This is a genomic window from Halomonas cibimaris, assembly GCF_055379665.1.
On the sequence record NZ_AP043828.1, the window covers coordinates 2611793 to 2667670 of the forward strand.

Annotated in this window: 55 protein-coding genes, 2 rRNA genes and 1 other RNA gene (2 of these 58 only partly in view); 19 read left to right on the forward strand and 39 right to left on the reverse strand. The window is 63.0% G+C overall.

From position 1 onward, the window contains the following. Together secA and ACZ415_RS12150 are read right to left on the reverse strand one after the other, a co-directional pair. Window positions 1-1443 carry the 5' portion of a preprotein translocase subunit SecA gene (gene secA / locus ACZ415_RS12145; protein WP_344704265.1) on the reverse strand. The gene continues 1299 nt to the left of window position 1, outside the view, so only the first 1443 of its 2742 coding nucleotides appear in the window; its start codon is at window positions 1441-1443; its stop codon lies beyond the left edge, outside the window. A 95-nt stretch (window positions 1444-1538) separates the two neighbouring features. Next, window positions 1539-1907, reverse strand: a complete 369-nt coding sequence (locus ACZ415_RS12150) for a hypothetical protein (RefSeq protein ID WP_344704263.1) — start codon at window positions 1905-1907, stop codon at window positions 1539-1541. 65 nt (window positions 1908-1972) lie between these two features. On the opposite strand from ACZ415_RS12150, the gene ACZ415_RS12155 reads away from it, so the two are divergent. Further along, window positions 1973-2431: a DUF721 domain-containing protein gene (locus tag ACZ415_RS12155; protein WP_344704261.1), complete on the forward strand. Its 459-nt coding sequence runs from the start codon at window positions 1973-1975 to the stop codon at window positions 2429-2431. 124 nt (window positions 2432-2555) lie between these two features. On the opposite strand, the gene lpxC is transcribed toward ACZ415_RS12155, so the two are convergent. The 17 genes from lpxC to rsmI all read right to left on the reverse strand — a co-directional run bounded on the left by lpxC (window position 2556) and on the right by rsmI (window position 21646). After that, window positions 2556-3467 (reverse strand): UDP-3-O-acyl-N-acetylglucosamine deacetylase, encoded by a 912-nt coding sequence (gene lpxC, locus ACZ415_RS12160; RefSeq protein ID WP_344704259.1) that lies wholly within the window; start codon window positions 3465-3467, stop codon window positions 2556-2558. A 159-nt stretch (window positions 3468-3626) separates the two neighbouring features. Then, window positions 3627-4811 carry a cell division protein FtsZ gene (gene ftsZ, locus ACZ415_RS12165; RefSeq protein WP_344704257.1) on the reverse strand — a complete coding sequence of 395 codons (1185 nt, stop codon included), beginning with the start codon at window positions 4809-4811 and terminating at the stop codon, window positions 3627-3629. 34 nt (window positions 4812-4845) lie between these two features. Further along, window positions 4846-6129: a cell division protein FtsA gene (gene ftsA / locus ACZ415_RS12170; RefSeq protein WP_344704255.1), complete on the reverse strand. Its 1284-nt coding sequence runs from the start codon at window positions 6127-6129 to the stop codon at window positions 4846-4848. Between the two features lie 271 nt (window positions 6130-6400). Next, complete coding sequence (locus ACZ415_RS12175; RefSeq protein ID WP_344704253.1) at window positions 6401-7114, reverse strand: cell division protein FtsQ/DivIB; 714 nt, start codon at window positions 7112-7114, stop codon at window positions 6401-6403. Then, window positions 7101-8072 carry a D-alanine--D-alanine ligase gene (locus ACZ415_RS12180; RefSeq protein ID WP_344704251.1) on the reverse strand — a complete coding sequence of 324 codons (972 nt, stop codon included), beginning with the start codon at window positions 8070-8072 and terminating at the stop codon, window positions 7101-7103. Before ACZ415_RS12180 ends, ACZ415_RS12175 begins: the two co-directional genes overlap by 14 nt. Then, a complete protein-coding gene (gene murC / locus ACZ415_RS12185) occupies window positions 8069-9478 on the reverse strand; it encodes a UDP-N-acetylmuramate--L-alanine ligase (protein ID WP_464387730.1) in 1410 nt (469 codons plus the stop codon). Before murC ends, ACZ415_RS12180 begins: the two co-directional genes overlap by 4 nt. A gap of 52 nt (window positions 9479-9530) precedes the next feature. Continuing rightward, window positions 9531-10631: an undecaprenyldiphospho-muramoylpentapeptide beta-N-acetylglucosaminyltransferase gene (gene murG, locus ACZ415_RS12190; RefSeq protein ID WP_344704247.1), complete on the reverse strand. Its 1101-nt coding sequence runs from the start codon at window positions 10629-10631 to the stop codon at window positions 9531-9533. A gap of 23 nt (window positions 10632-10654) precedes the next feature. Beyond that, on the reverse strand, window positions 10655-11836 hold the full coding sequence (ftsW, locus tag ACZ415_RS12195) for a putative lipid II flippase FtsW (protein WP_344704245.1): 1182 nt from the start codon (window positions 11834-11836) through the stop codon (window positions 10655-10657). Beyond that, complete coding sequence (gene murD / locus ACZ415_RS12200) at window positions 11833-13227, reverse strand: UDP-N-acetylmuramoyl-L-alanine--D-glutamate ligase (protein ID WP_344704243.1); 1395 nt, start codon at window positions 13225-13227, stop codon at window positions 11833-11835. Before murD ends, ftsW begins: the two co-directional genes overlap by 4 nt. Before the next feature lie 13 nt (window positions 13228-13240). Further along, on the reverse strand, window positions 13241-14323 hold the full coding sequence (gene mraY / locus ACZ415_RS12205; RefSeq protein ID WP_344704241.1) for a phospho-N-acetylmuramoyl-pentapeptide-transferase: 1083 nt from the start codon (window positions 14321-14323) through the stop codon (window positions 13241-13243). Between the two features lie 14 nt (window positions 14324-14337). Continuing rightward, a complete protein-coding gene (locus tag ACZ415_RS12210) occupies window positions 14338-15711 on the reverse strand; it encodes a UDP-N-acetylmuramoyl-tripeptide--D-alanyl-D-alanine ligase (protein ID WP_425552748.1) in 1374 nt (457 codons plus the stop codon). Beyond that, on the reverse strand, window positions 15708-17201 hold the full coding sequence (locus ACZ415_RS12215; protein WP_344704239.1) for a UDP-N-acetylmuramoyl-L-alanyl-D-glutamate--2,6-diaminopimelate ligase: 1494 nt from the start codon (window positions 17199-17201) through the stop codon (window positions 15708-15710). The genes ACZ415_RS12210 and ACZ415_RS12215 overlap by 4 nt, the downstream gene beginning before the upstream one ends. A 24-nt stretch (window positions 17202-17225) precedes the next feature. Then, window positions 17226-18935, reverse strand: a complete 1710-nt coding sequence (locus ACZ415_RS12220) for a peptidoglycan D,D-transpeptidase FtsI family protein (protein WP_344704237.1) — start codon at window positions 18933-18935, stop codon at window positions 17226-17228. After that, on the reverse strand, window positions 18932-19306 hold the full coding sequence (gene ftsL, locus ACZ415_RS12225) for a cell division protein FtsL (RefSeq protein WP_344704235.1): 375 nt from the start codon (window positions 19304-19306) through the stop codon (window positions 18932-18934). Before ftsL ends, ACZ415_RS12220 begins: the two co-directional genes overlap by 4 nt. Further along, on the reverse strand, window positions 19307-20281 hold the full coding sequence (gene rsmH, locus ACZ415_RS12230; RefSeq protein WP_344704233.1) for a 16S rRNA (cytosine(1402)-N(4))-methyltransferase RsmH: 975 nt from the start codon (window positions 20279-20281) through the stop codon (window positions 19307-19309). It lies immediately after the preceding gene. 84 nt (window positions 20282-20365) lie between these two features. Next, an RNA gene (gene rnpB, locus ACZ415_RS12235) (RNase P RNA component class A) lies at window positions 20366-20718 on the reverse strand. 76 nt (window positions 20719-20794) lie between these two features. Beyond that, complete coding sequence (rsmI, locus tag ACZ415_RS12240; RefSeq protein ID WP_344704231.1) at window positions 20795-21646, reverse strand: 16S rRNA (cytidine(1402)-2'-O)-methyltransferase; 852 nt, start codon at window positions 21644-21646, stop codon at window positions 20795-20797. 160 nt (window positions 21647-21806) lie between these two features. Between rsmI and ACZ415_RS12245 the strand changes: the two genes are divergently transcribed. The 5 genes from ACZ415_RS12245 to ACZ415_RS12265 all read left to right on the forward strand — a co-directional run bounded on the left by ACZ415_RS12245 (window position 21807) and on the right by ACZ415_RS12265 (window position 25821). Then, entirely contained in the window at window positions 21807-23312 is a 1506-nt protein-coding gene (locus ACZ415_RS12245; RefSeq protein ID WP_344704229.1) for a penicillin-binding protein activator, read from the forward strand. After that, window positions 23302-23676, forward strand: coding sequence for a YraN family protein (locus ACZ415_RS12250; protein WP_344704227.1), 375 nt, complete (start codon window positions 23302-23304; stop codon window positions 23674-23676). The genes ACZ415_RS12245 and ACZ415_RS12250 overlap by 11 nt, the downstream gene beginning before the upstream one ends. Before the next feature lie 43 nt (window positions 23677-23719). After that, window positions 23720-24310, forward strand: coding sequence for a phosphoheptose isomerase (locus ACZ415_RS12255; protein WP_344704225.1), 591 nt, complete (start codon window positions 23720-23722; stop codon window positions 24308-24310). A gap of 167 nt (window positions 24311-24477) precedes the next feature. Beyond that, entirely contained in the window at window positions 24478-25017 is a 540-nt protein-coding gene (locus ACZ415_RS12260) for a BON domain-containing protein (RefSeq protein WP_344704306.1), read from the forward strand. A gap of 174 nt (window positions 25018-25191) precedes the next feature. Then, window positions 25192-25821: an OmpW/AlkL family protein gene (locus tag ACZ415_RS12265; RefSeq protein WP_344704223.1), complete on the forward strand. Its 630-nt coding sequence runs from the start codon at window positions 25192-25194 to the stop codon at window positions 25819-25821. A gap of 40 nt (window positions 25822-25861) precedes the next feature. Here the strand turns inward: ACZ415_RS12265 and ACZ415_RS12270 are convergent, their stop codons facing one another. Then, complete coding sequence (locus ACZ415_RS12270) at window positions 25862-26194, reverse strand: YqcC family protein (protein WP_344704221.1); 333 nt, start codon at window positions 26192-26194, stop codon at window positions 25862-25864. Window positions 26195-26378: 184 nt separating this feature from the next. Between ACZ415_RS12270 and ACZ415_RS12275 the strand changes: the two genes are divergently transcribed. From ACZ415_RS12275 to ACZ415_RS12290, 4 genes are all read left to right on the forward strand, one after another. Further along, on the forward strand, window positions 26379-27407 hold the full coding sequence (locus ACZ415_RS12275) for a DUF3549 family protein (RefSeq protein WP_344704219.1): 1029 nt from the start codon (window positions 26379-26381) through the stop codon (window positions 27405-27407). A 48-nt stretch (window positions 27408-27455) separates the two neighbouring features. After that, window positions 27456-27896 (forward strand): ATP-dependent zinc protease family protein, encoded by a 441-nt coding sequence (locus tag ACZ415_RS12280; RefSeq protein WP_344704217.1) that lies wholly within the window; start codon window positions 27456-27458, stop codon window positions 27894-27896. Window positions 27897-27936: 40 nt separating this feature from the next. Beyond that, window positions 27937-28845: a 30S ribosomal protein S6--L-glutamate ligase gene (gene rimK, locus ACZ415_RS12285; RefSeq protein WP_344704215.1), complete on the forward strand. Its 909-nt coding sequence runs from the start codon at window positions 27937-27939 to the stop codon at window positions 28843-28845. 88 nt (window positions 28846-28933) lie between these two features. After that, on the forward strand, window positions 28934-29380 hold the full coding sequence (locus ACZ415_RS12290; protein WP_344704213.1) for a hypothetical protein: 447 nt from the start codon (window positions 28934-28936) through the stop codon (window positions 29378-29380). Window positions 29381-29394: 14 nt separating this feature from the next. Here ACZ415_RS12290 and ACZ415_RS12295 read toward each other — a convergent pair whose 3' ends face one another. From ACZ415_RS12295 to fadB, 10 genes are all read right to left on the reverse strand, one after another. Further along, entirely contained in the window at window positions 29395-30183 is a 789-nt protein-coding gene (locus ACZ415_RS12295; RefSeq protein ID WP_344704211.1) for a SanA/YdcF family protein, read from the reverse strand. A gap of 21 nt (window positions 30184-30204) precedes the next feature. Further along, window positions 30205-30774, reverse strand: a complete 570-nt coding sequence (gene sufT / locus ACZ415_RS12300; RefSeq protein ID WP_344704209.1) for a putative Fe-S cluster assembly protein SufT — start codon at window positions 30772-30774, stop codon at window positions 30205-30207. 8 nt (window positions 30775-30782) lie between these two features. Further along, window positions 30783-32042, reverse strand: a complete 1260-nt coding sequence (locus tag ACZ415_RS12305; RefSeq protein WP_344704207.1) for a cysteine desulfurase — start codon at window positions 32040-32042, stop codon at window positions 30783-30785. A gap of 108 nt (window positions 32043-32150) precedes the next feature. Further along, window positions 32151-33494: a Fe-S cluster assembly protein SufD gene (gene sufD, locus ACZ415_RS12310; RefSeq protein WP_344704205.1), complete on the reverse strand. Its 1344-nt coding sequence runs from the start codon at window positions 33492-33494 to the stop codon at window positions 32151-32153. Beyond that, window positions 33491-34240, reverse strand: a complete 750-nt coding sequence (sufC, locus tag ACZ415_RS12315; RefSeq protein WP_344704203.1) for a Fe-S cluster assembly ATPase SufC — start codon at window positions 34238-34240, stop codon at window positions 33491-33493. The genes sufD and sufC overlap by 4 nt, the downstream gene beginning before the upstream one ends. Before the next feature lie 73 nt (window positions 34241-34313). Next, window positions 34314-35756 (reverse strand): Fe-S cluster assembly protein SufB, encoded by a 1443-nt coding sequence (gene sufB / locus ACZ415_RS12320; RefSeq protein ID WP_344704201.1) that lies wholly within the window; start codon window positions 35754-35756, stop codon window positions 34314-34316. A gap of 60 nt (window positions 35757-35816) precedes the next feature. Next, complete coding sequence (locus tag ACZ415_RS12325) at window positions 35817-36281, reverse strand: SUF system Fe-S cluster assembly regulator (RefSeq protein WP_344704199.1); 465 nt, start codon at window positions 36279-36281, stop codon at window positions 35817-35819. 266 nt (window positions 36282-36547) lie between these two features. After that, window positions 36548-37027: a YbhB/YbcL family Raf kinase inhibitor-like protein gene (locus tag ACZ415_RS12330; protein ID WP_344704197.1), complete on the reverse strand. Its 480-nt coding sequence runs from the start codon at window positions 37025-37027 to the stop codon at window positions 36548-36550. Between the two features lie 110 nt (window positions 37028-37137). Continuing rightward, the gene (gene fadA, locus ACZ415_RS12335; RefSeq protein WP_344704195.1) at window positions 37138-38316 is read right to left on the reverse strand and encodes an acetyl-CoA C-acyltransferase FadA; all 1179 of its coding nucleotides are present in this window, start codon (window positions 38314-38316) and stop codon (window positions 37138-37140) included. Between the two features lie 24 nt (window positions 38317-38340). Beyond that, complete coding sequence (fadB, locus tag ACZ415_RS12340; protein ID WP_344704193.1) at window positions 38341-40500, reverse strand: fatty acid oxidation complex subunit alpha FadB; 2160 nt, start codon at window positions 40498-40500, stop codon at window positions 38341-38343. 314 nt (window positions 40501-40814) lie between these two features. Between fadB and slyA the strand changes: the two genes are divergently transcribed. Continuing rightward, window positions 40815-41264: a transcriptional regulator SlyA gene (slyA, locus tag ACZ415_RS12345; RefSeq protein ID WP_344704191.1), complete on the forward strand. Its 450-nt coding sequence runs from the start codon at window positions 40815-40817 to the stop codon at window positions 41262-41264. Here slyA and ACZ415_RS12350 read toward each other — a convergent pair. After that, window positions 41261-41803, reverse strand: a complete 543-nt coding sequence (locus ACZ415_RS12350) for a preprotein translocase subunit YajC (RefSeq protein WP_344704188.1) — start codon at window positions 41801-41803, stop codon at window positions 41261-41263. The genes slyA and ACZ415_RS12350 overlap by 4 nt on opposite strands. Before the next feature lie 108 nt (window positions 41804-41911). Here ACZ415_RS12350 and ACZ415_RS12355 point away from each other — a divergent pair, with 108 nt between their 5' ends. Further along, on the forward strand, window positions 41912-42364 hold the full coding sequence (locus ACZ415_RS12355) for a universal stress protein (RefSeq protein ID WP_344704186.1): 453 nt from the start codon (window positions 41912-41914) through the stop codon (window positions 42362-42364). 170 nt (window positions 42365-42534) lie between these two features. Here ACZ415_RS12355 and ACZ415_RS12360 read toward each other — a convergent pair whose 3' ends face one another. Continuing rightward, window positions 42535-44454 carry an ATP-binding cassette domain-containing protein gene (locus ACZ415_RS12360; RefSeq protein ID WP_344704184.1) on the reverse strand — a complete coding sequence of 640 codons (1920 nt, stop codon included), beginning with the start codon at window positions 44452-44454 and terminating at the stop codon, window positions 42535-42537. A gap of 133 nt (window positions 44455-44587) precedes the next feature. On the opposite strand from ACZ415_RS12360, the gene ACZ415_RS12365 reads away from it, so the two are divergent. Both ACZ415_RS12365 and ACZ415_RS12370 read left to right on the forward strand, forming a co-directional pair. Then, window positions 44588-45451 carry a TatD family hydrolase gene (locus tag ACZ415_RS12365; RefSeq protein WP_344704182.1) on the forward strand — a complete coding sequence of 288 codons (864 nt, stop codon included), beginning with the start codon at window positions 44588-44590 and terminating at the stop codon, window positions 45449-45451. A 41-nt stretch (window positions 45452-45492) separates the two neighbouring features. Beyond that, window positions 45493-45969, forward strand: a complete 477-nt coding sequence (locus ACZ415_RS12370) for a hypothetical protein (protein WP_344704180.1) — start codon at window positions 45493-45495, stop codon at window positions 45967-45969. Here ACZ415_RS12370 and ACZ415_RS12375 read toward each other — a convergent pair. Beyond that, window positions 45966-46541, reverse strand: a complete 576-nt coding sequence (locus ACZ415_RS12375) for an elongation factor P hydroxylase (protein WP_344704178.1) — start codon at window positions 46539-46541, stop codon at window positions 45966-45968. The genes ACZ415_RS12370 and ACZ415_RS12375 overlap by 4 nt on opposite strands. Window positions 46542-46620: 79 nt before the next feature. Between ACZ415_RS12375 and ACZ415_RS12380 the strand changes: the two genes are divergently transcribed. The 3 genes from ACZ415_RS12380 (at window position 46621) to ACZ415_RS12390 (ending at window position 49872) form a co-directional block, all read left to right on the forward strand. Then, entirely contained in the window at window positions 46621-48063 is a 1443-nt protein-coding gene (locus ACZ415_RS12380) for an MATE family efflux transporter (RefSeq protein ID WP_344704176.1), read from the forward strand. Beyond that, window positions 48060-49052, forward strand: a complete 993-nt coding sequence (locus ACZ415_RS12385; RefSeq protein ID WP_344704174.1) for a DUF3080 family protein — start codon at window positions 48060-48062, stop codon at window positions 49050-49052. The genes ACZ415_RS12380 and ACZ415_RS12385 overlap by 4 nt, the downstream gene beginning before the upstream one ends. 118 nt (window positions 49053-49170) lie before the next feature. Then, a complete protein-coding gene (locus ACZ415_RS12390; protein ID WP_344704172.1) occupies window positions 49171-49872 on the forward strand; it encodes a hypothetical protein in 702 nt (233 codons plus the stop codon). Between the two features lie 50 nt (window positions 49873-49922). On the opposite strand, the gene tusA is transcribed toward ACZ415_RS12390, so the two are convergent. From tusA to rlmM, 4 genes are read right to left on the reverse strand one after another with little or no spacing between them, the layout of a single operon-like run. After that, window positions 49923-50177: a sulfurtransferase TusA gene (gene tusA, locus ACZ415_RS12395; RefSeq protein ID WP_344704170.1), complete on the reverse strand. Its 255-nt coding sequence runs from the start codon at window positions 50175-50177 to the stop codon at window positions 49923-49925. A 41-nt stretch (window positions 50178-50218) separates the two neighbouring features. After that, a complete protein-coding gene (locus tag ACZ415_RS12400) occupies window positions 50219-50365 on the reverse strand; it encodes a hypothetical protein (protein ID WP_425552747.1) in 147 nt (48 codons plus the stop codon). 21 nt (window positions 50366-50386) lie between these two features. Next, a complete protein-coding gene (gene tnpC / locus ACZ415_RS12405) occupies window positions 50387-51829 on the reverse strand; it encodes an IS66 family transposase (protein ID WP_464387713.1) in 1443 nt (480 codons plus the stop codon). Next, window positions 51826-52842, reverse strand: coding sequence for a 23S rRNA (cytidine(2498)-2'-O)-methyltransferase RlmM (gene rlmM / locus ACZ415_RS12410; RefSeq protein ID WP_344703148.1), 1017 nt, complete (start codon window positions 52840-52842; stop codon window positions 51826-51828). The genes tnpC and rlmM overlap by 4 nt, the downstream gene beginning before the upstream one ends. Window positions 52843-53095: 253 nt before the next feature. On the opposite strand from rlmM, the gene gdhA reads away from it, so the two are divergent. Beyond that, a complete protein-coding gene (gdhA, locus tag ACZ415_RS12415) occupies window positions 53096-54481 on the forward strand; it encodes an NADP-specific glutamate dehydrogenase (protein WP_344703146.1) in 1386 nt (461 codons plus the stop codon). Window positions 54482-54607: 126 nt separating this feature from the next. Continuing rightward, window positions 54608-55027 carry a nucleoside diphosphate kinase regulator gene (rnk, locus tag ACZ415_RS12420; protein ID WP_344703145.1) on the forward strand — a complete coding sequence of 140 codons (420 nt, stop codon included), beginning with the start codon at window positions 54608-54610 and terminating at the stop codon, window positions 55025-55027. A 128-nt stretch (window positions 55028-55155) separates the two neighbouring features. Here the strand turns inward: rnk and rrf are convergent. Both rrf and ACZ415_RS12430 read right to left on the reverse strand, forming a co-directional pair. Continuing rightward, window positions 55156-55271: ribosomal RNA gene (rrf, locus tag ACZ415_RS12425) — 5S ribosomal RNA — on the reverse strand. An 81-nt stretch (window positions 55272-55352) separates the two neighbouring features. Then, window positions 55353-55878 (reverse strand): 23S ribosomal RNA (locus ACZ415_RS12430) (it continues 2362 nt past the right edge of the window).

Genomic DNA, 55878 nt, shown 5'->3' on the forward strand with positions numbered 1-55878 from the left:
GGCGTTGAGCACGTTAAAGCGCATCCCCGCCTCGCGCATCAGCCGTGCGAGGTACTCAGAGGTATCGATGGAGGCCGTTCCCACCAGCACCGGGCGGCCGGCTTCGGTTTGCGCCTGTACGTCCTTGATGATCGCCCGGTATTTTTCCTCGGCGCTTTGGTAGACCAGGTCGTTGTAATCGGTACGCGCCTGGGGACGGTTGGTGGGGATCACGATGACGTCCAGGCCGTAAATCTGGCGAAACTCGAAGGCCTCGGTATCCGCCGTGCCGGTCATGCCGGCGAGTTTCTCGTAGAGGCGGAAATAGTTTTGAAAAGTCGTAGAGGCAAGCGTTTGGCTTTCGCGCTGAACGGTGACGCCTTCTTTTGCTTCCACGGCCTGGTGCAGCCCTTCCGACCAGCGCCGCCCGGGCATCGAGCGGCCGGTGTGCTCGTCGACGATGACGACCTGGTCTTCGGCGATGATGTAGTCCACATCGCGCTGATAAAGATGGCGGGCGCGCAGCGCTGAATGCATGTGCTGTAAAAGGCCCAGATTTTGCGCGGCATAGAGCGATTCGTCTTCGCCCAGCAGCTGCTCTGCGCGCATCAGCTGCTCTACCCGGTTGTGGCCCTGCTCGGTGAGCTCTACCTGCTTTTGCTTTTCGTCGAGCAGGAAATCCCCGGTTACCGTGGCGTCTTCGTCCTCCAGCTCTTCTCCCTGCTCAAGGTGGGTGGCCAGACGATCGACGATGCCGTAAAGCTCGGTGTTTTCGTCAACGGCGCCGGAGATGATCAGCGGGGTACGGGCCTCGTCAATGAGAATCGAGTCCACTTCGTCGACAATGGCGTAATGCAGTGGGCGCTGCACCTTCTCTTCCAGCGAGAACGCCATGTTGTCGCGCAGGTAGTCAAAGCCGAACTCGTTGTTGGTGCCGTAGGTGATATCGCAGGCATAGGCGTGGCGCTTTTCCTCGTTGGCCTGGCCGGAAAAAATGACCCCGACGGTCAGGCCCAGAAATTCATACAGCGGGCGCATCCAGTCGGCGTCGCGGCGGGCCAGGTAGTCGTTGACCGTGACTACGTGCACTCCCTTGGCCGGCAGGGCGTTGAGATAGACGGCCAGCGTGGCCACCAGCGTTTTGCCCTCGCCGGTTTTCATCTCGGCGATACGCCCGTCGTTGAGCGTCATGCCGCCGACCATCTGCACGTCGAAGTGGCGCATGCCCATAACGCGCTTGCTCGCCTCGCGTACCGCGGCAAACGCCTGGGGCAGCAGGCTATCCAGCGGCTCGCCGGCCTCCAGGCGCGCGCGCAGCTCGCCGGTTTTACCCTGCAGCTCGGCATCGCCAAGCGCTTCAAACTCGCTTTCCAGCGCGTTGATATGCTGCACGCTTTTACGCATGCGTTTGACTTCACGCTCGTTTTTGGAGCCGACAACTTTGCGCAGTACGTTACTGATCATGAACTTTCCATTATAGCGGCCGGAAACGCCGTCGAGCGCACCCGGTAAAACAGGAAAAATGCGCGGCTACCTGCCGCCAGGCGACGGCCACCGGGCTAGCCACGGCACAACAAAACGTTGAGCCGGCACACAGGCGGCCCGCGGCGCGACACCACGTCAAGCGCGGCCACCATTCCCGTTAAACGCAAAGGGCGCCAAGACAGGCCGTTACGCGCGGTAAACAAACGCCGCTGCCGGCGCCCCGGCGCTAAACGATAGCGCAGCTGACGACGCGAACAAACGCGCTGCAGGGTGGGCACCAGCGTATACGCATAGCGAACGGGGAGGCGCGCCGCCTGGCAGGCGGCGCTGAGGCCGACCGGAAGCAGGCAGCTGACCAGCAGCCCCGCCAGCCACCAGCGCGCGGCAGCCCCGCGGCGGCAGGGCCGCGGGGCAATCGCGGGAAGCATCGGCTGGGCAGGCATGCTGGGGTCGCGCTCCTTGGCGTGCTAGGCTTTGATGAATTGGCGCATCCACGCGAGGCAAGTGCATGAGTATAAAGGTTAAGCGTTCCCGCGCACAGCCCATCGGACAACTGCTGACGCCCCGCGGCAGTATCGGCCAGCTGATGCAGGCCTCGCGCCTGATCGAGCAGGCGCAGTCACGGCTGCGTGCGGCCCTGCCCGAGCCAATGCGCGAGCACGTTTTTGTCGGCGGTTTGCGCCAGGGCCGGCTGACGCTGATTTGCAATCGCGCGGCTCTGCTGACCTGGCTGCGTTTCGAGCAGCCGCGCCTGCTGACGTTGCTCCACGGCATCCCCGGCTTTGAGGGCGTCACCGGCCTGCATTTCAAGGTGCGCCCGGTGCGCCCGGTAAAGACGCCCCGCCGCTATCAGCGCAGCCTGCCCGCTTCCGCCGGCCGAGTGCTTAACGAGTGCGCCGAAGATACCCCTGACCCCAAGCTGAAAAACGCGCTGGAACGCCTGGCTGCCCATGCGCCTCGCGAGTGAAGCACCCGAGGCAACAGGCCGCCGACAAAAGCCGGCACCCGAACGGCAAAAAGCACTGCTGTGCACAGGAATCGTCCTGAACAACAGCAGTGCCTTGCCGAGCGCAGCACCCTACCAGCCGTCGCTACGCCATGGCCGGCGCCACGTAAGAAATGGGCGCCACGGCGCGTTCCTCTTCAAAAGTGACGATTTCGTACGCCTCCGGCCGGGCCAGAAGCTCACAGCAAAGCCGGTTGTTCAGCGCATGCCCTGACTTCACTCCGCGAAACTCGCCGATCAGGCTGTGGCCCAGCTGGTACAGATCGCCAATGGCGTCCAATACCTTGTGCTTGACAAACTCATCGTCGTAGCGCAGCCCGCCTTCGTTGACGATGCGATAGTCATCTACAACCACGGCGTTTTCCAGACTCCCCCCAAGCGCCAGATTATTGGCGCGCAGGCGTTCGATATCCCGCATAAAACCGAAGGTGCGCGCCCGGGACACGTCCTTGACAAAGGACGTGGTGGAGAAATCAATCATTGCCGTCTGTTTTTGCCGGTCAAATACCGGGTGATCAAAGTCGATGGAAAACGACACTTTAAAGCCTTCGTGGGGCAAAAATACGGCTTCCTTGTCGTCGTCGCCCACGCACACTCGCTGCTTGATACGGATAAATTTTTTCGCTGCGTTCTGTTCACAGATACCGGCGGATTGAATCAAAAACACAAAGGGGCTGGCGCTGCCGTCCATGATCGGCACTTCGGCGGTGCTCAAGTCAACATAGGCATTATCGATACCCAGCCCGGCAAACGCAGCCATCAAGTGTTCAACCGTTGCCACCTTGACACCTTCATAGCAAAGTGCGGTGCACAGCACGGTGTCTTCGACCAGGCCGGCCTTCGCCGGCACTTCCACCGCCGGCTGCAGATCGGTTCGCACAAAGACGATGCCGGTATCGGCCGGGGCCGGGCGCAGGGCCATATGGACTTTCTCACCAGAGTGCAGCCCCACTCCGGTAGCACGGATAACGTTTTGCAAGGTGCGCTGTTTGATCATGGGGTGCCGTCAATACTCGGGTAATTATAGTGGGTAGGGATATGCGCAACGTTCAGGCCTAGCGGGGCTTGCCGTCGCGGCGACTCGCTTATAAGTCGCCGAAAGATGTTGCGGCAGGTAAACCTACCTGCCGCCGGTCATCGTCGCGCAAGGAAAAAATCAGTCGGCCTGGCGGCGCAGAAACGCCGGGATATCCAGGTAGTCATCGGTTTCGGCGGCGCGGCGCTTCTCCGCCCGGGAGCGGCTTTCCGCCTCAGGCGCCTCGGCACGCGCGGCGGCCTGCTGCTGGCGCATCACCGTGGGCTGCTGAAGCTTGCGATAGTCCGCGCCGGCGTCGGCCTGCGCCACACGACGCGCCGGCTCGCGAGCGGCGGCCTTGGCCTGATTGCCGTCAAGGCCGGCTGCCACAACCGTGACGCGAAGCTCGTCAGACATTTCCATGTCAATGGAAGTTCCCACCACGATGGTGGCTTCCTGGGAGGCAAACTCCTGAACCGTGGCGCCGACGTCGTTGAACTCGCCGATGGAAAGGTCCGGGCCGGCGGTAATGTTGACCAGAATCCCCCGCGCGCCGTGCAGATCGATATCTTCCAGCAGCGGGCTGCGGATAGCTTTCTCGGCCGCCTCGCGCGCGCGATTTTCGCCGGTGGCCCCGCCGGTGCCCATCATCGCCATGCCCATTTCCGACATCACGGTGCGCACGTCGGCAAAGTCGACGTTGATAATGCCGGGGCTGGTGATCAGCTCGGCAATGCCCTGTACGGCCCCCAGCAGCACATCGTTGGCCGCGCTGAAGGCGGTCAGCAGCGTCGCACTCTTGCCCAGCACCGAAAGCAGTTTTTCGTTGGGTATGGTAATCAGCGAGTCAACGTGCTCGGAGAGCTCTTTCATGCCTTCTTCGGCGGCGCGCGAGCGCTTGGGGCCTTCAAAGGGGAACGGCCGCGTCACCACCGCGACGGTGAGAATGCCCAGCTCCTTGGCCACCTGGGCCACTACCGGCGCGCCGCCGGTGCCGGTGCCGCCGCCCATGCCGGCGGTGATGAACACCATATCGGCCCCGTCGAGCAGCTCAGCGATGCGCTCGCGGTCTTCCATGGCGGCCTGGCGGCCGACCTCGGGGTTGGCGCCGGCGCCAAGGCCTTTGGTGATTTCGCTGCCCAGCTGCAAAATAGTCTTGGCGGAGACGCGTTTCAGCGCCTGAGCGTCGGTATTGGCGCAGATAAACTCGACGCCTTCGATGTTGCTTTCCACCATGTGATTGACGGCGTTGCCCCCGCCGCCGCCAACGCCTACTACCTTGATGACCGCACTGCTAGAGGGTGCGCTATCTACCAGTTCGAACATAAGCCCCGTCTCCTGAGCCGCGTTTGCGACCCTGTCAGAAATTTTTCTTGAACCAGCCCTTGATTCGCGTCAGCGTTTTTCCGGTGGAGCCGCCCTTGCCTTGTTCACCGCGTCCTGACGGCGCAGTCACAACGCCGCTATGCGCCTGCAGGCCGTGGCCGTAGTGCGCTTCCTGCAAAGCGTAGTGCAATAACCCCACCCCTGTGGCGTAAATCGGGTTGCGCACAACGTCCGCCAGGCCTTTCACGTTTTGCGGACAGGCAATGCGCACCGGCATGTGGAAGATTTCTTCGGCAAGCTCACTTGCGCCTTCCATTCGCGACGTGCCGCCGGTAAGCACGACGCCGGCGGCCACCATGTCTTCATAGCCGCTGCGTCGCAGCTCTTCCTTGACCAGCGTAAAAAGCTCCTCATAGCGCGGCTCCACCACCTCGGCAAGCGCCTGGCGAGACAGATCCCGCGAGGGCCGGTCGCCTACGCTTGGCACCTTGATCATCTCGTCGCTGGCGGCAAGCTCGGTCAGCGCGCAGGCGTATTTGACCTTGATTTCTTCGGCGTGCTGAGTCGGCGTACGCAGCGCCATGGCGATATCGTTGGTGACCTGATCGCCGGCGATGGGAATGACCGCAGTGTGGCGAATGGCGCCTTCGGTGAAAATCGCCATGTCGGTAGTGCCGCCGCCGACATCCACCATGCACACCCCGAGCTCACGCTCGTCGGCGGTAAGCACGGCCATGCTGGAGGCCAGCTGTTCAAGTATGGTGGCGTCCACGTCAAGACTGCAGCGGCGCACGCACTTTTCGATGTTTTGCACGGCGTTGGCCGCTGCGGTGACCAGGTGCACCTGGGCTTCCAGGCGGACACCCGACATGCCCAGCGGCTCGCGGATACCGCCCTGAGCGTCGATGGAAAACTCCTGGGGAAGCACGTGGAGAACGCGCTGGCCTTCAGAGACGGCGCGCGCCCGGGCCGAGTCGATCACGCGTTCGATATCCAAAGCGCTGACTTCACGCTCCTTGATGGCCACGACCCCGTCGGAGTTCATCGAGCTGATGTGGCTGCCGGCGATACCCACATAGACCGAGTGTATATCGCAGCCGGCCATCAGCTCGGCTTCTTCAACGGCGCGCTGGATGGATTGCACCGTTGATTCAATATTGATGACGACGCCGCGCTTCATGCCGTGCGAGGGGTGGGAGCCGATCCCGGCAATCTCGATGCCACCGTCATCGGTAGGCTGGCCGACGATCGCAACGACTTTGGACGTTCCGATGTCCAACCCGACCACCATGCTGGATACGCTGGATGAGCCTGCCATGAGCCGGGAATTCTCCTTGTCACCTTAATCTACATATTGAGCCGCTATGGCCAGCGGCCAAGCGGCGTTAGCCCGCTGGATGATAGCTGACCGGATTTGTCACCGATTACCGTCATGATAACGGCGGTGCCTAGTAGTATGATATCGAAATAACAACGGTCTAACGACTACTGCACGCCACAATACTGAGAACAGGTCACAAATTAAACCCCGGCCCACGTATTTGCACCGTTAACGATCGGTTTGTTGCACCTATTCTTGCATGCGCTGCTCAAGGCGTCGTATCCGCCCGCGGAGAGTCACCGTGCCAGGCCACGGCCACGCCGTTGGGGTAGCGCAGGTCAACGTAGCGAATCGCCTTGGCATACGGGCCAAGCTCGTGTCGCCAGGCCGCCGTAAGGCGGGCCAGGCGCGCATCGTGCTGGCGGCGGCCAAGCATCACCCAAGCACCGTCGTCAAGCTGCAGACGCCAAGCGCCTCGCGGTTCCAGACGCAGCTGATCAAGCGCCAGATCAAGAGAAGACAGCCGCTTTTCCAGCGTTTGGTAATAGCGCAGCACTTCCTTGCTGCTGCCGGGCGGGCCGGCGAGATCGGGCAGCCTGGCAGGCGGGGCAAGCGGGGCAAAGACAAAGGGCGTGCCCGCAGCGTTGAGCAGCCGGTCGTCGTTCCAGCGCGCCACCGGCGTTTGTTCGACAAGCTCAAACACCAGCGCATCCGGCCACTGACGCGAAATACGCACCTCCTTGACCCAGCCGATGCCCAGCGCCGAGCGGCGCAGCTCAGCGAGGTCCACCGAGAGCCAGCGAGTATCGCGCACCAGCGGCGCCAGCTGCTGGCGCAGGTAGCCTACGCTGGCGTACTCCCAGTCGCCGCGCACCGCTACCCGCTCGACCGGCGTATCCAGCCACAGCCATAGCGCCCGGCCGCCGGCGCCAAGCATCAGCGCCAGCAGCACAAGGCCAAGCCAGGCGCTACGTTTGTGCATCCCGCCTCGCAGACCCTGCGGTTGCCAGAATCTCGCCAACCAGCCGGTCAAAGCGGATGCCCACGTGGGCCGCCGCCTGGGGCACCAGGCTGTGGTCGGTCATGCCCGGCACGGTGTTGACTTCAATCAGCCAGAAGCGCCCCTGAGCATCGCGCATCACGTCCACCCGCCCCCAGCCTTCGCCGCCTATTGCGGCAAACGCCTTTTGGCAGAGCGCGGCAAGCTCGGCTTGTGCTGTCTCGTCAAGCCCGCAGGGCAGATGATAGCGAGTCGTATCGGACAGATACTTGGCGTTGTAGTCGTAAAAGCCGCCCGGCACCTCGACCCGAATGGCCGGCAGCGCGCGATCGCCAAGGATCGATACGGTATATTCCTCGCCCTGAACGAAGCGCTCTGCCATGACCCGGGCGTCAAAGCGCGCGGCCTCGTGATAGGCCGCTTCAAGCTCGGCCACACTATTGACGATGCTGATGCCCAGCGTAGAGCCTTCGTGCACGGGTTTGACGATCAGCGGCAGGCCCAGCCGCGCGGCTACCGCCGGCCACTCGGCGGCGCTGTCCAGCATGATGCTTTCCGGCGTCGGCAGGCCGAGCGCTTGCCACACCTGCTTGGTGCGTGCCTTGTCCATACCCAGCGCCGAGGCCAGCACGCCGCTGCCGGTATAGGGAATGCCCAAAAGCTCAAGCGCCCCCTGCAGCGAGCCGTCTTCGCCGCCGCGCCCGTGCAGCGCAATAAACACCGTGGACGGGGCCAGCCGTTCAAGGCCGGCCAGGCCGTGATCGCAAGGATCATAGCCCACCGCGTCCACGCCGCTGCGCTTGAGCGCGGCCAGCACCGCTGCCCCGCTTTGCAGCGACACCTCACGCTCGGCGGAGGTGCCGCCATACACCACGACAACCGGCGACGCGCCGGCTGCGGCGTGCGGTACCGAAAAATGAGACGTCAGCGGTTGGCTCACAGCGTCACCTCGTCAAGCAGTAGCCTGGCCTGGGCCAGGGTCAGTGAAATACCGCCGATATCCCCGGCGCCCTGGGTGATTAAAATATCGCCGGGACGCAGCACGTTGGTCAAAAGGCCCGCCAGCTCGCTTTTATGTTCGACAAACAGCGGATCGACCTCGCCGCGCTGGCGCAGCGAACCGGCAAGCGTGCGGCCGTCGGCGCCGGGAATCGGCGCTTCGCCGGCGCTGTAGACATCCAGCAGCAGCAGCGTATCCACCCCGGACAGCACGCGCACAAAATCCTCGTAGAGATCCCGCGTGCGGGTATAGCGATGCGGCTGGTAGAGCATCACCAGGCGCCGCTCGGGCCAGCCGGAGCGCACTGCCTCGATGACCATTTCCACCTCGCGCGGATGATGACCGTAGTCGTCAACCAGCATCACCGGTGCGCCACCGCCGGGCAGCGGATAGTCGCCGTGCACCTGAAAACGACGCCCCACGCCGGCAAAACCGGCAAGCCCGCGCTGAATCGCGGCGTCGCTGACGCCGGCATCGGTGGCCACCACAACGGCGGCCATGGCGTTTTGCGCGTTGTGGCGTCCGGGCATGGCCAAGCGCACCTTGAGAGGCTCACCTTCAGGGCGCAGCGCCGTGAAGCGGGTCTCGCCGGCCTGCTGAACAAAGTCCACGATGCGATAGTCCGCATCCCGGGCAAAGCCGTAGGTCACGAAGTGGCGCTGGATACGCGGGCACAGCGCACGCACCTGGGGATCGTCCAGGCACAGCACCGCCAGGCCGTAAAACGGCAAATTGTGCAAAAATTCGAGGAAAGTGCCCTTGAGCCGCTCAAAATCGTTGCCGTAGGTGGCCATGTGGTCGGCATCGATATTGGTCACGATCGACACCAGCGGCTGCAGGTGCAAAAAGGAGGCGTCGGATTCGTCCGCTTCGGCCACCAGATAGTCGCCCTCGCCCAGGCGCGCATTGGCGCCGGCGCTGGTGAGCTTGCCGCCGATAACAAAGGTCGGGTCCAGCCCGCCTTCGCCCAGCAGCGTTGCCGTCAGGCTGGTGGTCGTGGTTTTGCCGTGCGTGCCCGCCACCGCAATGCCGTGGCGAAAGCGCATCAGTTCGGCGAGCATTTCCGCTCGGCGCACCACCGGCACGCGGTTCTCCCGGGCCCAGGCGATTTCCGGATTGGTATCGTCAACCGCGCTGGACACCACAACGACGTCGGCGCCCTTGACGTTGTCGCGGGCATGCCCCAGCGCCACGCTGACCCCGCAGGCGCGCAGACGCTCCACCACCGGTGATACCTTGACGTCGCTGCCGCTGACGCAGTAGCCCTGATTTGCCAGCACTTCAGCAATGCCGCACATCCCGGCACCGCCGATGCCGATAAAGTGCAGCCGTCGAATACGCCGCATACCCGGGCCCCGCGGGCGCTTGCGGGGATTCACAGCAACGTTGTCTGTCCCATCAGTCACGCACATTCTCCTTCCGGGCAAGGGCAAAACAGCCTTGCAATAACAGCTCAGTCGCCTCCAGGTGCGCCGCCCGCCGCGCGCGGGCGGCCATGTCGGCCAGCACCTCGGGGGACAAAAGCGCGTTCAGCGCCTGGGCCAGGTTTTCTCGGGTCAGGCTTTGCTGGATCATGCAGCGCGCGGCACCGGCATCGACCAGCACCTGGGCGTTGCGCCGCTGGTGATCGTCCACGGCATGGGGAAACGGCACGAACAGCGCGGGCTTGGCCGCCGCGGCGAGCTCGGCGACGGTGAGCGCCCCGGCCCGGCAGACCAGCACATCGGCCCAGTCGTAGGCCGCCGCCATGTCATCGATAAACGCGCTGACCCGGGCATCAACCCCGAAGGTGCGATAGCGCTCGCGCGTCGCCTCGTCACGGTCGCGGCCGGCCTGATGCCAGACCTCCGGGCGCGCCGCGTCGTCCAGCTCCGCCAGCGCCTCGGGCAGGCGCTCGTTGAGCGCCACGGCACCCAGCGAGCCGCCCACTACCAGCAGCCGCAGCCGTCTTTGCTGCATGGCATCCACGCGGCGCGGCGCCTCCCCCAGCGCGGCGATGTCGTCGCGCACCGGGTTACCCACCACCGTGGCCCGCCTGCCAAACGCCTGGGGAAACGCTGCATAGGTGTGCGTGGCAAGCCGCGACAGCACGCGGTTGGTCAGCCCGGCCACGGCGTTTTGTTCATGAACCATCAGCGGCACGCGACACAGCGTTGCCGCCAGCCCGCCGGGGCCGCTGGCAAAGCCGCCCAGCCCGACAACCACCTGAGGCCGAAAGCGGCGCACCACACGGCGCGCCTGGCACACCGCGCGGGCCAGATTGAACGGCGCTTTCAGCCAGCCGGCAAGCCCGTTACCCCGCAATCCGCCGATGCGCAGCTGATGCAGCGGAAAGCCGGCAGCGGGCACCAGGCGGTTTTCGATGCCGCGCGGGCTGCCCAGCCACTCGACCGCCACTCCCCGGGCCTTGAGCGCCCGGGCCAACGACAGCGCAGGGATAACGTGGCCGCCGGTACCGCCGGCCATGATCAGAACACGTTGAGGCATGGATTGTGACACGCACAGCTCCCTGGATAAAAAACTCAGCGCCGCGCCCGGCGGCGCTGCTCGGCCGGCGCCGGCGCACGTCGCGGATAGCGGCGCGTTTCGCGGTCGGCACGCAGCAGCAGCCCGACCATGACCCCGGTCACCAGCAGACTTGAACCGCCGTAGCTGATCAGCGGCAGCGTAAGCCCCTTGGTCGGCAAAAGCCCTGAGCTGACCGCCATGTTGATAAACGCTTGGGCGGCGATAATAAAACCGATACCGTAGCTCATGTAGGCGGCGAACAGCTGGCCGGCAAGCTCCGCCCGCCGGCCGATCACCATGGCGCGAACGATCAGCAGCGTAAACAGCACCACCACCATGACCGCTCCCAGCATGCCCAGCTCTTCGGCAATCACAGCAAAGATAAAGTCGGTATGCGCCTCGGGCAGAAAGTGCAGCTTTTGTATGCTGTTGCCAAGGCCGGTGCCGGTCACATGGCCGCGGCCAAAGGCGATCAGCGCCTGGGTCAGCTGGTAGCCGGTGGCGAACTGATCGGCCCAGGGGTCGAGAAAACTGGTCCAGCGGGCCAGCCGGTACGGCTCCATCGCCACCATCAGCGCCGCACCCAGGCCCAGCACTATGCCGGTGCCCGTCAACAGCACGATGGACGCGCCGGCCATCATCAGCATGCCCACGACGCACACCGTATAGACCACCATGCCGCCGAAGTCCGGCGCGGCAAACAGCAGCACCGCCGGCAGCGCCAGCACCATCAGCGGGCGCACCAGGGTCAACATCCGCGTGCGCAAAGACTCGGCAAACCGCGCCATGAACGCCGCCATGTAAAATACCAGCCCGATCTTGCCCACTTCAGACACCTGCAGGCTGGGCAGCGGCCCGGGCAGTGCAATCCAGCGCTTGCTGCCGTTGATGTCCTGGCCTACCAGCAGCACCAGCGCCAGCAGCACAAGGCTCAAGGCGAGAATGATACCGGCGTTTTGCCGCCACAGCGCAAGCGGCAGGCTCACCATCAGCGTTGCTGCCAGTATCGCCATCAGCAAAAACACGCCGTGGCGAATCGCGTAGTGGTAGCTGTCGTCCAGAAGCGCCACCGACGCTGAGCTGACCATCACCCAGCCAATACCGGCCAGCACCAGCGCCACCAGCAAAAGCCAGATATCACAGGGCATCTGTGCGGTGTCAAACGCCGCGCGCAGGCGCTGTACGCGATGCTTCATGGCGCACACCCGCCGTAATCGGCGCCCCGCTCAAGCGCGTTGACCTGCCGGCAAAAGGCCTCGCCGCGCGCCTGATAGTCATCAAACTGATCCAGGCTGGCGCAAGCCGGCGACAGCAGCACGCAGTCGCCGGGGCGCGCCACCGCCGCCGCCTGGCGAACGGCATCGGCCAGGTCATCACAGCGGTGAACGGCCACCTGCTTTCCCAGCGCCCGGGCCATCGCGTCGGCGTCGCGGCCAAACAGCAGCACGCTGCGCGCATATTGGGCCAGCGGTGCTGCCAGCGGGGTAAAATCCGCGCCCTTGCCCACGCCGCCGGCCAGCAGCACCAGCCGGCCGTCGATGCTCTGCCCCAGGCCGTTGATCGCCGCCAGCGTCGCGCCCACGTTGGTGCCCTTGGAGTCGTTGACCCAGCGCACGCCGTTGATACAAGCCACGGTTTCGCTGCGGTGGGCAAGGCCGGTGAAGCGGCGCAGCACCCGGCACATGGCCGCTGCCTCCAGCCCCAAAGCGTGCCCCACGGCCAGCGCCGCCAGGGCATTTTGCCGATTATGCCGGCCGGCCATGCCAAGCTCGGCGGCCGCCATCCAGGGCGTATCGCCGTGCATCAGACAGACCTCACCCCGGTGCTGCGCCAACCCCCATTCACCGCAAGCCGGCGCCCGGGTGGTAAAGCGCACAGCCTGCGATGCCGGCTGCGTGGCAGGCCAGGTAGCCGCGTCGTCGCCGTTGACCACAGCGCAGCGAGCGCCGCGAAAAATACGCTGTTTAGCAGCGCGATAGGCCGCCATGTCGCCGTGGCGGTCGAGATGATCTTCGCTCAGGTTGAGAAAAGCGGCGCACGCGGCGTTGAGCTGCGGGGTCGTTTCCAGCTGAAAGCTGGAAAGCTCCAGCACGTAAAGCTCAGCCTCGGGGGCTGCGGCCAGCAAATCCAGCGCCGGCGTGCCCAGGTTGCCGCCGACGGCGACGCGCACCCCCGACTCCGCGGCCATCTCGCCCAGCAGCGTTACCACCGTCGACTTGGCGTTGGAGCCGGTAACCGCGGCGATGGGTGCCCGGGCGGCGCGACAGAACAGCGCCATTTCACCGATCACCCGCGGCTCGCCGGTGGCCGGATGATAAGCTTCAGCCAGGCCGGCAAACGCCGGGGCGTGCGGGTCGACGCCGGGGCTCAGCACTATCTCCTGCGCCGGGCGCATGTCCAGCGCATCAAGCGGGCCGCAGTGAATTTCCACGCCGGGATGCGCCCGGCGAAACGCCTCCAATCCGGGCGGTGCCCGGCGGGTATCGGCCACCATGAACGGCACGCCCAGCCGCTCAAGGTGGCGACAGACGGCAAGGCCCGAAAGCCCCAGCCCTACCACCAGCGTTGTGCCGCGCGGAATACGCATCGTGCCACTCCTGTCAGCGTACCTTGAGCGTCGCCAGCCCCAGCAGCACCAGCACCACGGTAATGATCCAGAAGCGCACGATGACCCGCGGCTCCGGCCAGCCCTTGAGCTCAAAATGGTGGTGCAGCGGCGCCATGCGGAAAATGCGCCGGCCGGTCAGCTTGTAAGAGCCGACCTGCAGCATCACCGAGAGCGTCTCGGCAACGAAAATACCGCCCATGATGAACAGCACAAACTCCTGGCGCACGATGACCGCCACCACACCCAGCGCCGCGCCCAGCGCCAGCGCGCCGACGTCACCCATGAACACCTGGGCCGGGTAGGTGTTAAACCACAGAAAACCCAGCCCGGCCCCGGCAATGGTGGCGCAAAACACCGCAATTTCGCCGGTGCCGGCAATGAACGGCATGTGCAAATACTCGGCAAACACCGCGTTGCCGCTAACATAGGCAAAGATCGCAAGCCCCATGGCCACCAGTACGGTGGGCATAATGGCCAGCCCGTCCAGCCCGTCGGTCAGGTTGACGGCGTTGGAGCTGCCCACGATGACAAAGTAGCTCAGCACAATAAAAAAGGCGCCCAGCGGCAGCATCACGCCTTTGACCGTGGGAAACAGCAGGCTGGTTTCCACCGTGCTTGCCGCCGTAGCATAGAGGATGCAGGCAGCGCCCAGCCCGATCACGGACTGCCAGAAATACTTCCATCTGGCCGGCAGGCCCCGGGGATTTTTCTCCACCACCTTGCGATAGTCGTCCACCCAGCCGATGACCCCAAATCCCAGGGTGACGCCAAGCACCACCCACACGTAGTGGTTGGTCAGATCCCCCCAGGCAAGCGTGCTGATGGCAATCGCGATCAGCATCATCGCCCCGCCCATGGTCGGCGTTCCCGCCTTGGAAAGATGCGACTGCGGGCCGTCGTCGCGCACCGCCTGGCCGATCTGGCCTTCCACCAGCCGGCGGATCACCCAGGGGCCCAGCCACAAACACAGCAGCAACGCAGTGAGGGCCCCCAGAATCACACGCAGGGTTAAATAGTTGATGACCTGAAAGGCGCTTTGGTACTGCGCCAGAAAATTCGCCAGATAAAGTAACATGTGCGGCGCTTACCTTATGGTTGGTTCATGCGCAGGGCAGCCACCAGCCGCTCCATTCCTGCGCTCCGAGAGCCCTTGAGCAAAAGGCTTGCCCCTTCGGGCAGCGTGCGCTGCAGCTCATTTTCCAGCGCGGCGTAGTCGTCAAAATGCCGGCCTTTTCCCGGAGCACCGCGCTCAAACGCCGCGTGCGCCGGCCGGGCCGACTCGCCCAGGGTGTAAAAGGCATCCACCCCCCGCTTGGCAGCGTAGCGGCCAACCCGGGCGTGCAGCGCTTCGCTGGCCTCGCCCAGCTCGCCCATGGCGCCCAGTGCACACCAGCGCGGCCCGGGGAAACACGCCAGCGTATCCAGCGCGGCCTCTACCGCGCCGGGGTTGGCGTTATACGAATCGTCAAGCAGTAAACTGTCCCGCGGGCCGGCAACCACGCTGAGTCGCCCGCTCAGCGCCTCGGCCCGGCACAGGCCGTCCACCACGCAGGCCGCGCTGATGCCCAGCGCCAGCGCAGCGGCCGCTGCCGCCAGGGCATTGCTGACGTTGTGCTGGCCGCAAAGCCTGAGCCCAACCCGGCCGATCGCACGGCCGTCAAAAACAAGCGTGAAAGCATAACGCCCCTGGCTGTCCCAGGAAAGCGCCCGGGCTTGCACATCGGCCCGGGCATCCAGGCCAAAGCTCAACACCGTCGCCGGCTCCGCGCAGCTGGCCCAGAACGCATAGTACGGATCGTCGCGGTTAAGCACCGCCACGCCGTCTTGCCCCAGCCCTTGGAGCATTTCGCTTTTGGCCTGGGCAATCTGGCCCATGCCGCCAAATTCGCCCACGTGGGCGCCGGTTACGTTGGTAACCACGGCCACCGCCGGCATGGCCAGCCGCGCAGTCCAGGCAATTTCCCCCAGGTGGTTGGCGCCAAGCTCAACCACCGCGGCGCGGTGGCTCGCCTTTAGGCCCAACAGCGTCAGCGGCGCGCCGATATCATTGTTCAAGTTGCCCTGTGTGGCGTGCACCGGCCCCAGCGGCGACAGCAGTTCGGCCAGCAGTTCCTTGACCGTGGTTTTACCGCTATTGCCGGTCACCCCGACCAGCGGTTGTTCAAAGCCGCGCCGCCACGCACGGGCCAAAAGCCCCAGAGCCAGCCGGGTATCGCAGCATACGATCTGGGGCAGCGGCGTCTCGCCGGGGCGCTCGACCAGCGCCGCCGCCGCGCCTCGGCGTTGGGCCTCGGCAAGAAAATCGTGGCCGTCAAAACGCGGCCCGGCCAGGGCCACAAACAAACACCCGGGCACCACGGCACGGGTATCGGTGACCACCGTATCCAAGGGCAATGCTTGCCCTGCGCCGACAAGCCGGCCTCCTACTGCCCGGGCCACACGGCCCGCTGTCAGCGGCGTCACGCCGCACCCCAGGCGGCAAGCGCACGCTCGACTTCGTCGCCGTCGCGGTAGGCATGGCGCACGCCGTTGATTTCCTGATAGGCCTCATGGCCCTTGCCCGCCACCAGCACAACATCGGCGGCATCGGCGCGGGCGATGACCTCCGCAATGGCCCGGCGCCGCTCGCCGATGTCCAGCACCGCTTGCGGATGCTCAAAGCCTGCCAGCACGTCCTGGCGGATCGCCTCGGGCGCTTCGCTGCGCGGGTTGTCATCGGTGACCACGCAGCAGTCGGCCCCGGCTTCGGCGGCACGGGCCATGGCGGCGCGCTTGCCACGGTCGCGGTCGCCGCCGCAGCCGAAAATGCACCACAGCCGGCCGGCACTGCCCAGGTGCTCGCGCAGGGCGATCAGCGCGCTTTCCAGCGCGCCGGGGGTATGTGCGTAGTCCACCACGATGCTGGGCGTGCCGGGCCGGCGATAAAGCGCCATGCGCCCGGGCACCGGCTGCAAGCGCGAGGCGGCCTCGAAAAGCGCCTCCAGCGGCTCGCCCAGCCCGTACAGTGCGGCCATGGCAAGGAGTACGTTATCCAGATTGAAGCGGCCCATCAGGCTTAAGGACAGCGCTTTTTCCGCCTCGGGCGTGGCAATCAGCGCCTGTTGGCCGGTGGCATGCGGGTGCCATTCGAGCACGCGCAGCGTCACCGCCTCGTCCTGGCCGGTAGCCAGCACCCGCACCTGCCCGTGGCAGCCGGCCAGCATCAGCCGCGCCAGGGGGTCGTCGGCGTTGACCGCGGCAAGCTCAAGCTCGCTGCGCCGAAAAAGCTTGGTCTTGGTCGCCGCGTAGGCCGCCATGCTGCCGTGATAGTCCAGATGGTCACGGCTCAGGTTGGTGAACACGCCGGCCTTGACGTTGACCGCCTCAAGGCGCTGCTGATCCAGCGCGTGGGAAGACGCCTCCAGCGCCACGCGCGCAACGCCTTGCCGGGCCATGTCGCCAAGCGCTGCCTGAAGCGCCAACGCCCCCGGCGTGGTCAGCCCAATATCGGCAAGCGCGCCGGTGCGCCCAACCCCCAGGGTGCCGACCACGCCGGCCGGCGTGCCCAGCCTGTCACTGAGCTCGGCGATGTAGTGCGTCACCGAGCTTTTGCCGTTGGTGCCGGTTACCGCGATCACTTCAAGCTCCTGCGGCACGGCAAACAGCGCCCGGCCCAGCTCGCCCAGGCGCAGCGCCAGATGGGGCAGGGTCAGCACGCGGTTGTCCAGCACGGCCTCACCGTCCCGGGCATGCTCAAGCACCAGCGAGGCCCCGGCATCGAGCGCCGAGGCAATAAAGTCGCGCCCGTCTGCCTGGCTGCCGGGCACGGCAATGAACACATCCCCCGGCGTTACATGCCGCGAGTCGGTCACCAGCCTGAGCGGCTCGGGCAGCCGTTCGAGCTCGGCGGGAAAGTCAGTAGTGGGCCAGACCTTCTGCAATGCCTGGGTTAGATCGGTTGCGCTAAGCGTCATGCTGTCTCCTTAACCTGTAGCGGCTCATTCGCGCGGCGACGCTTCAGCATCGGGCGGTACATCCAGCAGCCGCAGCGCATTGCCGGCCACCGCGGAAAACACCGGCGCGGCCACGGCGCCGCCGTAAAACTCGCCGGCCTGTGGATGGTCGATCATCACAGCGGTAACGATACGCGGCCTTGAGGCCGGCGCAATGCCGACAAACACGCTGCGATAGGCGTTTTTGTCGTACCCGTTCTGTCCGGTCTTGCGCACGGTTCCTGTCTTGCCGGCCACCCGATAGCCCTCTACCCGGGCGCGGCGGCCGCCGGTGTTCGGCCCGACCACCGCTTCCAGCATGCCCATCAGGTCATCGGCCACCTGCGGCTCGATAACCGGCTCGCCGCTCGGCGCCTCGTCCAGCTTGAGCAGGGATGGCGGCATGCGCCTGCCGTGATTGGCGATGGCAGTGTAGGCGCTGGCCAGCTGCACGGCGGATACCGAAAGCCCGTAGCCGTAGGCCAGCGAGGCGCGCTCGCTGCGGGAAAAATCCACGGTATCCGGCAGACTGCCGCCGGCTTCGCCGGGAAACCCGGTACCGGGGCTTTGGGCAAAGCCCAGCCGGTTATAGCGCTGCCAGATGGCGGTGTCGTCCATCTTTAGCGCCAGACGCGACATGCCGATATTCGACGATTTGACCAGCACATTGGTCAGGCTGAGTTCGCCGTAGTTACGAAAATCACGAATGGTGTAGCCGTCGATGCGCATCCATCCGGGCGTGGTGTCGATGACCGTTTCCGGCGTGAACCCCTGGCGCTCGAGCACCGCCGACATCGCCAGCGGCTTGACCACCGAGCCCGGCTCGAAAACGTCGACCAGCGCCTGGTTGCGCAGCCCGCTGGGGTCCAGCCCGGCGCGGTTGTTGGGGTTGTAGGAAGGCAGGTTGGCCATGGCCAGCACCTCGCCGGTGCGCGCATCGAGCATCACCAGCACGCCGCCGGCGGCGTCGTTTTTCTCTACCGCGTCGCGCAGCTCACGGCAGGCCATGTACTGCAGGCGCTGATCAATGGCCAGCGTCAAGTCACCGCCGGGCTGGGCATCGCGCACCACATCCAGTTCGCGCACCAGCCGCCCGCGGCGGTCCTGCAGAATGCGGCGTTTGCCGGGCTGGCCCGCCAGATAAGGCTGGTAGGCAAGCTCCATCCCTTCCTGGCCGACATCGTCGACGTTGGTCACCCCGACCAGCTGGGCGGCCACTTCTCCCGCCGGGTAGTAACGCTTGTACTCCTGCTGGGAATACACCCCGGCCATGTGCATATCCAGAACTTTTTGTGCGGCCTGCGGCGTCATCTGGCGACGCAAATACATGAACTCGTGATCGCTGTAGCGGGCTACCCGCGCATCGAACTCGATCAGATTCATGCCCAGCGCCTGGGCCAGCACCACGCGCTTGACAGGGTCATGGGGCAGCTTCTGGGGGTTGGCCCAGAGGGTGATCACCGGCGTCGAAATGGCGAGCGGCTCACCGTGACGGTCCGTCACCATGCCCCGGTGGGCAGGGATCGCTTCGTGGCGCAGGGTGCGGGCATCGCCCTGACTCTGCAAAAACGGCCGGTCAATCACCTGCAGCAGGGTGATCCGCCCGATCAGCACGACCGCTACCGCGACGACCCCCAGCAGCACCAGGCCAAAGCGCCAGCCGGCAAGCGGGGGCACTACCGGAGCCGGCTTACCCGTTGACGGCTTGCCGCTCACGGGGCAATCACCTCAACGTCGTGGACATCGGGAATACGCATGGACAAACGTTCCGTGGCAATTTGTTCGATACGGGCAGGGGTCGACCAGGCGCCGTCTTCCAGCAGCAGCCGGCCCCATTCGGTGTTGAGCTGGTTTTGTTCCTGCTCAAGGACCTGCAGCCTGGCGTACTCAGTGCGGGTTTGGTGGGTAACGGCAACCACGGCCAGCCCGGAGAACAAGCCGGCAAGCAGCAGCACGCCTACCGCCAGCGGCCAGGGTTGCAGGCAGGCACGCAGCGAAAACGGCCGCTCCGCGCTTGCCAGCCACTGGCGCGGCCCTTTGGGGCGCCGTGGCGTGCTACGCGCTGCGCGTGTTGCCTGACCGACCATCTACGCCCCCAGCTTGCGCGCAGCCCGCATGACCGCGCTGCGCGAGCGCGGGTTGTCGGCCACTTCAGCGTCGCTTGCCTTTTGCGCCTTGCCCAGCCCTTCCAGGCGCCGGTTCAGCTGATCGTCGCGCAGCGGCATGCCGCGGGGTACATGGGTATCGCCACGCACATGGTGGCGGATAAAACGCTTGACCCGGCGATCTTCCAGCGAGTGAAAGCTGATCACGACCAGGTGCCCGCCGGGAGCCAGCGCCTCAAGGGCGGCGTCCAGCGCAGCGTCGAGCTGGTCCAGCTCGCCGTTGAGGTAGATGCGCAGCCCCTGAAAGGCTTTGGTCGCCGGGTGCCGGCCTTTTTCCCAGGCGGGATGCGCCGTTTTCAGCACCTCGGCCAGCTCCACCGTACGGGTGAACGGCGCCTGCTTGCGCCGCGTGACCACCGCGCGGGCCAGGCGCTTGGCGAAACGTTCTTCGCCGTAGGCCTTGAACACGTGGGCAATATCCGCCTCGCTTGCCCGGGCGAGGAAATCCGCCGCGCTTTCGCCCCGCGTCGGGTCCATCCGCATATCCAGCGGGCCGTCACGCATAAAGCTAAAGCCGCGCTCGGGGTCGTCCAGCTGCGGCGACGAGACGCCGATATCCAGCAAAACGCCGGCCAGCCGGCCGTGAACGCCCTGCTCTCTGGCAAATTCGCCGAGTTCAGCAAAGGCCCGGCGCGTGATGGTAAAGCGCGCATCTTCAAGCTCGGCGGCGGCGTCCAGAGCCTGGGGGTCACGATCCATGGCCAGCAGGCGCCCGCCGGGGCCAAGGCGCTGAAGAACGGCGCGCGAATGGCCGCCACGGCCGAAGGTGCCGTCCAGATAAACGCCGTCCGGCGCATGCACCAGCGCGTCCACGGCGCCGTCCAGCAGTACGCTTGCATGGCGAAAGGGCTCGGCTACCGGGGCCGCAGCGGATAAAGGGGTATGATGTTCGCGCATAGGACTGCCAACCGGATGAACGGACAAGGACGGTGACGGGCAGCCGGATCCTTGCGCAGGTCGCGCGTGCGCCCTGCGTTTGATGGGGGGAGTCGGCCGATAAGCCGGGTTCTGTCGTGAACAGCCATTCCTCTAGGCGCTACGTCACCGCAGCGCTCAAGCAACCTACCCGAACCCGGCGCGGGCCACGCCGTCAGGTTCCTATTTGGTCTTGCTCCGAGTGGGGTTTACCATGCCACGCACTGTTACCAGCCGCGCGGTGCGCTCTTACCGCACCCTTTCACCCTTACCGGCCTCTTCAAAGAGACGTAGGCGGTCTACTCTCTGCTGCACTTTCCGTCGGCTCGCGCCGCCCAGGGGTTACCTGGCACTCTGCCCTATGGAGCCCGGACTTTCCTCCCCCGCGCAGGCGCGGCGGCGGCTGTCTGGCCAACTCCGCGGGCAAGCATACCAGCGCGCCCGGCCGGCCTCAATCGCCCTGCACGCTTATTGCACAAGCGCCTGACCGAAGAGTCAGCCCTTCAGCGCCTGCAGCCGGGCATACCATGCCTTCTTGCGCCCGCCGAGCACCCGGGCGGCCACGGCCGCGCCCTGCTTGACGCCCACGCCTTCTGCCAGCAGCGCGTCGAGCAGCGCCTCGGCCGAGACGTCGCGGCGTTCGTGATCCACCGCCGGCGCGCCGCCCTCTACCATGACCACGAACTCGCCCCGGGCCTGGTTAGGATCAGCCGCCAGCGTTGCACCCAGCTCGGCCGGGGTGCCGGATAAAAACGTCTCAAACGTCTTGGTCAGCTCCCGGGCCAGCACCGTATGGCGGCCCGGCATGACCTCATCGAGGGCCGTCAGCGTATGGCAAATGCGGTGCGGCGACTCGTAGAACACCAGCGTTTCCCGATTCTCCGCCAGCGCCGCCAGCGCCTTGCGGCGCGCCCCCGGCTTGGCCGGCAAAAAGCCGTGAAAAGCAAAGCGATCGGTGGGCAGGCCGGCGGCGCTCAGCGCGGTAATCAGGGCCGACGGGCCGGGCACCGGCACCACCGGGTAGGCAAGTGTGCGCAGCTCGCGCACCAGAATAAAGCCCGGGTCGCTGATCAGTGGCGTGCCGGCGTCGCTGATCAGGGCAATATCCTCGCCGACGGCCAGGCATTGGGTAAGCTGCGCTACGCGGGCGGCTTCATTGTGTTCATGCAAGGACAGCAGCGGCACGCTGATTCCCAGGTGGGTAAGCAGCCGCTGGCTGTGGCGCGTGTCTTCGGCGGCGACCCGCGCCACCTGGCCAAGCACTTTTACAGCACGTTCGCTAAGGTCAGCCAAATTCCCAATGGGCGTGGCAACCACGTACAATGTGCCTATATGCCTGTGTGTCATCGTGACTCCCGATTGATTATGCCCGGCATCTCGCAGGCCGGCTCTGGCACCCAGCAGCGCGCCATTGTAGCGTTGAGCCGATGGATTGGGCAGCGCACTGCACGGGGCTTTCGGTGCGGCAAACCAAGCGCAGGCGTCAACGCAATAAAAGGAAAGGTACATGAAATCAGTTTATCGTGGCCTTGGCGCCACCGCGCTTACGGCACTGCTGCTGGCCGGCTGTGCCGTGCAGCAGCCCTCCCCCGACGTGGTCGATCGCGCGCCCCGGCGCAGCGCCGGCCAGCTGCTCAGCGAGGCCGAAGGGCAGCCGCCGGCGGCCGCCGCTCGCAGCCGCTTGCAGGCAGCCCGCATGCTCGCGCGTCAGGGGCGGCGTGACCGCGCCTATGCTATCACCGAAGGCGTGGATGAAAGCGCGCTTTCCGGTGATGATCGCGTGCGCTGGGCCATGCTTTACTCAGCGCTTGGCCGCGCGCTGGATCATCCCGGCGCCGTCCTCCGGGCCACCCAGGTACTCGATGATGAGCCGGCCATGTCGTCCGATCAGCAAAGCACGCTGCTGGAGCGCCGCCGCTGGGCCCGTCAGGCCCAGGATCAGCCGGACTTCAACGCCCTGACCATTCCTGCCCTTGCCGGCCGCAAGGTCGAGCGCATCGCCGTTTTTCTGCCTGAATCCGGCCCGTTAAGCGGCGTGGCCGACACGCTGAAAGAGGCCCTGCGCACTCAGCAGAAGGCCCATGACGGCATCCGCCTGCACTTTTTCAACACCTCGCAGGCATCGCTTAACGAGCTTTACCAGCGCGCTGACGCCATGAATGCACAGATCGTTATCGGGCCGCTGTCCAAAGAGCGGGTCAGCCGGCTTGAGCAGCGCACCGACGTGCCGCTGCCGACGCTTGCGCTTAACTACGGCGAAAACGCGCACAGCCAAGCCAAGCGATTGTTTCAATACGGCCTGTCCGCCGAAGACGAAGCCCGCCAGGTCGCCAAGCGGGCCCGGGAAGACGGCCACCAGCAGGTGGCGCTGATGGTGCCGGACAACGACTGGGGCCAGCGCGTGGGCAGCGCGTTCATCGATACGTTTCGGCGCCATAACGGCCGCATCAGCCAGGCCGTGCGCTACGCTCCCGACGGCAACCCGGCGTACGCCGTCAAGCAGGCCCTTGGCGTCCGCGGCGAGCGCGCAAACCTGGACAACGTCGATGCGCTGTTTTTACTCGCCGTCCCCAAGTATGCACGCCAGGTACCGCCGCTGCTGGACTACTACTACGCATCAGACCTGCCGATATACGCCACCTCACACCTGCACGAAGGGCTTAACCAGTCGCGGCTGAACAAGGATCTCGACGGCATTCGCTTTGTCGACATCCCCTGGCAAATCCCCAACGCGGCAACCGGGGGCGAAGAAGCGCTGCCCTTCTATGCCAGCTACCGGGCGCTGCGCGACGAGGCCGATGCCTCCATGTTCCGGCTGCTGGCCATGGGCGTGGATGCCTTCGAGGCGGGAATTCGGCTGGCAGATATCGAGTCGCTGCAGCAGTTTCAAGGCGCCACCGGGCAGCTTTACCTGACCGCCGACGGACGCATTTATCGCCGGCTGCCCTGGGCGCAGTTTCAAAACGGTCTGCCCGGCGCTATTTTGTCCTCCGGCAGCGCCAATGGCGAATAACCATCCAAGCACGGCACGAGCGCGCGGCAGTGCCATTGAGCAGCTGGCCGCCGAGTGGCTTGCACAGCGCGGGCTGACGCTTTTGGGGCGCAATCAGCATGCCAAGGGCGGCGAGCTGGATCTGGTCATGCAAGATCAGGACACGCTGGTTTTTGTAGAGGTCAAGCACCGAACAACCACGCGCTACGGCCACCCGCTGGAAAGCGTGACGCCGCAAAAGCAGCGCCGCCTGATCAAGGCAGCGCGCAGCTATCTGGCCCGAGCGCAGCACACATGCCCTTGCCGCTTTGATATCCTCGCCGTCACCGGCACGCCACCGGCGCTGACATTTGACTGGGTTCAGGCCGCCTTTGATGCCTTTTGATTCCCACCGTTTTGGCAAAACGGTTATGCCAACAGGACGCTCCATGGATTTTCAAGCGCGCATACTCGACCATTTCAACGCCAGTATCGACACCAAAACCTATGCCAGCGAAGTGCTTCCGCCTTTTATCGAAGTGGCCAGCCAGATGATGGTGCAGGCCCTGGTCAACGAGGGCAAAATACTGGCCTGCGGCAACGGCGGCAGCGCCGGCGACAGCCAGCATTTTTCTTCCGAGCTGTTGAATCGCTTCGAGCGTGAACGCCCAAGCCTGCCGGCCATGGCGCTCACCACGGATTCGTCGACGCTTACATCGATTGCCAACGACTACAGCTACAACGAAGTATTTTCCAAGCAGGTACGTGCGCTGGGTCAGCCCGGCGATGTTCTGCTGGCCATATCCACCAGCGGCAACTCGGCCAATATCGTTCAGGCGATTCAGGCCGCGCACGATCGTGAAATGACGGTAGTGGCCCTGACCGGACGCGACGGCGGCGACATGGCCTCGCTGCTGGAGCAAAACGACTGCGAAATCCGCGTGCCGGCCACCTCCACCGCGCGCGTCCAGGAGGTTCACCTGCTGGTCATTCACTGCCTTTGTGACCTGATCGACGAGCAGCTGTTTGGCGGCGCCTGAGGCACCGCTGGCGGCGCTACCGCTAGGCGCGGTATGCTCGCTGCCGGCTGCACTGCACACCCGCTGCACCGCCCCATTTGCCGCCAGGAGTTCCGCCCATGTTAAACGCCTTTGCTGCCACACTACGCTCGCCTGCCGTTTTCCGCCTCTGCGCGGCCGGGCTTTTTATGACCGGCCTGCTGCTTGGCGGGTGCGCTTCGCACTCGGCCACCGATCCGTCCCATTACGGCCAGCGAACGGACGATGTGGAAGCCATTGACGCCACCGTAGAAGACCAGGTGGATAAAGCCCTGGTGAAGGCAGACGCACGGCTGGGCGATGCGCGCATTCGCGCTCACAGCTATAACGGCCGGGTGCTGCTGGTCGGCCAGGTGCCCAGTGAGGAGCTTCAGCAAAAAGCCGGCCGCGTCACCGGCCGGCTGCGCGGCGTGGAAACCGTGCACAACGAACTACGCATCGCCGCGCGCCTGCCCGCCAGCCAGCGCCTGACCGATACCTGGATCACCACAAACGTGATCAGCCAGCTTGCCACCAATGACCGCATTGACTCGTCCAAGCTAAAGGTCACCACGGAAAATGCCAGCGTCTACCTGATGGGCATTGTTTCACGCACGGAAGCCCGCCACATCGTGGATGCGGCCTCCAACGTCCGAGGCGTACAGCGTATCGTCAAGGTCTTTGAGTATCTGGATGACGCGCCTGAGTAAGGCGAGGCACGCTTTGTTTGCAGCGCAGTGCGTTTCTGTTGCACTTTAGGGGTAGAAGATCCATACCTCTTGCGCTGGATCAATAATCGGCCCGCCGTGGATTCCTACACTGGGCGCATTGATAACGGGCAAGCCGCTGCTTGCCGACAACATATATTTCGGAGTGATAACACCATGCGCAACACCGCCCTGACAGCCCTGCTCTCCGCCAGCGTCGCCGCCGCTGCGTTTACCGCCAGCACCCAGGCATTTGCCTACGGCGCCGGCGATATCTACACCCGCGTTGGCGTGGCCAAGGTAGCGCCGAAAAGCGACAACGGCGATATTCTGAGCGGAGCAGACGTTCACGTCGACGACGACTCAGGCTTTGCCTTCACCCTGGGCTATCGTTTTCACGACAAGCTGGGCCTGGAGCTGCTGGCCGCGCAGCCGTTTGAGCACGACCTTCAGGTTGACGGCGTAGCCGATGGCTCAACCGAGCACCTGCCGCCCACGCTGACGCTGCAGTACTATCCGCTGGGCGGCACCGACGCACGCGTTCAGCCTTACATCGGTGCGGGGGTCAACTACACACATTTCTCCGATGAAGAAATCGATGTCGCCAACACGTCGCTTGAGCTGGACGACTCCTGGGGTGCGGCCGGCCAGCTGGGCGTTGACGTGCTGATCGACGAGCACTGGGCAATGAACGCCGCCGCCTGGTATATCGACATCGACGCCGATGCCAAAGTGGGAGGCGCAGACGCCGGCACCGTAGAAATTGATCCGGTAGTCGTCATGGGCGGCATCAGCTACCGCTTCTAAACGCCGACTTTAGCGCAGCCCGGTACCGGGCTGCGCTTTTTTATGCCTGGTTGATCAGCGCATCAATGCGCTCAACGCGCTGCACAACCAGCAGCTGGTCGCTGGCTCTTATCCCATGCTGCTGCAGGTAGGCCGCCACCGCGGGCGCTACTTCGCACTTTTCCGGCAGCGGCGCTTGCGCCTTTACCAGCTCATAAAGCCGCGCAATGAACACGTAGCGCAGCCATTGCGGCAGCGACATGGTATCCACACAGAACGGCTGGCGGCTGGCAAAGGCCGCAGAAGACGGCATCGCCTCACGCCACAGGTTCGCAGCCTTGAGCGCTGCTTCGAGTTCATCCACCGCTTTTTCCAGTTCCTGGTATATCGTCATGGGCCACCGCTGTCAGTAAAACGCGCATTATTTCAGCGCAAGGCGGCGTATGCCAAGCGCTAACCGTGCCGGTACAAAAACAGAGCTGTTCGCATCCTCCGTTGCCACCGCACATTTTGCCGTCAGCGGCTGACACCCGCCGAGCAGCAAGGTAGAGTGCAGGCTTGCAATGCGGAAGGATGCCATGCAGCCAATTAACACTCTCGACGACTTTTTCACCCGCAGCGGCGCCGACGTGACGCTGTATCATATGGGCCGGCGAGTAACGCCGTGCCCGCGAGACACCCTCGTTGACTTTGAAAACGGCCGTGCGCCCTGGCCTGAACCCTGGCAGGGACAGGCCCGCCTGGCGGCCGTGTTTCGCCTGGGCGACATGCCCGACCCGGCCATCTGGTTTTTAAGCCTGCCGCTGGACGAGCAGGGCTTTCTTTCGCCGGCGCAGCGCGACGCCTTCGTTCAGCGGCTGCTGGAAACGCTGGGCCAAAGCGCGCAGCAAACCGGAGATGCCGATGCCCGGGCCGTCGAGCACCTGATGCATGACAACCCGCTGGCGTTCACGCCCGAGACCACGTTTCAAGCCGTGCTCAACGCCCGCGCCACGCAAGACACCGGGCGGCCGCCAAGCCAGTACATGGCCGGCGTAAACGCCTTCATCGCCGGCCGCCATCAGGACTGGGAGTCGCTGGGGCTGCAAGGGCTTGCCGACTATGCCATGCGCGCAGACGCCTCACATCAGCAAGCCCTGGCCAAGGCCCTTGATACGCTGCCTATCCAGGTGCTGCGCATGCTCTGCCACTGCCTGGAGCACCGGCCGCTAGTGCCTGAGCTGGTCGGGGCGCTTTGTCAGCGCGGCGAAACAGCCGCCGGCCAGGGCGACGTGGAAACGTTCTGCGCCTGTATACGGGCCGTAGGCAGCAGCCGCGATGACCAGGCTCGCGTCTGGTACGCCACCCTGCTGGCCGATCCGGCCGCTTGCGGTCCGGATACGCTTGCCGCCATGGCCGGCCGCGGCTGGCCGCTGCTCGAAGACGGCGAACGCCTGCCGCTTTTCCTGTCTCGGCTGGCCGAGGAGCCGCGCAGCGGCTTTGGCGCCGCGGTGCGCGACCTGGCACTGATTCCGCGCCTGCGATTGCCGATCATTGCCCTGCTGCGCGATGCCCCGCAAGGCTCTCCTCTGCAGGCACGGCTGCGCGAACTGACCGGCAAGGCGTAGCGCCCCGCAGAGCACGACAACGAGACGCACGGTAAAGGAGACAGCGCTGTGAAAGAACTGCCCTATCAGGCCAAAGCCATCATCGGCCGCCGTGAAATGGTGACGCTTCCTGAACTCGATCTATACTTGTGCTGCAAGGCCGACACCGGCGCACGCACCTCGGCCTTGCACGCCGAAGACGTAGAAGTGTTTCATGGCGATGACGAAACGCCCTGGGTACGCTTTGTGACTTACAGCGCTGCGCCGGATACCCCGGCGCAGCGCCTGACGCTGCCGCTGCACGACCGGCGTCGAATCACCAGCTCCAACGGCCACGCTGAGTATCGCTACGTGATCCGCACCCCGCTGCGTCTGGGCGAGCTTACGTTTCCGGTGGAGCTGACACTCACCGATCGGCGGAGCATGCGCCACCCCATGCTGCTGGGGCGCCGGGCCATGCGCCGCCTGCTGGTCGCTCCCGGCGCGTCTTTTTTACACGGCGAGCCCTAGCACCGTCGTTACCGCTCGCTCAACCGGTCTGGAGCTCTGCATGCATATCGCCCTGCTGTCGCGCAATCGCAATCTGTATTCTACCCGGCGTCTGATTGAGGCCGCCGAAGCACGGGGCCACAGCGCCCGGGTGGTGGACACCCTGCGCTGCTACATGAGCATTGCCTCGCACCGCCCCTCTATCCACTACAAAGGGCATAACATCGAGCCGTTTGACGCCGTCATTCCCCGCATTGGCTCATCCATTACCTTTTACGGCTGCGCGGTGCTGCGTCAGTTCGAAATGATGGGCACATACGTGCTCAACGACTCCGTCGCCATTACCCGCTCCCGTGACAAGCTGCGTTCGCTTCAGCTGCTTTCGCGTAAAGGGCTTGGGCTTCCGGTCACCGGCTTTGCCCACTCGCCGGACGACATTCCCGATCTGATCACCATGGTCAAAGGTGCCCCGCTGGTGATCAAGCTGCTGGAAGGCACCCAGGGCATCGGGGTCGTCCTCGCTGAAACCAACCAGGCAGCAGAGTCGGTCATACAGGCCTTCATGGGCATGAAAGCCGATATTATGGTGCAAGAATACATCCGCGAGGCCAAGGGTGCGGACATACGCTGCCTGGTGGTGGGTGACAAGGTGGTCGCGGCGATGAAACGCCAGGCCGCCGACGGCGAATTTCGCTCCAACCTTCACCGTGGCGGCAGCGCCAGCGTTATTCGCATCACCCCTGAAGAGCGCTCTACCGCCATTCGCGCGGCCAAGGCCATGGGGCTGCGCGTGGCCGGCGTGGATCTTTTGCGCGCCCATCACGGCCCTGTCATCATGGAAGTCAATTCGTCCCCCGGGCTGCGCGGCATTGAAGGCGCAACCGGACGCGATATTGCCGGGCTGATCATTGAACACATCGAAAAAAACGCCGCGCAGCGGCGCAAGGCGCCGACTCGGCCAAAAGGCTGACAGGCCCGGTGAAAAATAAATCGTCAGAGGGGTGGCAAAACCGTAATGCCCCCGCCACAATCTGCGTCACCGAAGGAGGTAGACGCTCATGTTTCTCGATAATCGCCAGGTGGCGATGGACAGCGCACTGGAAGCACTGGCCGACAGCATCGACTATTTTCAGGATAATATCGAACGCCTGCGCCCTTCGCTGCGCGAAAGCCTGAAACCGCTTTACGAAGAGCGGCTACAGCAAATGCACAAGCTGCAGCGCCTGGCGCGCCAGTACCTGAAAATGCTGCCGCGAGATGCCGACGTGGAGCGTGACGACTTTCTCTGGCTGTGGAGCCGTCTGAAAAGTTTCGTGGGCAACGACAGTCAAGTATTGATCAACGAACTGCTGGAGCAGGAAAGAGTGCTGATGCAGGCGCTTTCCACGCTTTTCACTCACCCGCTGCCCGATCCGGTCGAGCCGATCGTGGAAGAGTGCATGAAAGGCTGTCGCCGCTTGATTCGCGAGCTTTACGGGATGCAAAAACGCAAGGCGCGGCGCTGAGCGCCTTTATTGCGTCACCGGTCGGCAGGCGCCGCAGGCTCAGGCGGCGCTTCAGGCGCATCCGAGCCGTTTACTTTTGTCGGTATATACGCATTGTCGCCGGGTAAAGGCGCGGCGTCAGGCAAAAGGGTAGCGTCAAGCTTGCGTGCAATCGGCTCGGCAGGCCCCAGAAAGTAGGCCTCGCGCGCCCAGAGATATAGATCCCCCAGCGCCGCCACTCGGGCCAACCCTTCACGCAGCTTTAGCCGCCACTCCCCGGCCACCGCGCCATCGTCGGCCACGCAGCCGGTGACCTTCAGCCCCCGGGCGCGGGCAATGTAGATCGCTCTTGGCAGATGCCAGCGCTGGGTAATCAAGGTGGCCTTGTTCAGCTGAAACACGCGCTGCGCGCGGGCCAGGGTGTCAAAGGTGCTAAAGCCGGCAAAGTCCATGGTCAGCCTTTCGGCGGCCACGCCTCTGGCGCTCAGTGCGCGCCACATGGCGCGAGGCTCATTGTACGCCTGGGTGCGGTTATCCCCTGACAGCAGAAGATGCTGAACCCGGCCGTTTTTTATCAGCCGGGCGGCCGTATGCATGCGGGCAATAAAATGCGGGTTGCGCACGCCGGTGCGTGTCCAGCTGGCCGTACCGAACACCACGCCCACCGGGGCGGGCCGGCAGCGCTTTACGTCTGTGTCAATGTAGGGTGCGCTGCGCGCCAGCACCCAGATATTGCCCGCCACGATCAGCAGTACGGCGATCAGCAACAGCGCGCCCAGCAGCATCAATAGCTGCTTGATACCGCCAAGCAGCCGCTGCATCATCTAGCACATTGCCAACAGCAATTAAAACATGCCCAGCTCAAGCTTGGCCTCGTCACTCATCATTTCCCGGCTCCAGGGCGGACTGAAGACGATTTCGGTATGCACCTTGTCAATTTGCGGCGCACCCAGGATTTTGTTGCGCGCATCGGCGGCAATCACCTCCCCCATACCGCAGCCCGGCGCGGTTAGCGTCATGCGAATGGTCACCATCAGCTCGCCGGTAATCAGCCGCTCGAAGCGGCAGCCGTACACCAGCCCGAGCTCGACGATATTGACCGGTATTTCCGGGTCAAAACAGGTGCGCAGCTGCTCCCAGACGAAGGCTTCCACGGCCTGGTCATCGGCATCTTCGGCAAGCGTCGGGCGCGGCAGCGCCTCCAGGCCCAGCGCATCAAGATGGCGGCCTTCAATCAGGTACATTCGGCCTTCAAACCCCACGCTGACCGAGCTGCCCTTGGCCTGCATCACGCTGACCACGCTGTCTTCTTCCAGGCGCACGGTATTGCCGAAGGGAATGGCAATGGCGTCTACGTCGCGCTGCAGAGGCAGCATCTGGCCGTTTTCCAGCCCGGCAATCTGCTCGATATCCATAGCCTTCCTTAACGTAACATGCCGATAACGCGCTCAAGCGCGGCAACAAAGGTATCCACTTCCTCCAGGGTATTGTACGCCGCAAAGGAAGCCCGGCAGGTGGCGTCCACACCGAAATGATGCAGCAGCGGCTGAGCGCAGTGGTGCCCGGTGCGAATCGCCACGCCCAGCTGGTCGATCAGAAGGCCGATATCCTGGGAATGGGCGCCGTCCACCACAAACGACAGCACGCCGGCTTTGCCCGGCGCGGTCCCCAGAATACGCAGCCCGTCGATCCGACGGACACCTTGGGTGGCATGCGCAAGCAGCGCCTGTTCCCACTGGCCGATGGCGGCCAGACCCACGCCTTGCACCCACTCAAGGGCGCGGCCCAGCGCAATCACTTCGGCAATCGCCGGGGTGCCGGCCTCGAACTTGTGCGGAATGTCGGCAAACGTCGAGCCGGAAAACGAGACCGTGGCGATCATCTCGCCGCCGCCCTGCCAGGGCGGCATGGCTTCCAGAAGCTCGCGCTTGCCGTACAGCACGCCCACCCCTGTCGGGCCATAGACCTTGTGCCCGGAAAAAGCGTAGAAATCGGCGTCAATGGCCTGCACGTCTACCGGCTGATGGGGAACGGCCTGGGCACCGTCGACCAGAATCCGCGCGCCGACCCGGTGCGCTGTGGCCGCCATTTCGGCCACGGGATTTACCGTGCCGAACGCGTTGGAAACATGGTTGACCGCCACCAGCCGGGTGCGCTCGCTGACAAGCGCAGCGTAGGCGGCCAGGTCCAGTGCGCCGTCATCGTCTACCGGGATGACCTTGAGCGTAAAGCCGATTTCCCGGGCCAGCAGCTGCCAGGGCACAATGTTGGAATGGTGCTCAAGCATCGACACCAGCACTTCATCACCGGGGGCCAGGTTGGCGCGCCCCCAGCTCTGGGCCACCAGATTGATGGCCTCGGTGGTGCCGCGGGTGAAAACGATCTGCCGGGCATCTGCGGCGTTCAAAAAGCCGCGCACGGTTTCCCGGGTGCCCTCAAACGCTGCCGTGGCTTCATCGGCCAGGGTATGCAGCCCGCGGTGAATATTGGCGTTATAACGACGATAATAGTCGTCGAATACGTCAATCACCGGCTGCGGGGTCTGGCTGGTGGCCGCATTGTCCAGATACACCAGCGTTTTGCCGTGCACCTGACGCTTGAGTATGGGAAACGCGTCGCGCAGCCGGGCGACATCCAGCGAAGGGGCGGATGCCGGCGCGGCATCAGCGATACTCTGGGACATGCGGCGCTCCTTTGTCTGCGGCCGCGGCGTTGGCGCCGCGGCCTTGTATCCTGGCACCGGCCGGCAAAGCCCGCGCCATCATCGTTATATCCGACGTTGGGCGGCTTGTCAGTCGCCTAGCGCCGAAGAGGCCTCCACCAGCCCCACCAGATTAAAGCGCTCGGGCAGTTTACCGGCCACGGCCAGCTCAACCCGCTCGGCAATGGCGTCCAGGGCAACCTCTTCAAGAACTTCGCCGGCAAAAGCCAGGGTCAAAAGCCCCCGGGCCGTTTGCTCATCCAATCCCCGGGAGCGCAGCGCGAAAACGGCATCTTCATCCAGCTGGCCGGTTGTTGTGCCGTGAGAGCACTTGACGTCGTCGGCATAGATCTCCAGTTCCGGCTTGGCATCAATGTGTGCCCGGTCGGAGAGCAGCAGGTTCTGGTTGCTCTGAAAGCCCTCGATCTGCTGGCTGTCGCGCTTGACGTACACCCGGCCGTTGAACACGCCATGGGCACGGTCGTCAAGAATCCCCTTGTAGTTTTCGTTGGAAAACGTCAGCGGCGCATTGTGATTGACCTTGGTGTGATTATCCACGTGCTGGCGGCCCTGGCCGAAAAACAGGCCGTTAAAGGTCGCCTCGGCGCCTTTGCCGTTAAGATCGCTGATCAGGTCGTTGCGCACCAGCGCACCGCCCAAATCCAGGTTATGCGACACATAGCGGCTGTCGCGCTGCTGCTCCACGTGAATACTGGCAACGTGGTAATCCCCCAGCGGGGCTTCCTGCAGCTTGTAGTGGGTCAGTATCGCCCCGCGGCCTAAAAACAGCTCGCTTGCGATATTGGTGAAGTTTTTCGCCTCGGCGTCGCCGGCGTGATGCTCGACGAGCGTCGCCTCGCTGCGTCCTGCCGCCTCAACCAGCACGCGCGGGTGGCACATGGTCGGCTCGGCGTTTTCCCGGGATAAAAACTGCAGCACGATGGGCTTTTCCACTACGCAGCCGGCGGCCAGGCGAACGACCGCCCCTTCTTCCATAAAGGCGGTGTTCAGCGCGGAAAAGGCGGAAAACTCCACGCCGGTCAGCCGGCCAAGCGGGCCGCCCACGGCTTCGTGATTGTCTTCAAGCGCCTGGGAAAGCGGCAGCACTTCCACCCCTTGCGGCAGATCTTGAACGTCGGACAGCGCCGCGGCAAACACGCCGTCAACAAAGGTCAGCCGATAGGCGTCAACGGGCAGCGTAAGCGCTGCTGCAGCGGCCGGAGAAAAATGGCCGTTATCGGCCAGCGCAAAGTGGCCCTGGGCAATGCCGCGCACGTTGGTATATTTCCACTCTTCGTCCCGGCGGGTAGGAAAGCCCATGGCCTCAAAGCGCGCCGCGCCGGCCTGGCGGCGGGCCGCCACCCAGCTAGGCTCTGGACTGCGCTTGGCATCTCGCGTCTTGAACGTCTCCAGAAAAGTTAGCGTATCGCTCATGCCGCTGACTCCTCGATTCCTTCATAGCCGTTGGCTTCGAGCTCGCGGGCAAGCTCGGCGTTGCCGCTTTTGACGATGCGCCCGTCCACCAGCACGTGCACGCAGTCAGGCACTACATAGTCGAGCAGGCGCTGGTAGTGGGTGACCAGCAGAATCGCGCGGTTGTCATCGCGCAGGCTGTTGACCCCTTCGGCCACCACGCGCATCGCGTCGATATCCAGCCCCGAGTCGATCTCGTCGAGCATCGCCAGGCGCGGCTGCAGCACCAGCATCTGTAGAATTTCGTTGCGCTTTTTCTCGCCGCCGGAGAACCCTTCGTTGACCGCGCGCTGCAGAAAGCTCGCATCCATTTGCATGTAGGCGATCTTTTCTTTGATCAGCTTCATGAACTCGGGTGCGGGGATTTCACCCTGGCCCTGGGCCGCCCGCTGAGCGTTGAGCGCGGCCTTGAGCAGGTAGATGTTTTTCACCCCCGGAATTTCCACCGGGTACTGAAAGCCCAGCAGCAGCCCGGCCCGGGCGCGGTCTTCGATCTCCATTTCCAGCACGTTCCGGCCGTCATAGTGGATCGTGCCTTGAGTGACCTCGTAGCCGTCCTTACCCGCAATCACCGCGGAAAGCGTGGACTTGCCCGCGCCGTTGGGGCCCATGATGGCGTGAACTTCACCGGCGTTGATGGTGAGCGTCAGGCCCTTGAGAATTTCGTTGCCCTCAACCGTGACGTGCAGATCGTTGACTTCAAGCATGCGGATACCTTTTAAAAACAGATGACCTTGAAACCGGACGTTTCGCCGTCCGGCTGCGCGTTGCGTTGAGGCGTTAGCCCACCGCGCCTTCCAGGGTGACGTTGAGCAGCGCCTCGGCTTCCACGGCAAATTCCATGGGCAGCTCCTGAAAGACGTCCTTGCAAAAGCCGTTGACGATCATGCTGACCGCGTCCTCTTCGGAAATGCCCCGGCTCTGGCAGTAAAACAGCTGGTCTTCGCCGATTTTCGAGGTGGTCGCCTCATGTTCGACGGTGGCTGTGCTGTTGTTGATTTCCTGATAGGGGAAGGTGTGGGCGCCGCAGGTATCGCCGATCAACAGCGAATCGCACTGGGTAAAGTTGCGCGCGCCCTTCGCCCGGGGGCCGATCTTGACCAGACCGCGATAGGACTGATCGCTTCGGCCCGCGGAAATCCCCTTGGCCACAATGTAGGAGCGCGTGCCCTCGCCGATGTGCACCATCTTGGTGCCGGTGTCGGCCTGCTGGCGGCCGCCGGTGACGGCCACGGAGTAGAACTCGCCGATGCTGTCTTTACCGCGCAGCATGCACGACGGATATTTCCAGGTAATCGCCGAGCCGGTTTCCACCTGGGTCCAGCTGATGCGCGAGCGCTCGCCGCGGCAGTCGCCGCGCTTGGTGACGAAGTTGTAGATACCGCCCACGCCGTTTTCATCACCCGGGTACCAGTTCTGCACCGTGGAGTATTTGATGTAGGCGTCGTCCAGCGCCACCAGCTCGACCACCGCTGCGTGCAGCTGGTTTTCATCGCGCTGGGGGGCGGTGCAGCCTTCCAGATAGGACACCTCGGCACGGTCTTCACAGATAATCAGCGTGCGTTCGAACTGCCCGGTATTTTCCTGGTTGATGCGAAAATAGGTGGAAAGCTCCATGGGGCACTTCACGCCCTTGGGCACAAACACAAAAGAGCCGTCGGTAAATACCGCCGAGTTGAGCGCAGCGAAGTAGTTGTCGTTTTTGGGCACCACCGTGCCGAGGTAGGCTTTGACCAGCTCGGGATATTCCTGCACTGCCTCGGAAATGGAGCAGAAAATCACCCCGGCCTCGCCCAGCTCTTTTTTGAACGTGGTGATCACGGACTCGGAGTCAAACACCGCATCGACCGCCACGCCGGCAAGAGCGGCACGCTCGTGCAGCGGAATACCCAGCTTCTCGTAGGTTTCCAAAAGCTTGGGGTCGACTTCGTCAAGGCTCTGCGGGCGATCTTCCGGCCGCTTGGGCGCGCTGAAGTAGGAAATGGCCTGATAGTCGATGGGCGGGTAGTTCAAGTGCGCCCAGGACGGCTCTTTCATTTTCAGCCACTGGCGATAGGCGTCCAGGCGCCACTCAAGCATCCACTCGGGCTCGCCTTTTTTTTGCGAGATAAAGGCGATGGTGTTCTCGTCCAGCCCCGGCGCAAGCGTGTCGCTTTCAATGTCGGTGACGAAACCGTCCTTGTATTCGCGACGAACCAACTGTTCCATTTCTTCAGTTGCCATGGGGGTACCCTCCGGGCAGTTGGGCGGCGAGGCCTGCTCGCCTGGTAAATGAAGGCGGCACTAGGCCGTGGCCGCCGATAAGCTGATACTTTGAATAGGCAGGCGTACCGGAAGCTTGAGCGGTGCAGTATCCGCCAGGTGCGCAAGCGTGACGCTTTCCAGCAGCGTGCGGATGGCAAGCGATACCCGCTGCCAGTTATCCGCCACGCCGCAGGTGTCGAGAAGCTCGCAGTCCCCTTCTGCCTGGCTGCATTCGGTCATGGCCACCGGGCCTTCAATGGCGGCAATAATGTCAGCGGCGGTGATCTGCGAGGCCGGCCGCGCCAGCTGATAGCCGCCCTGGGCGCCGCGTATTGACGTTAAAAGCCCGGCGCGCACCAGCATCTTGAGCGTTTTGCGTACCGTAGGTACCGGCAGCGTCACAGCCTCGGCCAGATCTATGGCCGGATGCGCTCGGTTCGGGTAGCGGGCAATCTGTGCCATGACCACGGCGGCGTAATCGGTCAATCGCGAAAGCTTGAGCATGGCGCCTCCCTGTCGCCGGCGGTAGCGCTGCCCCGCTGGCGTCGAATTGGGGACCATTTTAGTCCTGTATGCGGGCATTGTGAAGCCCGAGCAACAAATATACGACCGACCCGCTCACTTACCGGCACGTTTGATGAAGTTAGCAACAATAACGACAATCGTTTTTATTTATTGGCCAGCCCCGCGGTCAGCTGATATCGCCTGCACAAAAAAACCCGCCGGCACGCGTGCCGGCGGGTAGCCCTGACAAAGGCCGCAGTCTGGTATCAGTCGCCGCGTTTATAGGTGCCGATCAGCCGGCTCATGCCCAGCAGATGCGGTTCCAGCTCCTTGAGCAGCTCGATCTGGGTCAGGCCTTCGGGCAGCGAGGCCTGGCAGTCCAGCGCCAGCACCCAAAAGTAGTAGTGGTGCTTGCCGTGGCCTTCCGGGGGCATAGGGCCGTTATACCCGACGTTGCCGGCGTCGTTTTTGCCCGCAGTGCCCGCCCGGGTATTTTCATCAAGGCTTAGCGTATCCGCCGGCAGGTTATACAAAAGCCAGTGCACAAAGCCGTAGGTGCCGTGCTGTATCAGCGGCGCGTCCGGATCGTGGCAGATCACGGCAAAGCCCTGGGTGCCTTCAGGCGGTTTCTCCCAGGCAAGTGCCGGAGAGAGGTCTTCGCCTTCGCCGGAATGCTTTTGCGGGATCGCGCCATGGTAACCAAACGCAGGGCTGGTGACCTTCAGCGCAGACGGAACAAATGCCATATATCCTCCTGTTTTACTTCACGTTTCACTTCACTCTGGCTTTTTACTTCGCTTTGCTTTTTTACTTCATTCTGGTTTTTTACTTCGCGCAACGGCCCCTGACGGCGCGCTTATTTCAGGCGCTCAAACACCGTGGCCACGCCCTGCCCCATGCCGATACACATGGTAGCAAGACCGTGGGTAGCGTCGCGGCTTTGCATCACGTTCAAAAGCGTGGTGGCAATGCGCGCCCCGGAGCAGCCCAGCGGATGGCCCAGGGCAATCGCCCCGCCGTGGAGATTGACCTTGTCGTCCATGGCGTCGAGAAAGCCCAGATCCTTCAGCACCGGAATGCTCTGGGCGGCAAAGGCCTCGTTGAGCTCTACGGCTTGAATATCCTGCGCCGTGAGCCCCGCCGCTTTCAACGCTTTTTGGCTTGCCGGCACCGGGCCGTAGCCCATGATCGAGGCGTCGCAGCCGGCCACTCCGGTGGAAACCACCCGGGCCATGGGTTCAAGCCCCAGCGCCCGGGCGCGCTCGTAGCTCATTACCATCATGGCCGAGGCACCTACGGAAAGCGCCGATGAAGTGCCGGCGGTCACCGTGCCGCCCCTGGGATCAAAGGCGGGCTTGAGCTTGGCCATGTCGTCGAGGTTGGCATCGGCGCGGATGACTTCGTCGGTCTTGATCAGCGCCTTGACGCCGTCGGCGTCGTGGCCTTCGATGCCGATAATTTCGTTATCAAAAAGCCCCTGCTCCATGGCCGCCTGAGCCCGCTGATGAGAGCGCACGCCGAATTTGTCCTGCTCCTCGCGGCTGACGCCGTGCATCTTGCCCAGAAGCTCCGCGGTCAGGCCCATCATCATCGCGGCCTTGGCGGCGTACTTGCTCGCCGCCGGGTTGACGTCGACGCCGTGGGTCATGGGCACGTGCTCCATGTGCTCCACCCCGCCGATCAGGTACATGTCACCCATGCCCGCGCGGATGTTGGCGCTAGCGATGTGCAGCGCGCTCATGGACGAGCCGCACAGCCGGTTGACGGTTTGCGCCGGTACGCTGCGCGGCATGCCGGTCATGATGGCGGCGTTGCGGGCAATGTTCATCGCCTGTTCCTGGGTCTGGTTGACGCAGCCCCAGATCACGTCGTCCACCTCGGCAGGATTGAGGCCGGCGTTGCGCGCAAACAGCGCCTGCATGGCCGCGGCCGACAGGTTTTCGGCGCGGACGTGGCGAAACGCGCCGTTTTTGGCCCGGGCCATGGGGGTGCGCACGGCGTCGACCACCACGATGTCTCTCGGATTGACACTCATCTTTGCTCTCCTCTGCGCGGCGGCTTATTCGGCGGCGTCGTAAAAGCGGGCGTTGCTGTCGGCCATCCGACGCAGCCTGTCGGTGGGCGCGTAGAGCGGCCCCAGCTCATCGGCGAGGCTGTCCGCCAGCTTGACGAACTCGGCCACGCCCAGCGCGTCGATGTAGCGCAGCGCGCCGCCGCGAAACGGCGGAAAACCGATGCCGTAAATCAGCGCCATGTCGGCCTCGGCCGGCGAATCAACGATGCCGTCTTCCAGGCAGCGCACGGTTTCCATGCACAGCGGCACCATCATCCGGGCGATAATCTCTTCATCGGAGCGCTCTGCCTGCCCCTTCACTGCCGGCTCCAGCAGTCCCGGCACGGCATCGTCGCTGACCTTTTGCGGCTTGCCCTTCCTGTCTTCTTCGTAGGCATAGAAGCCCTTGGCGTTTTTCTGCCCCAGCCGGTCGTGGTCATACATGACCTCAATGGCGGTTTTGCTGTCCCGCGCCATGCGCTCGGGGAAGCCTTCGGCCATGACGTGCAGGGCGTGCACGGCGGTATCCATGCCCACCACGTCCAGCAGGTAAGCCGGGCCCATGGGCCAGCCGAATTTTTCCATGACCTTGTCGATACGGGCGAAGTCCACGCCCTGCTCTACCAGCAGGCTAAAGCCGCCGAAGTACGGAAACAGCACGCGGTTGACCAAAAAGCCCGGGCAGTCGTTGACCACAATCGGCGTTTTGCCCATGGCCTGGGCGTAGGCCACGGTGGCGGCCACGGCGGCGTCGGAGGTTTTCTCCCCGCGGATGACCTCCACCAGCGGCATCCGGTGCACCGGATTGAAAAAGTGCATGCCGCAGAGCTGCTCGGGCCGCTTGAGATTTTCCGCCAGCCGGGTAATGGAAATCGTCGAGGTGTTGGAGGCCAGCATCGTGTCGTCGCTGACCTCGGCTTCTACCTCGGCCAGCACCGCGCCTTTCACTTTGGGATTTTCCACCACGGCTTCGACGACCAGATCCACATCGCCGAAGTCGCCGTAGGAAAGCGTCGGGCGGATATAGCTCAGCCGCTCGGCCATTTGCGCAGCGGTGAGCTTTTTGCGCTCGACCTGCTTGTTGAACAGCTTGCGCGCCTCTTTCAGCCCCAGCTCCACGGCGTCGGCCTGGATGTCCTTCATCACAATCGGCGTGCCCTTGGAAGCACTCTGGTAGGCGATGCCGCCGCCCATGATGCCCGCGCCCAGCACCGCCGCCTGTTCGATTTTATCGGCCTGCTTGGCGTAGCCGCCGGCCTTTTTCTTGACCGCCTGATCGTTCATGAACAGGCCCACCAGGTTGAACGCCACGTCGGTCAGCGCCAGCCTGGCAAACGCCTCGGCCTCGATGCGCTGGGCGCGCTCCCGGGTTTCGCCGGCGCCTTTCTGGATGACGCGAACGGCCTCCATCGGCGCGGGATAGTGCGGCCCGGCCTTGCCGGCCACATAGCCCTTGGCGGTTTCAAAGGCCAGCATCTGCTCGCTGGCGTTGAGCTTGAGCGGGCCGGCCTTCTCCGCCCGCCGGGCCTGGGTATCAAGCTCGCCGGCAGCGGCGCGCTTGATCAGGGTGCGAGCCGCATCAGCCAGCTCACTGCCGGGCACCACGGCGTCTACCGCGCCCATCTTCAGCGCGTCTTCGGCGCTGTTTTGCGTGCCGCCGGCAATCCATTCAATGGCATTGTCCGCGCCGATAATGCGCGGCAGACGCACGCAGCCGCCCCAGCCGGGCACAATGCCCAGCCTGGTTTCGGGCAGGCCGATTTTGGCGGTGTCTGCCATCACGCGAAAATCCGCCGCCAGCGTCACTTCAAGGCCGCCGCCCAGCGCCAGCCCGTTGATCGCCGCCACGGTAGGAAAGGGAAAATCTTCGATGGCGTTGAAAATCTCGTGGATGTTCAGGTTCATCTCAACCAGATAGTCTTCGCCTTTCTCGAACAGGGCGGGAAACTCGGTGATGTCCGCACCGACGATGAACACGCCCTTGGCGCTTGCCAGCACCAGGCCCTCCAGCCCGTTCTGCTTTTGCAGCGCAGCCACCGCTTCACCCAGCTCTTTAACAGTCGCGCTGGAAAGTGCGTTGACCGATTTTTCCCGGGCGTCAAAGGTAAGGGTCGCGATATCGTCGCTATCGCGTGCCACTGTGACGGCATTGCCTTGATAGATCATCCGCGCTGCTCCACAAAGTTAGATTCATACGGCCGTTTTATCGCTCAAGCCTGGGGCAGACCCGAGGCCTCGTCAAGCCTCGTCTATTCGCTGCACGCCCACAAGCCAGACGCTTCGATATCTTGCATTCCGCCATTGCCGGGTTGACAATTCCTGACAATAGATTTTTTCTTCCCGAAGGGCCGTTTCTTTTTCACCTGCCCCTGTTCATTCAAGCTTTTTCATTCAGGCTTATTCATTCAGGCTGTTGCATCCACGCTCTTCGCATCCATGCGCTTTTTACGGAACGTCTTTTCACTAACAGTATGGCATTCATGGCTACGTCACTTGGTTTTCGCATCGCTCGTCTTCCGCATCTTTGGCGCTCGATTCTCGATCGCCGCCTGGCACCGCTGGGGCTCACTCAGACACGCTGGGTTACTCTCTACCATCTATGGCGCATGGGCGACGGCCAGCCCCAGTGCGAGCTGGCCCGCGCCATCGGCGTTGAAGCACCGTCGCTTGTGCGCACCCTGGGTCAGCTGGAACAGCAAGGGCTCATTGAGCGCCGCGCCTGCGAAAGCGACCGGCGCACCAAGCGTATCTACCTGACCGCAGACGCCATGCCGCTGATCGACAAGATCGGCCGCGTGGCCGATGAGGCGCGCCAGGAAATGCTGTGCGGGCTCAGCGATGACGATATCGCGCAGCTGGACCGCTGGCTGGCCATTATTGAAACCAACGGCCTGACGCTTCAAGAACGCGAGCAATCCACCGCGCACTAGCCTGACTTTTCCGGCATGGCCGGCGCGCGCAAGGGGCTGACGCCGGGATGATCGGCATGGCCGCACAGCGTATCCCGCAGCGCTGCCGCCGCCTTCAGCGCCGGGGAAAGCGCCTCTGCCGTGGATGATTCCCACCACCAAAGCGTCAGCGCCGCTTGATTGGATTCCACCACCCAGACGTCGTCGGGCAAAGCGCTGACCATCTCGGCGAGCTGTTGCTGCGCATCCCTGGGCAAAGGGCGCAACGGTGCGATGCGAAAGCGCCAGCCGTCGGTGTAACGTGCCAGGTCCTGGCTTGCCACGGCATCGCGCACCAGCGTGAAATCCGGGCCTGGCCGGTCACCGGGGTAGCGCAGCCGATACGCGGGCATGTCGTCTTTTACCAGAAGCAGCGGCGCCTCGCGGCGTTCGACCTTGACGTCGTACTGGCGCGCCAGTTCACGCAGCCGGTCGCGTTGACGCTGTCGCGGGCTGGGCTTTAGCCACATGACCGGCGAGATCGCCATCATCACAGCGGCCACAATAATCAACCATTTCATGCTCAAGCTCCTGTTTTCCTGCGCTATCCGTTGTTAAATCGCGCATGCCGGCCTAGAGTGAAGGCGGGGTTTGTTAGCTGCGCTATTTCACTATGTTGGAGGGATAATATGAGCTATCACCATATTCTGGTGGCGGTCGATTTAACCAAAGATTCGCACAAGGTGCTGGAACGCGCCATGGCCGTTGCCGAGCGCAACGACCATGCCAAAATTTCCATCATGCATACCCTGGAGCCGCTGGGCTTTGCCTACGGCGGCGATATTCCCATGGATCTGACCAGCATTCAGGATCAGCTTGACGACCACGCCAAAAAGCGGCTAGGCGAAATTGCCGCCCCGCACGTGGACGAAGTGAATCAGCACGTAGTGGTCGGCATGCCCGATACCGAAATCCACCGTTTTGCCGACGACCACAACGTCGACCTGATCGTCGTGGGTTCCCACGGGCGCCACGGCTTTGCCCTGCTGCTGGGCTCTACGTCGACCGGCGTACTGCACGGCGCTCAGTGCGATGTGCTCGCCGTACGCGTAGGGCAAAAAGGCGAAAAAAGCGAAGAGTAAAGGCCCGCCGGGCAATCTCGCAAAGCAAAAGGCGCCTTGTTGGCGCCTTTTGTGTTCTGCCTTCCTTGTTTGGCTCTATCTTGTGTGGCCCTATCCTTTTGGCTCTATCCTGTTTGGCTTTATCTCGTCCGGCTCTGCCTCACGCGCTCATGCCCGGCTGAGCTTGCCTGCTACTCAGCGTTTTCTGTCATCGCCTCAAGCTCCATCCACCGCTCCATAACCGCTTCCAGCGCTTCTTGCGCGTCGCCAAGTTCTTTAAGCTTTTGCTCTACTTCGCCTGCAGGCCGCTGATAAAACGCCGGGTCGCCTACGCTTTGCTCCAGGGCTTCAACCTGCCCTTCCAGCCGTTCAATCTCGGCGGGCAAGCCGTCCAGCTCTCGCTGGATTTTATACGATAGCTTCACCGCCTTTTTCGCCGGCGCTGCGGGCTTTTTTGCCGGGGCGGGCTCGGCCTTGCGCGTGGGTTCGGCCTGCTGGCGGGCCGCGCCATCCCAGGGCGCCGGCGGTAACGTGCCGCCCTGGCGCACCCAGTCGGTGTAGCCGCCGACGTATTCACGCACCTGGCCTTCGCCTTCAAACGCCAGCACGCTGGTAACTACATTGTCCATGAAGGTCCGATCGTGGGACACCAGCAATAGCGTGCCGTCAAAGTCCAGCAGCAGCTCTTCAAGAAGCTCCAGGGTTTCCATATCCAGATCGTTGGTGGGCTCGTCGAGCACCAGCACGTTGGCCGGCTGAGTAAACAGCTTGGCCAATAAAAGGCGATTGGATTCGCCGCCGGACAGCGCCTTGACCGGCTGGCGGGCGCGCGCCGGACTGAACAGGAAATCCTGCAGATAGCTCATCACGTGGCGATCCTTGCCGCCGACCGACACCCGATCGCTGCCCTGAGCGACGTTGTTGTAGACAGTTTCTTCCAGCTCAAGCCCGGCACGCAGCTGGTCAAAGTAGGCCACGTTCAGATTGGTACCCAGCCGGACGGTTCCGGCATCAGGGGCCAGCTCGCCAAGCATGATTTTTAACAAGGTGGTCTTGCCCGCACCGTTGCGCCCCAGAAAGCCGATACGGTCGCCCCGCTGCACTTCCAGGCTGAAATCATCGATCAAAGGATCGGCGCCGTAGCCGTGGGTAACGTGGGCCAGCTCCATGACGCGTTTGCCGGTGCGCTCACCGCGGTCCACGGTGAGATTGGCCGTGCCCTGACGTTCACGGCGCTGGCCGCGTTCGGCGCGCATTTGCTCAAGCGCCCGCACGCGGCCTTCGTTGCGGGTGCGCCGCGCCTTGATGCCCTGGCGTATCCAGGTTTCTTCCTGGGCAAGCTTTTTGTCGAACTCGGCGTTTTCCCGCGCCTCGACCTCCAGCTCGTGCTGCTTGCGCTCCTGATAGGCCGTATAGCTGCCCGGATAGCGCCCCAGCTTGCCGCGATCCAGCTCCAGCACGTGGGTCGCCAGCCGCGAAAGAAACGCCCTGTCGTGGGTAATCAGCAGCACCGCGCCGTTGAACGCCAAAAGCTGCTCTTCCAGCCAGGCGATGGTGTCCAGATCCAGATGGTTGGTGGGCTCGTCGAGAAGCAAAAGATCCGGCTCGGCCACCAGGGCACGCGCCAACGCCACGCGCCGGCGCCAGCCGCCGGACAGCGCGTTCATCTCGGCTTCGGGCGGCAGGCCCAGCCGCGTTAAAATCACATCGATACGCTGATGAAACGACCAGCCGTCAATGGCCTCGATGCGGGTTTGCAGCGTGGCCATGCGGTCCATGTCCGGCTCGGCGGCGTGAATCAGGTGATGATATTCAGACAGAAGTTCCCCGGCCTCGGGCAGGCCTTGCGCCACTACGTCAAAAATCGTCATGCCCGATGAGTCCGGCAACTCCTGGGCCAGCACGCCGATCTTAAGCCCCGGGGCCCGCCAGATCGTACCGCCGTCAGGCTGAAGCTCGCCGGCAACAAGCTTTAACAGCGTCGACTTCCCCGTGCCGTTACGCCCGACCAGCGCCAGGCGCTCGCCTTTCTCAATGGTCAAGTCGGCGCTGTCCAACAAAACCTGGGTGCCATAAGCCAGCTGTAGCTGTTCGAGTCGTAACAAGGTCACGCTTTTCTCCTCATGTTGCAAAGCAATAGTGTAACGTATGCAGCCGCGCAGGTGGCGGTATCGTCGCCTTCACCGCCAAGCGTTATACTAAGGCGATGTATCATGTCTATTTGCTGTGACTCAGGAGCTCCACGTGGCCGACGCATCTTTTGACAACGTGCCAGCATCCGACGGCGCGCTGCCCGAGGCGCTGCAGTTTCGCTCGCCGGCACCGCTGGTGGATATCGGGGCGAACCTGACCCATCAAAGCTTTGCCGATGATCTTGACGCCGTGCTGGCCCGGGCTCGGGCAGCCAACGTAAACACGCTGATTTTAACCGGCACGGATCTTGAGCACGCCCGCCAGGCCGCTGCGCTGTCTGAACGTCATGCGGGGCTATACGCCACCGCCGGCGTGCACCCCCACGATGCCAGCGGCTGGAACGCCTCGCTTGCCGGGCACATGGCCGCCCTGTACTCGCATCCGGGCGTTGTTGCAGTAGGCGAATGCGGGCTGGATTTCAACCGCAACTTTTCAACCCCGGCAGAGCAGGAGCACGCCTTCGAAGCCCAGCTTGCCCTTGCCGCCGAGCACGGCCTGCCGCTATTTATCCACGAACGTGACGCCGGAACCCGCATGCGCGAGATGCTCACAAGCTGGCGCGACGATATCGGCCATGCCGTGGTGCACTGCTTTACCGCAGATAAAGACACCCTCTACGGCTATCTGGATCTGGACCTGCACATCGGCTTGACCGGCTGGCTGTGCGATGAGCGCCGCGGGCATCACCTGCGCGAGCTGGTAGGCGACATTGCGCTTGAGCGGCTGATGGTGGAAACCGACTGCCCGTATCTGCTGCCGCGCAACCTGCCGGCGAAGCTCAAGGGGCGGCGTCACGAACCGGCCTTGCTGCCGTGGATCGTGCGTGAAATTGCCTACTGGCGCGATATGGACGAAGCCGCGCTCGCCGAGGCAACGACTCGAACGGCCACCGCGTTTTTTCGCCTGCCGGCGTGAACCGACCGATCAAAGAAACGACCGATCAAAGAGACGACCACATGAACGATATTCCGGGATTTATCGCGCTGGAAACGGCAAGCGATGACGGCTTGCCGCTGGCCATTGCCTGGTCACTCCCTGACGGGCGCGTCAAGCACACCTTGATTCAGCCCGACGACAGCTGGCTAAACGAGGAATCCAGCATTACCGGAGACTACAGCATGGAAGAGCTGGAAAGTCTGGGCGTAAGCCCGCTGGACGTGATCCGTGAGCTGGAAAATGATCACTTCAACGCCACGCTATACACCAACGGCAGCGGCGAGGAAGACCAGGCGCTGGCACGCCTTTTCGATACCTACGGGCTTGATCCCTTTGTCGAGCTGGCACCGGCCGAGGTGCTCTACGATGCCGTCGGGCCCGGGGTGTGGCAGCACCGGCGCGGGGAGACCTTCAATGAGCTGGGCCTTGAACCCATGCGCCCCGAGCACGAGATTCAGGCCATGCTGCATCTGCACCAGCGCCTTGTGGAGCACTAAGCGAGCACGCCCCGCCCGGTAGCGCAGGCCTGCTCCAGGCTTGCAGCGGTTTGGTAGTAGCAGTGCAGGGCTTCGCGAAACGCCCTGGCCCGAAGGGGCAGCCCGTCAGCGAGATAGCGATCGGCTCTTTGCTGCACCTTTTGCGCAAAGGCATGGCGATCAACCTCGGCGTCGCCGTCCAGGTTATCGACGCTAACGTTAAACGCGCGGCCGCAGGCCGCGGCAAACAGCGATTCCAGCGCCTGCGGGGCCACTTCTGCCTGCTCGAACGCTCGCTGCTGTTTGGCGTCGCGGCCGTCGGGCAGGTACCAATAGCCGTAGTCTTCACGCTGTCGGCGTGACGCACCGGCAATGCACCAGTGGCTGATTTCGTGCAGGGCGCTGGCGTAAAAGCCCCGGGCAAAGATCACGCGATGATACGCAGTATCGCCATCGGCCGGCAGATAGATCGGCTCATCGCCGCCGCGAATCAGACGAGTTTGGTAGGTCGCGGCAAATACGCCGTCAAACAAAGCGGTTATATCATCCAGCGTCCAGCGCGCGTCATCTGCCTTTTTCGCTGCTGCTTCCACGTTGACTCCTTGCAGAGAATACCAATGCGGGCAGTATAACGTCGTTCAGACTGTCACTCACGCCTTGAAGGAGGCCGCTTTGGGCCATCTTACCTTTCGCTGGAAAACACGCTATTGGCCTGAAACCCGCCTGCTGGCAAGCCTGGCCCTGCCCATCTGCGGCGCCCAGCTCGCCCAGGGCAGCATGAGCGTGGTCGATATCATGATGACCGGGCGCCTAAACGCCACGGCGCTGGCAGCGGTATCGGTGGGCTCCAGCCTGTGGATGCCGCTGATGCTGTTCATGACCGGTACGCTGATGGGACTCACGCCGATCGTCGCTCAGCTGCTCGGCGGGCAGCGACACGCCGATATACGCCCGGCGGTCCACCAGGCGCTATGGGTGGCGCTAGTGCTCGGCGCAGCCTCTGCCGGGCTTTTGTGGCTGACCGTTACGCCGGTTTTCGCGCTGATGGAGGTACCCCGGGAAGTTGCCAGCGCCTCGTCGGCCTATCTGTCGGCGCTTGCTTTCGGCATGCCCGGGGTGGCCTTGTTCCAGGCTCTGCGAGCGTTCTCCGACGGCATGAATCACACCCGCCCGGCGCTTTGGATCAGCCTGATCGGGCTGGGCGTGAATATTCCCAGCAACTACCTGCTCATCTACGGCGGTGATGGCCTGACAGCCCTGCTGGGCAATAACGTGCCCGATGTCTTGCAGCAGCTGCCCAGCCTTGGCGCTTTTGGCTGCGGCATTGCCACTGCCGTTTCCATGTGGACGATGGCGCTGGCCATGGCGTTTTATACCTCCCGCGGCCGCGCCTATGCACCGGTCAACCTGTGGCAGCGCATGACCCGGCCCCAGGCGAGCGGGCTACGCGAACTGACTGTGGTCGGTTTGCCGATCGGCATCGCCATTTTCGTTGAAGTCACGCTGTTTACGCTGATTGCGCTGTTTATCGCCAGCCTGGGCGAAATCACGGTGGCCGCGCACCAGGTAGCGTTCAGCTTTACCGGCATTTTGTTCATGCTGCCGCTGTCGTTGAGCATGGCGCTGACGATTCGCGTAGGCAACACGCTAGGGCAGAATCGCCCGGATCTGGCGCGGCTCGTCGCCGGTAACGGTATCGCCATTAGCCTGGTGGTCGCCGCGATTAACAGCACCCTGCTGTGGACAGCGGGTACGTGGGTCATTTCATTGTATACCGCCAATCCGGAGGTGCAGCGGCTGGCCGCGTCACTGCTGACGCTGGCGGTGTTTTACCAGGTATCGGATTCGCTACAGGCGAATCTGGCCGGCGCGCTGCGCGGCTACAAAGATACCCGCATCGTGATGCTGATTACCGTACTGTCGTACTGGTGCGTCGGCCTTGGCGGCGGGCACTGGCTGGGTACCCAAGGGGCAGGCTCCCTTACCGGCCCGCTGGGGGTGCACGGCTACTGGCTAGGGCTGATCGCCGGGCTTAGTACGGCCGCTATATTGCTGGGCTGGCGGCTGCAAGCCGTTAGCCGCCGCCTCCGGGCCCGGCAGGAGCCCGTCACATGATAAGCCCGCGCCTGAAAGCTTACCGCATAGCCCTCCCGGCGGCGGCGCTGCTGCTCGCCGGCTGCAGCGACGGCGAGGCGGAAAGACGCTGGGTCGAGTATCACCGCACGCTTGAGCAAACGCTCGATGTTGCGCCTATTACCCGCTCGGCGCCGGCCAATATCGGCAAGCTGCCCAAGCGCGATGATCGCCTTTTCGATATTGAAGAAACCCGCGAGGGGCTGCTGGATATCTATGCGCTGCGGGCATGCCGCATTGTTTCACTGGTCGCCGGCCGCAATAATCAGCTCGGGCGCGTTGCACCGCCCAGCCAGCAGTGGCTTTATGAGCGTACGCTATGGCAGCGCCTCAGCGGCTGCTGGAACACGTCGGTGCCTGACGAGCTTGCCGACGATGATCGCCAGCGGCTACGCCGACTCACGCTGACCAAAACCCGCCAACTCCCCTTCGTCAGCTGGAACGCACTGTTTGACTCCTCGGAATGGGAAAAAAGCTTTTCCCGCGCCAGTACGCCGATAGCGTTCACCGACGTGGACATCCAGCCCGACCTGCAGGCGCTTGGTTACCTGACGCGCATGGTGCGTCATCAGTTCAGCCGAAGCTGGGTGCAAAATTCCAGCGATCTGGAACAGCGGCTCAAGACCCTGCGCGCCCGCCCGCTCACCGCTCAGGTATTGCGCACATTAATGCTGGCTACCCAGCGCTTGCATGAAGCCACTGCTGCTTTGCATAGCGCGCCGATCGGCCGCTGCCTGCCGGCCTGGCGGCCGGCACCCGTCGAGGCCGCACAGCGAAAAACCGCACAGTGGCTATCGGCCGTCAATGCGCTGTTCGACAGTCTGCCCCTTACAGCCCCGCCGGCCATGGCGGCCTACCGCTACCGCTGGCTATCCCAGGACAATCCCCGCGCACCCTGGATGTCTTTTCAGGCAGCGCTGATGGAGCATCGCGCCGTACGCTTCATCGCCGGCACCTGCCGTGATCAGTAGGCAAGCCATGGCGCCACTCGGCACTTAACCTTGCGTGCAAGCTGTGCTATTGATGGGGCAAACGGCAACACTGTGGCATCTTGCCGTATCGAGGCCATGCAGCATCAGGAGGGACACCATGGGCGCATCCTTGTCATCTCGCTCTGCCCAGGTCATCGATCTGGAAACGGTACGCCGGCGCTATCAGGCACAAAAGCAGCTGGTACGTCTGGCGCCAGAACTCGACGGGCTGGAAATGCTCTACCAGCTCGACGCCGATGCGCACACCTGCTATAGCATTCCCGTGCTGGCATGGGGGCTTCACCAGGACGGCAGCGTCGACGGCCTGGTTCCGTGGATGGCAGCGCTCACGCCCTGCCCCCAGATCAACAGTGAAGAAAACGGCCGCTTTGTCGGCTATCGCGATTCGGAAACCGAAGAAATCTTTACCAAACCGCCGGAGCACAAATACGACGAGCTGCTGGCCGCGGCCACCTACTTTGAGTATGAAACCTCGCGCGAGGTCACCCTCATTCAGCAGCTTCCCGATACTCAAGGAACGTACGCTCTGTGTATGGACACGCCCAGAGCGCCCTGGCAGATGCGACTGGTACATGGCTGGTCGCTTTACAGCGACGGCAGCATTGATGCGCTGCTTGCCGACGAGGAAAAAGCCACGCTGACGCCGGTACGCATCGGTGACGCCTGCCTGTACAACGCGCGCTCACGCCATCCGCGGCTGTACTTTTTTCAGCGCCATATTGCCCAGCGCATCATGGAAGAAGACCCGGCAACGCTTGAAGCGCTGGCGCTGATGATGGTGCCGTCTGAAAACGGCTGAAAAATCAGCGGCGCGCCGCAGCCAACCAGCCAGCCAGCCGCAAGGCTCATTCAGCCGGCAAGGCATATAAAGTAGCGATAGACGTCTCCGGCCGTGTGCTGAGCCAGCAGCTCATGGCCGAGAAACTGACAGAATTTGGGCACATCCCGCGTCGTTGCCGGATCGGTAGCGACGACCTCCAGTATCTCTCCCGGGGCCATATCACGAACTTGATTATGCATCAGCATGATCGGTTCAGGGCAATATAGCCCGCTGGTATCCAGCAGAGCATCGCGGCTTGGCAGGCTATCGGCATCGTAGGTCATGGCTACCTCATTTATCACTTATCTTGACTGCAGCAAAAGGCTCAATCCAGCAGCCGCACGTGCACCGTCACTTCTTCACGGTCGTGATACAGCTGGCGGCATGCGACCGTGGCCCTGACGCCTGCCTGGCTCAGCGCTTGCTTCAGCGCTTCCATGCTGTGCTGCACTTGCTCCCAGCGTTTTTTCATCGGCAATTGTAACTATTTAGCTCATGCTGCCTGATCCAGCTCGTCCTCTCGCATGAAGGCAGGCACCTCACCGGCAAACAGTTGCTCCAGCGCCGTGTGCGCCGCCAGGCCCTGTTTAACGGCCGTCGAGAGGAAACTGCGCATCCGACAGAAGATCTCCGCCCCTTCCCACGAGCGGAAACAGCCCGAGATCTTCTGCTGGACCTTTGTCATCCGCAGGTCGCGCTCTCCCTGGTTGTTGGTGAAGGGAACGGCAGGATCCTCGAGGAAGCGCAGCACGTCATCCTCATACGCCCGGAGGCGTTCGAGCAGGTTGCGCGCTTTGGTGCGCCTGGTGCGCCCACGGGTTCCGGGGGGTGGCCTGGCCGGTGGCGGACATTCGGCCTCACCCTCCGCCAGGCAGTCCCGGTAGCGAACTCGCCAGCGCTGCGCCTCGTCTGCCGGGAGGCAGCCTCCCGCCTCATCGACGGCGCGATTCATGGCCAACAGCCGATCATGCAGCGACGTCGCCCAGGTTTGCTGGTCGTTGTCCCGGACGCCGGTCAGTTCGCGAAGGTGATGGGCATTGCACAGCGCGTGCCGGCAATCGTGGTAGCGGTAATAGGGCTTCCAATGATCATGCACCAGTACTCCCTGGACGTAAGGCAGGATGCCGATGGCGTCCATGGCCTCCTGGCCGCGCTTTGCATGAGGCGCCAGGTAGGTCAAGGCTTCATTCGAGGCGCAGTGCAGCCAGTAGCGCTTGCCACCGACCTGCATCCCGGTTTCATCGGCATGCACGGTAGCCGCTTCACGTAGCGCCGGGATCACCCACTCGGCAAAGGGCTCGGCTCGTCGGCAGGCCTCCTGGTTGAAGGCAAACAGGGTGCCGGTGCTCAGTGACAGGCCATACTGCGACGTCAGCAGCTCCCGAATGCGCGCATAAGGCAGCAGCTGGTATTGGGAGAGATAGACGGCATGCGCCTTGAGACGCGGGCCATACTGGATCGGGCGGGTCACGCCGTCGGGAAACGGCGCTACATGGCGTTGGCCCCGATCATCCTCCAGCACCTCGGCCTGGTACTCGGTCACCACCGACTGGATCACGATGTCCTGGACCTGACGCTTCTCAACGCCGACCGAGTGATACGCTCTCCCCTTGTTGGGCAGAGTGCGGCGATCGACGCGCAACGATACGACCTCATCCGGGTCGGTAACCGGCTCCAGCGTCCTGCCTTCGTGACCCGGTTGCCCGCCGGGGCGACGCTCGCCCTTTGCCCGGGAGCGGCGTTGGCGGTTGAGGTCCTGTGACGGCGGCTTGCTGCTATTGCGGCTGCTGGTCGCCAGCCGGTCCGCCATCAGCTTGACCAGCAGCATCAGGACGTCGATCGCGGCGCGCAGCGAAGGAGAGACCGTGCGGTCTTCCTTGAGCTGCTGCCGGACCCGCTCGAGGGCCTCGTCGACGTTGATATCTCTGATGGTCATGTTGCCTGCTGGGTGGGGGAGTCGAATGACGGTACTATGCCTGAAGGAACAGCGGGTTGGCGAGTCTCACCCGACGCCACCTGAATAGTTACCGGCAATTTTAAATTGAATATCGCCTCACGGCACCAGCGGTGAACCAGCCACCGCGTCATCATGGCAATAACTCGGGACGGCTTATCGACGATATCGCACACCAGCCAATCCAGGCGACAGGGCGGCTGCCAGACAAATCCGTCTTCCGCCAGGTGCTCTACCTGCCCACTGGCCATTAAAGTGCTATCCATGGGGCCGTTATCAATGGCATAAACGTGCATGCCGCGCTGCACCAGCTGCCAGGTCCAGCCGCCGGGTGCCGCGCCCAGGTCCGCTGCCTGCATACCTTCTTCCAGTCGCGTATCCCATTCATCGCGCGGCACAAACTCATGCCAGGCTTCTTCCAACTTCAGCGTTGAGCGGCTGGGCGCCCGAGAAGGAAAGCGCAGCCGCCGAATGCCGCCGACAAGTTCGCAGCGATTGCCGGCAAAACTCATGCCCAGCCGCACCTGCTCACCCGACAGCCACAAAAGATGAAGGCGCCGGCCACCGGCTTTGCGCCGCAGGGCACCGTGCTTTTTCAGCATGCTTTGCAGAGGACGCGTCAGGGCCTTGGCCAAGCGCACAAGGGATTTGCCCTCGTTGGTATCAGGCGTTTCATGCCAGATGCTTTCAAAACTCCATCCGGCTTCTCGAATCTGAGCTGCGATGGCTCCCAGGCGATTTTCGCGGTCAAGAAAAAGCGGCGGCAGCGCTACCAGGCTTTGCCGCGCAAAAATAAGCCGGGAAAACGGCACGTGACGCTGCAGCTCGTTGATCGTTTCACCGTTTATGCGCATAACGCTTGCCCAGCCGCTACCGGACTCGCCTTTAACGTGAACACCGTGTTCTAGAGCATGGTGCTCAAGCTCTGCCTGCGCATCCCGTTCAAAGCCTTCCCGACAGTACACCAGCCACGTTGCCGGCCATGTTGTATTCACGTGGAATCCCCAATAACGATGTGAAACCGTGCAATCGTAACACGCGCGCCATGGCCTACCGACCAAAGTAAAACGGCTTCGAAAACATATAGCACTAAAAGCGAATAATGAAGCTACTCTCCTCTTTACTAGACTTTTGTCTAAAAAGATGCATCACACATTTTTTACGCATAGGCTATGCACAAACAACATGTTGCGCTTAGTATAGGTACAGTTTTTATATTGATCCCCATTAACAACTAGAGTAAAAAACATGGCCGAGACGCAGACCACCCCCAACCACCTGGAAACCTACGTACACGACACGCTCGCCAGTTTAAAGCAAAGCAGCCCGGCCCAAACCGAATTCTACCAGGCCGCCGAAGAGGTACTGGAATGCCTGCGCCCGCTGTTCAAGCGCTGCCCGCACTATCTTGAACACAATATCATCGAGCGCATCGTCGAGCCTGAACGCCAGATCATGTTTCGCATCTGCTGGGTAGACGATAACGGCACAGCCCAAGTCAACAAGGGCTATCGCGTCCAGTTCAACTCGGCCTTGGGTCCGTACAAGGGCGGCCTGCGCTTTCACTCAAGCGTTACTTCCGGCACCATCAAGTTTTTGGGCTTTGAGCAAATTTTCAAAAACGCGCTCACCGGCCTGCCCATCGGAGGCGGCAAGGGCGGCTCCAACTTTGACCCGAAAGGCAAATCGGATGCTGAAATCATGCGGTTTTGCCAGGCCTTCATGACCGAACTTTATCGCCACATTGGCCCAACCACTGACGTCCCCGCCGGCGATATCGGCGTTGGTGCACGCGAAGTCGGCTATCTCTACGGCCAGTACAAGCGCATAACCGGTCGCTATGAAGGCATTTTAACCGGCAAGGGTCTGGACTGGGGCGGCTCTATCGGCCGTAAGGAAGCGACCGGCTACGGCGCTGTCTATTTTGCCCAGAACATGCTGGAAGCCCGCGGTGAAAGCATCGAAGGCAAAACCTGTTTGGTATCCGGCGCCGGTAACGTCGCCATCTACACCGTTGAAAAGCTGCTTGAACTGGGCGCCAAGCCCATCACCTGCACCGACTCGGGCGGCACCCTGCATGACGCCGACGGCGTTGACCTGGACCTGCTCAAGCAGCTGAAGGAAGTTGAGCGCGTGTCGCTGGAAAACTACCTCGAAACGCGTCCCAACGCTCGCTACATTGCGGCTTCCGACTATCCCGAAGACGGCCATGCGGTATGGCGTATCGAAGCTGACGTGGCCTTCCCTTGCGCCACGCAAAACGAACTGACCGCCGCCGATGCCCAGGCACTGCTGAAAAACGGCGTATCCTGCATCAGCGAAGGCGCGAACATGCCTTCCACGGCCGACGCTGCTGATTGCTTCCTGGAGGCAGGTATTGCTTACGGCCCGGGCAAAGCGGCCAACGCCGGCGGGGTTGCCACCAGCCAGCTGGAAATGGCGCAAAACAGCAGCATGGAACAATGGCCGCTGGAGAAAGTGGACGAAAAGCTCAAGGCCATCATGGCAGAGATTCACAGGCAATGTGCCGATACCGCAGCCGAGTTCGATGCGCCGACCAATCTGGTGCTGGGCGCCAACATTGCCGGTTTCCGCCGGGTAGCCGATGCCATGATTGATCAAGGCGTTGTCTGATCGTTTTGCGCGCATAAATAGCGTATACTGGTGCTGTCAGTGGCAGTCCTTCCCCATTTGGGGAAGGACTGTTTTTGTAGGTCATTGCACGTTTGCATTTTCTATATCAAGGTCAAGGAGAGCAACATGGAGTATCGCCCGCCTATTGTGATTAACCGGCTTGATGCTGAGCGTCTCCAGCGCTTGATTGACGATACCGCAGACAATGGCACGGATATGGTCGTCGCTGAGCTGCTTGAAACGGAGTTGACCCGTGGAGAGGTCGTTGACCCGGCTGACGTACCTGATAACGTCGTGAGCATGAACAGCAAAATCCAGTTTACTGACCTGGAGCGAAATCGTCAGATGACCCGCACGCTGGTATATCCGCATGCTCTTGGCAACACTGAAGACGGTATCTCTGTCATGGCTCCTATCGGTGCCGGACTGATCGGGTTGAAGGTGGGCGACATTGTTGACTGGCCCTTACCCAACGGCGGCAAGGCTCGCTTACAGATTGATGCCATTGTTTGGCAACCCGAGCGCGAAAAGCAGTACCACCGTTAAGGACTTTCCTTTTCCGGCTTTCTTCCAGCGCTTTCTTTAGCACTTTATGCATAGCGCTTCATCTTGATATTTTTATTGTAGATAGACACAAAAAACCCGGCGCGTGGCCGGGTTTTCTGCGTATTGGTGCCTGACGATGTCCTACTCTCGCATGGGGAGGCCCCACACTACCATCGGCGCTGAACGGTTTCACTGCTGAGTTCGGCAAGGGATCAGGTGGTTCCCGCTCGCTATGGCCGTCAGGCGTAACTGGTGGTCTATCAAGCTGTGCGATACGTCTCTTGTATCCGGTCGTTGTCCTGCAACCCGACCCCTTGGGTGTTATAGGGTCAAGCCTCACGGGCCATTAGTACACGTTAGCTCAACGCCTTGCAGCGCTTCCACACCGTGCCTATCCACCAGCTCGTCTTGCTGGGCCCTTCAGGAGGCTCGAGGCCTCGGGGATGTCTCATCTTGAAGGAGGCTTCCCGCTTAGATGCTTTCAGCGGTTATCCCGTCCGACCTTAGCTACCCGGCAATGCCACGGGCGTGACAACCGGCACACCAGAGGGTCGTCCACTCCGGTCCTCTCGTACTAGGAGCAGCCCTTCGCAAACATCCTGCGCCCACGGCAGATAGGGACCGAACTGTCTCACGACGTTCTAAACCCAGCTCGCGTACCACTTTAAATGGCGAACAGCCATACCCTTGGGACCGACTTCAGCCCCAGGATGTGATGAGCCGACATCGAGGTGCCAAACACCGCCGTCGATGTGAACTCTTGGGCGGTATCAGCCTGTTATCCCCGGAGTACCTTTTATCCGTTGAGCGATGGCCCTTCCATACAGAACCACCGGATCACTAGAACCTGC

What these genes read in the sequence shown, in the direction of transcription:
- gdhA (WP_344703146.1), top strand. Translation starts at nt 53,096, where the DNA reads ATGGCCGAGACGCAGACCACCCCCAACCACCTGGAAACCTACGTACAC.
- ACZ415_RS12155 (WP_344704261.1), top strand. Translation starts at nt 1,973, where the DNA reads ATGAGTATAAAGGTTAAGCGTTCCCGCGCACAGCCCATCGGACAACTG.
- ACZ415_RS12255 (WP_344704225.1), top strand. Translation starts at nt 23,720, where the DNA reads ATGGATTTTCAAGCGCGCATACTCGACCATTTCAACGCCAGTATCGAC.
- ACZ415_RS12385 (WP_344704174.1), top strand. Translation starts at nt 48,060, where the DNA reads ATGATAAGCCCGCGCCTGAAAGCTTACCGCATAGCCCTCCCGGCGGCG.
- sufB (WP_344704201.1), bottom strand. Translation starts at nt 35,756, where the DNA reads ATGGCAACTGAAGAAATGGAACAGTTGGTTCGTCGCGAATACAAGGAC.
- ACZ415_RS12215 (WP_344704239.1), bottom strand. Translation starts at nt 17,201, where the DNA reads ATGACGCTTAGCGCAACCGATCTAACCCAGGCATTGCAGAAGGTCTGG.
- ACZ415_RS12325 (WP_344704199.1), bottom strand. Translation starts at nt 36,281, where the DNA reads ATGCTCAAGCTTTCGCGATTGACCGATTACGCCGCCGTGGTCATGGCA.
- ACZ415_RS12290 (WP_344704213.1), top strand. Translation starts at nt 28,934, where the DNA reads ATGTTTCTCGATAATCGCCAGGTGGCGATGGACAGCGCACTGGAAGCA.
- ACZ415_RS12245 (WP_344704229.1), top strand. Translation starts at nt 21,807, where the DNA reads ATGAAATCAGTTTATCGTGGCCTTGGCGCCACCGCGCTTACGGCACTG.
- sufD (WP_344704205.1), bottom strand. Translation starts at nt 33,494, where the DNA reads ATGAGCGATACGCTAACTTTTCTGGAGACGTTCAAGACGCGAGATGCC.
- mraY (WP_344704241.1), bottom strand. Translation starts at nt 14,323, where the DNA reads ATGTTACTTTATCTGGCGAATTTTCTGGCGCAGTACCAAAGCGCCTTT.
- ACZ415_RS12355 (WP_344704186.1), top strand. Translation starts at nt 41,912, where the DNA reads ATGAGCTATCACCATATTCTGGTGGCGGTCGATTTAACCAAAGATTCG.
- ACZ415_RS12260 (WP_344704306.1), top strand. Translation starts at nt 24,478, where the DNA reads ATGACCGGCCTGCTGCTTGGCGGGTGCGCTTCGCACTCGGCCACCGAT.
- ACZ415_RS12390 (WP_344704172.1), top strand. Translation starts at nt 49,171, where the DNA reads ATGGGCGCATCCTTGTCATCTCGCTCTGCCCAGGTCATCGATCTGGAA.
- ACZ415_RS12400 (WP_425552747.1), bottom strand. Translation starts at nt 50,365, where the DNA reads ATGAAAAAACGCTGGGAGCAAGTGCAGCACAGCATGGAAGCGCTGAAG.
- rimK (WP_344704215.1), top strand. Translation starts at nt 27,937, where the DNA reads ATGCATATCGCCCTGCTGTCGCGCAATCGCAATCTGTATTCTACCCGG.
- fadA (WP_344704195.1), bottom strand. Translation starts at nt 38,316, where the DNA reads ATGAGTGTCAATCCGAGAGACATCGTGGTGGTCGACGCCGTGCGCACC.
- lpxC (WP_344704259.1), bottom strand. Translation starts at nt 3,467, where the DNA reads ATGATCAAACAGCGCACCTTGCAAAACGTTATCCGTGCTACCGGAGTG.
- rsmH (WP_344704233.1), bottom strand. Translation starts at nt 20,281, where the DNA reads ATGCGCGAACATCATACCCCTTTATCCGCTGCGGCCCCGGTAGCCGAG.
- ftsA (WP_344704255.1), bottom strand. Translation starts at nt 6,129, where the DNA reads ATGGCAGGCTCATCCAGCGTATCCAGCATGGTGGTCGGGTTGGACATC.
- ACZ415_RS12350 (WP_344704188.1), bottom strand. Translation starts at nt 41,803, where the DNA reads ATGAAATGGTTGATTATTGTGGCCGCTGTGATGATGGCGATCTCGCCG.
- ftsZ (WP_344704257.1), bottom strand. Translation starts at nt 4,811, where the DNA reads ATGTTCGAACTGGTAGATAGCGCACCCTCTAGCAGTGCGGTCATCAAG.
- ACZ415_RS12270 (WP_344704221.1), bottom strand. Translation starts at nt 26,194, where the DNA reads ATGACGATATACCAGGAACTGGAAAAAGCGGTGGATGAACTCGAAGCA.
- rnk (WP_344703145.1), top strand. Translation starts at nt 54,608, where the DNA reads ATGGAGTATCGCCCGCCTATTGTGATTAACCGGCTTGATGCTGAGCGT.
- tnpC (WP_464387713.1), bottom strand. Translation starts at nt 51,829, where the DNA reads ATGACCATCAGAGATATCAACGTCGACGAGGCCCTCGAGCGGGTCCGG.
- ftsL (WP_344704235.1), bottom strand. Translation starts at nt 19,306, where the DNA reads ATGGTCGGTCAGGCAACACGCGCAGCGCGTAGCACGCCACGGCGCCCC.
- sufC (WP_344704203.1), bottom strand. Translation starts at nt 34,240, where the DNA reads ATGCTTGAAGTCAACGATCTGCACGTCACGGTTGAGGGCAACGAAATT.
- ACZ415_RS12275 (WP_344704219.1), top strand. Translation starts at nt 26,379, where the DNA reads ATGCAGCCAATTAACACTCTCGACGACTTTTTCACCCGCAGCGGCGCC.
- ACZ415_RS12250 (WP_344704227.1), top strand. Translation starts at nt 23,302, where the DNA reads ATGGCGAATAACCATCCAAGCACGGCACGAGCGCGCGGCAGTGCCATT.
- ACZ415_RS12305 (WP_344704207.1), bottom strand. Translation starts at nt 32,042, where the DNA reads ATGTCCCAGAGTATCGCTGATGCCGCGCCGGCATCCGCCCCTTCGCTG.
- tusA (WP_344704170.1), bottom strand. Translation starts at nt 50,177, where the DNA reads ATGACCTACGATGCCGATAGCCTGCCAAGCCGCGATGCTCTGCTGGAT.
- ACZ415_RS12175 (WP_344704253.1), bottom strand. Translation starts at nt 7,114, where the DNA reads ATGCACAAACGTAGCGCCTGGCTTGGCCTTGTGCTGCTGGCGCTGATG.
- ftsW (WP_344704245.1), bottom strand. Translation starts at nt 11,836, where the DNA reads ATGAAGCATCGCGTACAGCGCCTGCGCGCGGCGTTTGACACCGCACAG.
- ACZ415_RS12265 (WP_344704223.1), top strand. Translation starts at nt 25,192, where the DNA reads ATGCGCAACACCGCCCTGACAGCCCTGCTCTCCGCCAGCGTCGCCGCC.
- murC (WP_464387730.1), bottom strand. Translation starts at nt 9,478, where the DNA reads ATGCGGCGTATTCGACGGCTGCACTTTATCGGCATCGGCGGTGCCGGG.
- ACZ415_RS12330 (WP_344704197.1), bottom strand. Translation starts at nt 37,027, where the DNA reads ATGGCATTTGTTCCGTCTGCGCTGAAGGTCACCAGCCCTGCGTTTGGT.
- ACZ415_RS12370 (WP_344704180.1), top strand. Translation starts at nt 45,493, where the DNA reads ATGAACGATATTCCGGGATTTATCGCGCTGGAAACGGCAAGCGATGAC.
- murD (WP_344704243.1), bottom strand. Translation starts at nt 13,227, where the DNA reads ATGCGTATTCCGCGCGGCACAACGCTGGTGGTAGGGCTGGGGCTTTCG.
- fadB (WP_344704193.1), bottom strand. Translation starts at nt 40,500, where the DNA reads ATGATCTATCAAGGCAATGCCGTCACAGTGGCACGCGATAGCGACGAT.
- ACZ415_RS12295 (WP_344704211.1), bottom strand. Translation starts at nt 30,183, where the DNA reads ATGATGCAGCGGCTGCTTGGCGGTATCAAGCAGCTATTGATGCTGCTG.
- rsmI (WP_344704231.1), bottom strand. Translation starts at nt 21,646, where the DNA reads ATGACACACAGGCATATAGGCACATTGTACGTGGTTGCCACGCCCATT.
- slyA (WP_344704191.1), top strand. Translation starts at nt 40,815, where the DNA reads ATGGCTACGTCACTTGGTTTTCGCATCGCTCGTCTTCCGCATCTTTGG.
- ACZ415_RS12150 (WP_344704263.1), bottom strand. Translation starts at nt 1,907, where the DNA reads ATGCCTGCCCAGCCGATGCTTCCCGCGATTGCCCCGCGGCCCTGCCGC.
- sufT (WP_344704209.1), bottom strand. Translation starts at nt 30,774, where the DNA reads ATGGATATCGAGCAGATTGCCGGGCTGGAAAACGGCCAGATGCTGCCT.